Genomic DNA, 57671 nt, shown 5'->3' with positions numbered 1-57671 from the left:
CGCCTCGGTATACAGGCCGAGCGCGACGAACAGGCCCATGTAGGCGAGGATGACCGCGAGGCAGACGACGAAGACCTGGTTGGTCAACATCACGCGCGCCGCGAGGGCGGGAGACCCCGTATAAGGGACCCCCCAGAGCATCGCAGCGCGGAGTCTGTTCCAGAGAGAGCTCGGCACAGAGGGGACGTCCGGTCCTCTTTAGCACGACCCCGCCGATCTAGCGAACCCGCCGCCGCGAGCGCCGCAGGCCCTCCAGGGCCCGCCGCGCCCCCGAGCGGCTCGGCGATCTCCTGCGGCAACACGGTCCTCCTGCGCCGGCGCGGCCCTGTACGCCACGCCCCAGTTCACGAGCCCTGCGCCGATCTCCGCCCGCGCTGCCGCGGCCGCGCAGCGCCTGCCCCTGGCCCCGTGTCGTCCGCAGACCCGCCGACGAGCGAGCTCGCCGCGGGCCTCGCTCGTGGATGCAGCGCGCCCGCGGCCGCCGCGACCTTCGAAGCCCTCTCGGCCGCCCTCTCGTTGCAGCCTCCGACCGAGTCGCCCTGCTCCGACCCGGCTCTCTCGCCCGGCGCGGCCTCTCGTCGGCGCCCTCGCGAGCCATGACGCGACGCAACGCGACCTCTCGATCGACGACCTCTCGCGCAGCGCTACGGTTCGAGCGCAGCGCTGCATACGAGCCGCGACGCGCGCCAACGACAGCGCGACCCTCGAGCCGCAGCGCTGCCCTCGAGCCGCAGCGCTCCCCTGCGAGCCGCAGCGCGACCCTTGAGCCGCAGCGCTCCCCTGCGAGCCGCAGCGCGACCCTCGAGCCGCAGCCCTCGAGCGGCAGCGCTGCCTCGAGCCGCAGCGCTACCCTCTCAAGCGGCAGCGCTACCCTCTCAAGCGGCAGCGCTACCCTCTCAAGCGGCAGCGCTACCCTCTCAAGCGGCAGCGCTACCCTCTCAAGCGGCAGCGCTACCCTCTCAAGCGGCAGCGCTACCCTCTCAAGCGGCAGCGCTACCGTAGCTACGCATGCTGAGGCGGGCGCGGTAGCGCATCGTCTCGTGCATCCACACGAAGTTGCCGCGGACGAAGGACCCCAGGTCGGCGACGTAGCCGAGGACCGCGGGCGAGGACAGCCCCGCGTAGTCGCGCAGGCTGCCGGCGAGCGCGTCGAACGCGTCCTCTTCGGCGCTCTGCATCGCCACCGCGCGGGCCAGGGCCTCGTCGAGGCCGAGGCCCTGATCGGCCTGCAGCACCAGCACGAGGTTGTGCGGGTTCTGCTCGACCAACTCCTTCTCGAGCGAGCCGATGTCGTTGGCCCAGCAGATCGCGTTGTTGGCCAGCAGCTCGAGCTGTTGCACCACCACGTGCTGGCGGACCTCTTCGAGCGACTCGTGACGGATGAGCTCGATGAGCGCGAACACCACCCCGGCCGCGCCGGTGAAAGGTCGCATCTTGAGGTAGATCGGGAGCGCGGGGCGGAGCTGGTGGAGCAGGTTCCGCAGCTCCCACACGTTGCTCTGGAAATAGCGCTCCACCTCGGCGACGAACCGCGGCATGAAGCCTGGCGCAGCCCACGCAGCGGTGCGGGCGCCGAGCTCTGCGAGCATGTGGACGAGCGGCTCGTCATCCTCGAGCGCCGGGCTGCCGCGGAGCACCGCCGACATCCGCACCTGCGCCTCGTGCAGGCGCCGGAGCGGATCGGGCGCGGCGGCGACGTCGTCGCACAGCGCGTCGTCGTAGAAGAAGAGCCACGTGATCCAGTCGCACACCAGCCGCAGCTCGGCCAGCGGCGCCCGCGGCAGGCCCCGCGCCGCCAGGCGGGCGAACTTCGCCGCCTGCAGCTTGCGCAGCCGGCCCGGGCTCAGCGCCACCGAGGGGAAGAACCGCAGCACCCACGCGATGCCCTCGCGCTCGACGAGCTCGGCGTAGCGGTTGATCGGGGCGGCCTGCGGCTCGAAGATCGAGGGCTGTAGCAGCGAGGACATCTTGGTTCCAAAGAGCGGTCCCTGCGGTGATCCATCCCAACCCATTCCAAGCTTATCCCGTGATGATGCCACTTCATGGCACGACTCGCAGCCGCTTCAACCTCACCATTCGGTGGTGATATACTTCTGGACAGGTGTCCGACCGCTCGACTCTCCCGGCCCTCGCGTGGCTCGCCGTGTGCGCCGCGCTGGGGCTCATCGCGACGGCTCGGGGCACCGAGGCACAGGTGTGGGGTCTGATCCCCGCAGTCCATCGACCTGTGATCGAGATCGACTTGCGGGTGCATCTCGACGACGGCGCGCCCGATGAAGCGCTCGAGGCCGCGGTCGCGTCGCTGGAGCCGCTCGCGGGTCGTTGCCCCCTGGCCCCCCCACCGGCCGAGGCGAGGCGCTGGCTCGACGCGCACGCGCTCTCGCTGCTGCCCCGCGAATACCACTCCGCGCTCGCCGACCGGCTCGCGCCCGAGGCGTTGCGTACGGCGATCGCCGGGGCTCGAGCGCGGCTCGCCAGTCCGTTCGCCGGGCTCGTCGGCGACGACCTGCGTCGCGACCCGCTGCGCCTCGCAGAGCTCGCTCCGCAGCTCGCCGGTCGCCTCGGCTTCCTCGCCGCCGCCGGGCCCGAGGCGTCGGTCCGCGGCGACCTCGTGGCCCCCGACGGGCGCAGCGCCTTGCTGTGCTTTCAGACCAGCGGCTCCGCCGAGGCGCTGCGCGCCGACGCGGCCGCGCTCGTCGCCGCGCAACCGGTCTCGCTCGCCGTGGTCGGCGCCGCGGCCCGCGACGACGCCGCTGCCGCCGCGCTGACCGCCGCGCCGCGCGTGCTCACCACGCTGGCCGCCGCGCTCACCCTGGTGCTCGCCCTCGCGTTCCGCAGCGTGCGGCCGGTGGTCGCCCTGCTGCTGGCGATCCTCGGGCCCGCGGCCCTGCTGGCGGCCCTCGTCGCGCCGCTGGGCCTGCTCGACCTGCCGCTGCTCGCGCTGGCCGTCGGCATCTCGGCCGCTCCGGCGCGCCCCGACTGGACGGTTACGGCGCTCACTGCCCTCGCGCTGACCCCACTCCTTCTCACGCCGTACCCGGCCTGGCAGACCTGGGGTCTCGCCTGGGCCGCCGGCCTCGCCGCGGCGGGGCTGGCCCGCCGCCTGGTCCAGCCCGCGCTCGCCGCGTGGCTCGGCAAACCGGCGGCCGAGCGGGCCCCGTTCGGCCGCCCCGACCCGCCGCCGCTGCGCCTGCGCGTCGCTCTCCCGGCCGCGGCCGCCTGCGCGGTCGTCCTGTCCCTCGGGGCATGGTCTTCAAGACATGTCCGCTTCGACAGCCCCAGCCCGCTGCCGCTGGCCGACCCCGAGCTGACCGCGGCCGAGGCGGCGGCGCGAACCGAGTTCTTCCGCCCCGAGGACGTCGCGGTGCTCCACAGCCGCGGCGCGACCCCGGAGGAGGCGCTGGCGCGGGCGGCCGAGGAGCTGCCGGCGCTGCTGTCGCTGGTGCCGAGCCAGATCCAGCGGGTCGACGGGCCGGGGGCGTTCGCGGTCGCCGAGCCCGAGCTCAAGGCCCGCCTCGACGGCCTCTTGGCCCTCGACATCCGCGGCCGGCTCGAGCTGCTGCGCGCGACGATCGCCGAGTTCGGCATGCGGCCCGACGCGTTCGGCGAATTCATCCGCGCCGCCGGCGACGACCTGCGCGACCCGCCGAGCCCCGAGGCCGCGCTGGCCGGGCCGCTCGGGCCGTGGCTCACGAGCAAGTTCGGCCCTGACGGCATGGTGACGCGCGCCTACCTGGCGAGCGAGCCGGGCGCGCTGCCGGCGGGGCTCGACCTGCGCGGCCCCGGCGTGTTCGCCCGCGCCGAGCACGACCGCTTCTCCGCCCGCGCCGGCGCGGTCGCGGCGGCCGGCGCGTGGCTGTCGGCGCTGGTCGTGTGGCTGGCGACGCGGCGCCTGGCCCTGGCCCTCGCGCTCGCGCTCGCGGCGATCGTCGCCCAGTGCGGCCTGCTCGTCCTGCTGCACCTGCTGCACCGCTCGTTCGGCCCGCTGACCCTCCCGGTGTTCCTGCTGGCCGGCTCGGCGGCGGTGGTCGCCGGCCTGCGCGCGGTCCGGGCCCTCGCCGCCGGCCGCCCGTGGATCGACCCCGGCCGCCTCGCCAACGCCCTCGGCCCCCTCGCCGCCGCCCTCGCCCTGCTGGCCGCCCCCGAGCCGGTCTGGCGCTCGCTCGGGATCGCCGCCGGCCTCGCCGTCCTGTGCGCCCACGGCGTCGGCGGCCTCGTCGGCCCCCTGCTCTACGCCCTCACCAGCCGCGCCGCCGAGCGCTTCGACCGGCGCCGCGAATGATGCGTCCGATGCGCCGGTTGTTCGCTCACGACATGTCTCCCGGGGCGGTCCGTCGACCTCGCGTTCGCCAGGGGACATGTTCCCGGCGACATGCTCCATCGCGCATGTCCTCACGACCCTGCTCGATCGAACCTGTCCTTTTCGCCATCATCGCCCGACCATGAATGCGCGCCGCTCGTTCCTCCGCCTCGCCGCCGGCGCCCTCGCGCTGATCGCCGGCCCCGCGCGCGCCCAGGCGCCGGCGGTCGATCGCCAGCTCGCGCGCCGGCTCGAGCTGTGGGCCAAGGCGGCCGCGGGCACCCGCGTGCTGGTGGCCCGCTACGCGCTGACGCGGCAGTCGACGCTGCTGCAGGAGCCGCTCAAGACGGCGGGCACGCTGCTGGCGCGCGCCCCGGACACGCTGATCCTGCGCGACGACACCCGCGCCGGGGCGACCACCCGCCTGTCGCGCGGCCGGCTCGAGATCCGCCCCAACGACCCGGCCCTGCCGGCCCTGGCCGAGGCGCCGAGCCCGACGGTCACCTGGCTGTTCGAACACGTGCTCGCGCTCTTCAGCGTCCCCGAGGGCGCCGGCGAGCCGACCGCGGCGCTGCAGGCCGACGCCCGCCTGAGCGTGCCGCGCGGCCCGGGGCACCTGCTGGCGATCACGCCGCGCCGCGACCACCCCGCGCGCCGGGACATCCGCGACCTCGTGGTCCACCTCGACCCGCACACCGGCGACGTCGACCAGCTCGACCTGGTCGAGGCCGGCGGCGACAAGGTCGCCATCACCTTCAGCCAGCGCCGCCGCGACGCCGCGGAGGACGAGATCGCCGCGCTCCTGCAGCCGACCTGACCTGTCCCTCCGGGCAGCCTGTCCGAACGGTCAGCTCACAAAGCGGGCCGCCGCCGCCGGCCGCGCCAGGCGAACCCGAACACCACGCCGAGCCCGAGCGCCGCGCTCCACGAGCCGCGGCGCAGGGCGCAGCGGACCCCGTCGCCGTCGTCGTAGTCGAAGCGGGCGTTCGAGGCCTTGAGGCTGGCGACGATCTGCGGGTCGAAGTCCTGCAGCAGCTGCGGCGCGCCGGCGGGGGCGATCTGCTCGACCCGCTGGGCCGCCGGCATGTCGGTGAACACCGGCCAGTTGCCGCTCTCGTCGAGCAGCACGCCGCGGCCGTTCGGCATGCGCATGCGGTTCGAGCCGGCGCAGGGGATCTCCATGATCCCCTGGCGGAGGTTCGAGACGTCGCCGAGGTCGGGGTTCTGGATGAACTCGGGGTCGACGGTCATCTCCTCCGGCGAGATGATCGTCAGCATGCGCGACAGATACGGCCAGCGGGCCAGCAGATCGACCGCACGCCGCCCCGGGTCGATGATCCGCTCCTGCATGGCCTTGGCGAACGCCGGCCCGCTCCACGCGTCGAGGTCGATCATGTCCTCGTAGGCCAGCATGTCCGCGTAGAAGATGTCCTCGGGGACCCCGGGCGGCGCCGGCAGGTACGTGCGCAGCAGCGGCAAGAGCTGCGGGTGGTTGTACGCGCAACCCTCGAACGAGCAGTCGACCAGGCCCTGCTCGACGAGCGCGTCGATGACCGAGATGCCGGCGTTGATCGGCATCGCCTCGACGAAGGTGTCGGCGTCCCAGCGGCCGCTGAAGACGCCGGCGGTGTTGACCACGCTCGACGGCCCCGCGTACTCGGTGACGAACCCGTGACCGTCGGCCATCGGCGCGTCGATCGCCCGCCGCACCACGTCGGTGTAGTTGTCGGCGCTGGTGGTCCAGTCGATCGCCACGTCGTTGAGCTCGACGTGCCGGTAGTTCGACGGCGCGTAGCGGCTGTGCCCGAGGCCGAACACCCGCACGCCCATGTCCGGCACCGCCGCGATGCCCGTCAGCCGCAGCGGCACGCACGGCGTGGTGCCGGCGTACGTCATCACGATCGGCTGCAGCTCCTCGACCCCGGCCCCGTGGCGGAGCTTCGCCGCCGCGAAGTAGAAGCCCTCGTCGAGGTACTCCTGCATGATCGGCCCGGCTGCGGGGTCCTGGTAGTAGCCGGCCGCCGCGAGCCACTGCCACACCTCGTCGGCCGTGCCGCCCTTGAGCACCACGATCTCGAACGGCCCGACGATCTCGCGCTTGACGACCTCGAACCCGCTGGTGTCGGAGGTGCCCTCGGTGCCGATGTCGTCCCCGCCGCTGCCCGCGACCCCGCCGTCCAGGGAGACCACGGCGCAGCCGAACGAGGGATCGTCGTCGTCGGCGCAGTCGCGCGCGACCGTGAAGCTGTAGGTCGGCACCGTCGCCGCCAGCAGGTTGGTGAACAGCAGCTCGGAGCCCACGGCGAAGTCCGGCTCCGCCGTCACGGGGATGACCCACCCGAACTTCTGTGGATCGCCGGTGTACTGGATCTGGATGTGCGCCTCGACCGTGCCCGCGTCCTCGTCGATGGCGAACAGGATGTTCTCGCCGGTCTGGTCGACCGGCGTCGGTTGGTTGTTGACCAGGTCGCAGAAGAAGCCGCCGCACGCGCGCGCCGGGGTCGGCGACAGCCAGAGCGCGAGCCCGGCGACGAGCCCGACGGAGACGACCAGAGAGCGTCGCAACATCTCCCGCATCACAGGCGATCGCCGACGCGCCGTCCAGGGGGTCGAGGAGGCCCCCATCACGCTCCGCACCAGGTCGCCGGACGTTGCAGGCCGACCCGCGCCGATCGGCGAACCGCATTTCGCGGCCCTCTTCAGGGACGAACCGCGAACGCGAGCGCCGAGCATCGCTGGCGGGCGGTGAGATCTCGACGCCCCGGGCTCGTCCCTCGGGCCGCGCATCCCATGCACGTCGGCTCCGCCGGGCTGCGCGCCGACCCGCGGAGGATTCGCGTCCCCCGCCGGACGAGCTCACGCCAGCCCATCGTGGCGCGACGGCGTTGTTCTTGGCGGCCCGATCGGCGCCTCGCGCGAGGGCTGTTCGCTCGCCGTGCGCGCGCCTCGTGGGGGCGCGGCAGACCGGCTGCGCGCTCGCTGCCGACGAGCCGCCATCACCTCGCGGGCGGGCGGCGAGGCGCCGTCCTCTCACGGTGCGCCCAGCGTCGCGCCATCCGCCGAAGCGGCGTCGCACCGGCAAGATCGCGTCTGCCGCTCGCGTCGCGGATGGAGCTCACGACGCTTCTCGCGAACGCCATCACGCGCGCTGCGGACCGAGCTCACGGCGCTCGCGTCGCTCGGCAGAGCCACGCAACATGCCGCCGCGTGCACGCGCCCCGCCGCGGACGCGCGGGGCCCGATCGCGCGGCGAACAACGTCCCCGTGCGATCAACTGCGACCGGGGCCGAGCGCCTTCGGGCCCGAGCCGCGCATCCACAGGTAACCGACCCCGCCGAGCAGCACGAGCGGCCAGAACACCAGCGCGGCGTAGGCCACCGCGGCCGAGCTCACGCCGGTGAGCGCAGCGGCGCCCGCTGCGGCCCCTGTGGTCGCCTGGCGCTGCTTGCTGTAGGCGTAAGTGGCGCCGGCGGTGCCGCAGCCGATGAGAAGCGCGAGGAGCATGAGCGGGACCTCCGGAAAAAGCGGTGTGCCGCAGTATAGTGCTTTCGTGGGGCGGGGCGAGCGGACTGGACGCCGGGCGGACGGCGGCTGATACTTCCGGCCGTGGCAGACGACCGGAAGAGCAACAGCGCCCGTGATTCGCGGCCCAGGGCTGCGGGCCCGGGTCCCGCGGGCGGACCGCAGCAGGACCGCTCGAGGCGAGAGCGCGGCAGGGGTCCGCGCGAGGGTGGCGAGTCGGCGGTGAGCGGCGCGGCTGGAGCCGAGGCTCGCCCGCCGCGCGAGGGTGGAGCCGAGGCTCGCCCGCCGCGCGACGGCGAGCGTGGCGAGCGGCGCCAGGGCGACCGCCCGCGGCGCGACGACGGCCCGCGCGGCGACCGTCGCGACGACCGACGCGGCGCACCGCCGCCGCGGCGCGACACCTCGTCGCCGCTGACCGCCTCGCTGTTCAGCGCCGTCCAGGACAAGGAGATGCCGTGCCGGATCGCCGGCTGCGAGAACACCTGGACGTGGTTCGCCGCCCAGCAGATCCGCGGCTTCGGCCAGAAGCCGCCCGAGCGGATGTGCGACCAGCACCTCGCGCAGTTCAGCGAGCTCGCCGACCGCGAGGTCCACTGCCGCACCCCCGGCTGCCCCAACACCTGGCTGTGGAAGCGCGGGGCCCAGCTCGCCGAGCTGCAGCGCCACGGCAAGCTGAGGAAGCCGGCCCGCCTGTGCAACGAGTGCGTGGCCGCCGAGCGCGACACCCACGACGCCGAGATGCCGTGCAAGGTCGAGGGCTGCCGGCGCAAGTGGATCTGGTCGCGCGACGCCCAGCTGCGCCACCGCCTGTGGGTCCTGCGCCAGCGGGCCCGCGCCCGCGCGCTCGAGGCCCGCGCCCACGAGTCGGCCGCCGAGGCCGCGGCGGTCGCCGCCGAGCCTGCCCCTTCGGACCTGTCCGCAGAGACAGCCAACGAGACCGCCGCGCCGCTCGCCGAGGCCACCGCCCCGGCGACCGACGAGGCCGCGGCGACGCCCGCGGGCGGCGAGGCCTCCGAGGCCGGTGAGGCCGGCAAGGCCGGGCCGGGCAAGAAGCGCCGGCGCCGGCGCAAGCAGCACATGCGCGCCGTGCCGGACCCGGAGGGCCCGCCGCAGCGCATGTGTGGCCTGTGCGCGCAGAAGCTCGGGCGCCTGGTCGCGCGCGAGGTCCCGTGCAAGGTGCACGGCTGCGTGCGCACGTGGACGTGGGACCGCGCCGGTCAGCTGCGGGCGTGGGTGCAGTCGGGCAGCGACGACGTCGACTTCGACCCGCCGGCGCCGAAGCGCATGTGCGAGACCTGCCGCGAGTTCTGCCGCAAGCACCCCGACCGGGAGATCCGCTGCGGCCGGCCCGGCTGCGAGTCGGTGTGGATGTACAAGACCGGCGCCCAGCTGCAGGCCTTCCTGGCCGGTCGGCTGCAGGACCCGCTCAAGCTGTGCGACGAGTGCGCCAAGGGCGAGTTCGCCAAGACGATCGAGGAGGCCGGCCTGCCCGAGGGCGCCGAGATCATGCCGTGCGTGGTCCCGGCGTGCGGCGGCACCTGGGTCTACATGCCGGGCCAGAAGCTGATGCACGTGCCCGACGGCGAGCTCGCGCCCGACCGCATGTGCCTCAAGTGCAAGCGTGAGCGCGGCCTGGCTCCCCCCGAGGAGCCCGCCGCCGAGCCCGCCGCCGAGCTCGAGATCTCGCCGGAGGACACCGAGGCGCCCGAGGACGACGGCGACGAGCTCCTCGCCGACGACCCCGAGCCGGCCGCGCACGACGACGGCGCGCCCGACGACGGCGCGCCCGACGACGGCGCGCCCGACGACGGCGCGCACGCCGACGATGACGAGCCGTTGACCGACGAGGAGCCGGCGGCGGACGACGAGGCCCGGGTGGCGACTTCGGATTGACGAGCCGCAGCGTCGCGTGCGAGCCTCCGCGGGCGCACGCGACGCTGCTCTCTCGACCGCGTCCTCCCGCTCCCGGGCCCTCGGGTCCGACGCTCGCCCCAGCGACTCCGACCGCTCCCGCGTGCGCGCCCTCTCCGACCGGACCTCGAGCCTCGCGCCCGGGTCCGGTCTCCCGCCCCGCCGCCGCAGGCCGAGGGGCGCCTGTCGCTCGGCACAGGGCCGAACGGGCAGGTCTCTTCGCACAGGTCATTCGAGACAGGCACTTCGAGACAGGTCCGATCGGCCATGGCCGCCAACCCGCTCCCGCGCTCCTTCGCCCTGGCCGAGACCCGGCGCCGCTACGAGGCCACCCCGCGGACCCTCGACGACGACCTGCAGCGGATGGCCCGCGGCGACCGCGGCTGCCTCGGCGACGCGGTCTCGGGCCTCGGCGCGCTCGGCATCCTGGTGTCGGGCGTGCTCGGCTACCTGGGCTTCGTCGGCATGGGCTTCATGGCGGTGTTCGCCGGGATGCTGATCGCCGGCTTCGTGCTCAGCGCGGCCGCCCAGACCCGCAGCGGCCCGGCCCGCTACAAGGCGCTGACCGAGGGCCCGCTGGCGCTCGGCCGCGTGCTGCGGGCCGACCCGGCCCTGTTCGAGCCGGGCGACGTGCCGTATCCGGCGCTGGTGGTGTTCGCCGTCGACGCGCCGCACCGCTTCGACGCGCCCTACCTCCACGGGGTGGCCAGGGCGCTGCTGGCCCTGCAAGACGCCGCGACCCCGCCCGCCGATCAGGCCGCGGTCGCGGCGATGCTGCGCGACCCCAACCAGACCGCGCCGCTGCGCGTCCCGCCCGCGCTCGCAGGCGCCGGCGACGCGTGGCTCGGGGTCGTGAGCGTCGACCCGCGCCGCCTGCCGGCCCGCCGCGTCGAGGACCACCTGGTCCCGGTGATCGCGGCGCCGGAGCTCGGCTTCGTCGAGCACGTCTAGCCTGCGCGCGGGCTCGCATGGCGCGAGTCGTTTCAGGGCCGTCGCTCGAGCAGCTGCGGGACGAGCACGAACGGGTAGTCCACCTCGACCGAGCCGCCCTCGGGCCGCGGGAACAGCCACCCGCCCACCGCCTCGCGCATGCAAGCGTGCAGCGTCTGGTCACCGATGTCGCTGGACTCGACCTTCGTCGCCGTCACCTCGCCCGCGGTCCCGATCGTGAACGCGACGAGCACGACCCCGTTGGCCTGCGCGTCGCGCTCGAGCGCCGCCGCGTAGCACGCCTCGATCTCGGGGCCGTGGGCGCGCACGACCCGGCGGATCAGGTCGTCGTCGAGCGAGCCCTGGGCCGCTTGCGCGCCGAAACAGGCCACGCACAGCGCGGCCGAGAGACCGAGGAGGATCTCGCTGATGTTCTTTCGCATGCCCGTGGCACGGACGCCCGCGCCGGAGGTTCCCGAAATTCGTCACGGCCTCGCGCGGCTCTTCCGCGCGGCGATCTCCGGGCCCTCGCCGGCCCATGAGGTCCGGACCCCCCGCACGGCCGTCACCGCTGCGGCTCTTCCTTCTTCACGGCTCCACGACGCGACTTCGTCGGCCCATCGAAGCTGCGGCTGCCTCGGGTCCTCGCCAGCGCAAGACGAGACGGTCCCGCGCGCGCCACCTCATCGGCCGCGGCTCCTCCTTCTCCGCACCCCGCGGCGCGACCTCGTCGGCCCGTCGAAGCTGCCCCCCGGCCTCGGCTTCGTCCGGCGTCGGCAGCGAGCCGCTCGCTCGCCGCCATCTCGGCCCGAGAGTTTCGGCCGAGCCCTGCGCGAGTCGCCGGCAGACGGACCCGCCGTGTGAGCTTCGCCGGCTCTCGCGTCGGCGTCCCCACCGCGGCGCCGTCACGCTCACCGTGGCCCGCGAGTGCGCGTGCCTGCCCGGAAACATCTGTCGGATCTGACCTGTCCTCTCGCACAGCCGGGCGACGCGCGAGCGCGCGGCCGGCCTCGACAACCGCGCGAGGGCCGGGGTATGAAGGCGACAGGGCGCCGACGACGCAGCGCCGAGATCCGATGAAGCAACCTGTCCGAATCGCCCTGTCCGTTGCGCTCTGTCTCTTGGTACCTGGCTGTAAGACCAGCCCGCCGCCGGCCCAGCCCGAGCCGGCCGCCGCGGCGCCTGCCCCGGCGCCTGCGCCCGCCCCGGCGGCCAGCGGCCCGGAGACGTGGATCGGCGCGGTCGAGCTGCCGGGCGACGGCAAGCTGCGGTTCATCGCCCGCCTCGATCCGCCGCGGCCCGACGATCCGAAGGCCGCGTGGAGCGGGCGGCTCGACATCCCGGCGCAGAGCGTCAAGGACTTCCCGCTGCAGGACGTGCGCGTCGCCGCCGACGGGCTCGACTTCGTGCTGGCCCCGCCCGGCGCGCCGGAGAACCAGTGGGCGATCTTCAGCTTCGACCGCGAGCACGGGGCCGACGACGTCAAGGGCAGCCTGAGCCAGGCCGGCCGCAGCCTGCCCGCCACCGCCCGCAAGCTGAAGCCCGGCGAGACCGCCGACGTGGCGCCGAAGCGGCCGCAGGAGCCGAAGCCGCCGTTCCCGTACGTCACCCGCGAGGCGGCGTTCGTCAGCGCGGCCAAGGACAAGGTCGCGCTGGCCGGCAGCTTCACCCTGCCCGAAGGGCCAGGTCCGTTCCCGGCCGTCGTCCTGCTGACCGGCTCGGGCGCGCAGGACCGCGACGAGGCGCTGATGGGCCACCGCCCGTTCTTCGTCCTCGCCGACCACCTCACCCGCGCCGGCTTCGCGGTGCTCCGCTTCGACGATCGCGGCGTCGGCGGCTCGAAGGGCGACCTCGACAGGGCGACCCAGCTCGACCTCGTCGGCGACGCCCGCGGCGCGCTCGACTGGCTGGCCCAGCAGCCCGAGGTCGACAAGACCAGGCTCGGGCTCATCGGCCACAGCGAGGGGGCGATGATCGCGGCGAAGACCGCCGGGGCCGACAAGCGCGTCGGCGCGATCGTGATGCTGGCCGGCCCGGGCGTGCCCGGCAAGGAGATCCTCGTCCAGCAGCTCGTCGCCCTGACCCGCGCCCGCGGCGTGGCCCAGGCCGACATCGACGCCCAGGTGGTGCTGCAGAAGCAGCTGCTCGACGGCGTGGCCGCCAAGAAGAAGCGCGCCGACCTCGAGCCGATCCTGCGCAAGCTCGTGACCCTGCAGACCGAGGGCGCGACGCCGGAGCAGGTCGAGGCGCTGGTCGGCGCCTCGCTGTCGTCGCTCGACACCCCGTGGTTCCACGACTTCCTCAAGGCCGACCCGCGCGCCGACCTGCGCAAGCTGAAGAAGACGCCGGTGCTGGCGCTGATCGGCGCGCTCGACCTCCAGGTGCCGGCCGACAGCAACATCCCCGAGCTCGAGCAGGCGCTGGCCAAGGCCGGCAACAAAGAGGCCACCGTCAAGGCGCTGCCCGGGCTCAACCACCTGTTCCAGCACGCGAAGACCGGCTCGCCCGCCGAGTACGGCGACATCGAGGAGACGATGGCCCCCGAGGCGCTCGACGAGGTGACCGGCTGGCTGCGCGCGCGCTGGCCCGCGCAATGACGTGGCGCGCCGCCTTCGACATGTCCATTGGGACATGTCTGAAAGGACCGGATCGCCCGCCGAGCTCGGCTCTCGGAGGGGCGATGGCACCGCGGCCCTCGACGAGGTGACCGGCTGGCTGCGCGAGCGCTGGCCCGCGCGATAGCGCAGGGGGCTGCGCCATCGACATATCCCCAGGGACATGTCCCGAGTTACGCCGGTGCAGGATCGTCCCGCCGCGCCCGCCCACGCGGGCCGGGTCTCGCTCGCCGGCTCCCTGCCCCCACACCAGCGTCGGCCGGGCGCGCCGCTCAGAACGCGAACCCGATGCTCGCCCCGTACGTGCGGAGCTGCGGGTCGTGCAGCGGCGCGAGCCCTCGCCAGCGCAGCCGCGCGCTCGGGCCCAGCCCGAGTCCGGCCTGGACGTCGCGGAGGCGTCGCAGCTGCGCCCCGCGGACGCCGAGCAGCACCGCGCCGGTGACGATGAGCGCCCCGCCGATGCCCGCGATCGCCAGCCCGGCCTCGCCGCCCTCGCCGAGCGTGAGGCCGATGTAGAGCCCGGCCCCGAGCGGCGCGAAGCCGACGCCGAGGAGGATGCCCCCGAGCTTCAGCCGCCGGCGATACCGGTCGTCCATGTACTGCGCGAAGCTCTGGAGCTCGCTGTCCTCGTCGTCGTCGCCCTCGGCGCGCTCCTCGGCCCGGTCCTTCTGGTCTTCCTGATAGTCGGCCCAGTACCCGCTCAGATCCTGCCCCAGCGCCCGTCCCAGGCGCCCCGCGTAGTCCTGCTCGCCGGCGAAATAGCGCGCCAGCCGTATCCCCTCGTCGCCGCCCTCCGGGGCCGGCGCCGTCGCCACGACCTGCGACTGCGCCGCTCCCGACGCGGGCGCCACGGCCTGCGGCTGCGGCCCCTCCGGTGTCGGCGCGCCCTGAACACCCACCGCGAGCAATACACCCAAGTAGTTCATGCTCGACAGCATGCACCACGCCGGAACCTTCGGCGAGTCCGACCTCGCCGCGCCGGCGCGAGCCCCATCGAAGCGGCATCGAAGGTCACCAGGACGGCCCCACGCCGCGCCCGGGGCGGCGACGACCGGGAGCCCTACCGGACTTGCGCGTCGTCCTGGACCGACATCGACGCAGTTCCGGCCTGGCCCCTGAACCGGCGACGCGCGGGGTCATCGTCCATGCCTCGCCAAACACGTTCTTTTGAACATGTCTATAAGAACATGTTCATGCACGCGGCAGCATCACCGCTCCGCTCGATTCACGGCGCGCGGACCAGCAGCATCGCGCCGAACGCCCCGGCGCCTCGCCGCATCGGTCCCGCGCGCCGGCCGTCCGACCGGTCGCCCGCGCCCGAGGAACCTCGTTCCCGCCGCGAACTGCCGCGCGCCGCGTGAGTGCGACCCATGGCGACCCTACAGCGCGCACGTGGGCGTGCCTCGGTATGGCTCGCAGCTCCCGCGATCGCCCCGCGCGTGCTCCTCTCGTCGCTGCCGCCGGCCGCCCTCGTTTTTTAAATTTGACAGGTACCTGTCGATCGCGACAAAGTCCCTGCCGTGGCGCGATGGACGGAAGCGGGGCGGGCCTTCACCGACCTCATCCTCGAGGTGTTCCGGCTCAACGGTCTGCTGCTCGAAGCGGGCGACCGGCTGGCCGCCCCCTCGGGCCTCACGAGCGCGCGCTGGCAGGTGCTCGGGGTCGCCGATCACGGGCCGGTGACGGTCGCCCAGGTCGCGCGGACCATGGGTCTGCGGCGCCAGAGCGTGCAGCAGACCGCGGACGCCCTGGCGCGCGACGGCTTCGTCGTGTTCGTCGACGACCCCGACGATCGCCGGGCCCGGCGGATCGCCCTGACCGCGGCCGGGCGTCGGGCGCTGCGCGCCGTCGAGGCGCGGCACGCCCTGTGGGTCGAGGCCCTCGCCGCGCGGGTCGACCTCCGCGCCTTGCGAGCCACCGTCGCCGCCCTGCGCGACGCCAACGTCCTCCTGCAATCACCGCCGCCGCGCGGCCCTCGCCGCCGCCGAAAGGACTAGAGACCGCATGTCGTCCGAGACGATGATCCCCGTGCTCCCGAGCGTGTCGCTCCCCGCCACCCTCGACTTCTACCGCCTGCTCGGCTTCGAGGTCACCTACGAGCAGACCAAACCCTACGTCTACGCGGCCACCCGCCGCGGCGGCATGGAAATCCACTTCATGGGCCTCAAGGAGCTCGACCCGAAGGACGCCTACAGCACGTGCCTGGTGATGGTCGACGAGGTCGAACAGCTGCACGCGACCTTCGCCGACGCGCTGCGCGGCGGCTACGGCAAGCTGCCGATCGCCGGGATCCCGCGGATCACCCGCATGAAGCCCGGGCAGACCCGCTTCACCATCGTCGACGTCGCCGGCAACTCGCTGATTTTTGTCAAAAAGGACGCCGGCGGCAGCGAGGACGAGGACGCGCTCGAGGCCGTCAAGCGCCGGCCCGGCGAGTCGCGGCTGGCCCACGGGGTCCGCTTCGCCGCGCGCCTGCGAGACTTCAAAAATGACGACGAGGCCGCCGCCCGCGTCCTCGACCTGGCCCTCGCCCGCCCCGAGCCCGGCGACCCCCTCGAGCGCGCCCGGGCCCTCGCCGCCCGCATCGAGCTGGCCGTCACCCTCGCCGACCCGGCCCGCGCCGACGCCCTCGGCGCCGAGCTCGCCGCGCTGCCGCTGTCCGCGGCACAGCGCGACGAGCTGGCCGCGGAGCTCGAGCGGGCCCGCGCGCTCCAGCGCTCGCAGGAGTGATCCTGTCCCTGGGGACATGTTTATCCGATCCCGCGCCGAGCCGCCGCAGCTCGCGCGGCCGCGCTCCAGCTTCGCGGCCTGATGCTGTCCCTCGGGACATGCCCCGTCCGATCGGGCGCGGGCCGCCGCAGCGCGAGCGCCGCGCAGCCCGGAGTCCTGCTGTCTTCAAAACATCTCCCTCTGCTCCTCACCGGCGCCACCCGCAGCGCGCCCCCGTAGCCCCGCGGCGCCGACCTCGCCGGCCAGCGGCCTCCTCCGTGCGCGTCCGTCCGCGAGCCGGGCTCGCCCGCGCGGGCCCGCGGGCCCGGCCCTCGCCCGCCATCCTGCATCCCGTGGCGCGCCTCTACTCCCCGTCGCTCGCGCTCGTCGGTCTGCTCGCCGCCTGCGGCCCATCGGCCGACACGATCGCCCCGCGCGACGACGAGTACCCGCCGACGGTGCAGCCGTACGACGACGACGATCCCGCGCCGGAGGCCGGCCTCCCCGCCTGGCACTCGCTCGGCGGAGCGATCGCCGAACCGGCCGCCACCCTCGGCGCCGACGGCCGCATCGAGGTGTTCGTGCGCGGCCGCGACGGCGCCCTGTGGCACATCCATCAGGTCGCGCCGAACAGCGGCTGGTCGGAGTGGTCCTCGCTCGGCGGTCGGCTGGCCGGCGGCGCGGTCGTCGGCGAGGACGGCGACGGTCGCCTCGACCTGTTCGCGCGCGGCAGCGACGGCGCGCTGTGGTACCTGCGGCAGGCCGGGCCGAAGCACGACTGGCCGGCGTGGACCCGGCTGGGCGGGCGGCTCCACCCCGGCGATCGGCCCGTGGTCGCGCGCGGGCTCGACGGGCACCTCGAGCTCTTCGTCCGCGCCCCCGACCGCTCGGTCCACCACCTGCGCGAGCTGCCCGGCCCGGCGTGGAGCACCTGGCAAGCGCTCGCCGGCGCCGTCGGGCCCTTCACCGCCGCGCGCGAGGGCGACGGTCGCCTCGTCCTGTTCGCCCGCAGCGACGACGGCGAGCTGCTGCAGCGCCGTCAGCTCGCCGTCGATGGCGCGTGGGGCGACTGGACCGCGCTCGGCGGGCGCTTCTACGGCGCGCCCGCGGTCGCCCGCAACCGCGACGGCCGCCTCGAGGTGTTCGTCCAGGGCGCGACCGGCGACCTGCTCCACCGCTGGCAGACCGCCCCGGCAGGCCCGTGGTCGCCGTGGGCCTCGCTCGGCGGCGCGCCCGGCGATCCGGTGGCGATCACCGCCCCCGACGGCCGGCTCGAGGTGTTCACGCGCGGCCTCGACTTCGCGCTGTGGCGGATCGGCCAGGTCACCCCGGGTGGCAGCTGGTCGCCGTGGACCTCGCTCGGCGGCCGCTTCAACGACCCGCCGGCGATCGCCGCCAACCAGGACGGCCGCCTCGAGGCGTTCGTCCGCGGCACCGACGACGCGCTGTGGCACCGCTGGCAGGCGCGGCCCGGCTGCTGCTGGTAAAAACACTTCGGGCCATGTCCGTACGGACATGGCCCGACAAACATGCCCTTTTTGGACATCAAGCCCGGCGAGCGCGCCAGCGGTCCCACAGCGGCTTGCCGCGGCGCCACAGCCAGGTGCCGGCGAAGATGTAGACCTCGAGCGCGAGCAGCAGCAGGAGCGGGTCGTAGGGCGCGCGCAGGCGGGTGTCGCCGAAGTAGATCGCGGCGGTGATCATCAGCGCCAGCACGTGCAGGGCGATGAGGCCGTAGCTGGCGATCGTGCGGCGCATGAACAGGGTGACGAGGCCGAGCACGACCGGCAGGGCGACGAAGGTGGTGTACAGCCCCTGCCACCAGATCGCGCGCGGGCGCCACAGGTCGCGGCCGGAGTCCGGCCACGGCGTGTTGTAGCCGGCGAGCAGCAGCACGTTGACGATCGCGTACTTGACCTGGCCCAGGAACCCGGTCTTGCGGATGCACTTGGCCATCAGCGCGTCGAGGGCGGCGGCGTCGGCGATGTAGCCGCGGTACTCGAGCTCCGGCCCGAGCGCGGGCTCGAGCTGGACCCACGAGCGCGGCGCCGTCTTGGCCCGCTTCTCGAGCTGGATCAGCGGCGGCGGGCCGAAGCGGATCTTGCCGCGCCCGGGCTGGGTCGGGGTCGCGGTGGCCTTCTTGTTGTGGCAGCGGCCGAACAGCTGGTTGAACTTGCCGTTCTCGCTGACGAGGCCGACGCGGCCCGTGTGGTGGTACATGCGCGCGGCCGAGAACCCGAGCACCGCGATCAGCGGGATGCCGGCGTACACCAGGTGGCGCCAGCGCACCTTCGGCAGGGCCTTGCGGTAGACCAGCCAGACCAGGCCGAACAGCGCGATCGACAGCAGGATCTGCGGCCGGCAGGCCGTCGCCAGCGCCGCGGTCACGCCGGTCAGCCAGGCGTCGCGGGTGCGCCCCTCCTGCACCAGGCGCACCAGGTAGAACATCGACGCCATCATGAACACGCCGAACGGGATCTCGCTCAGCGTGTAGCCGCCGAGCGAGATCAGCGGGTAGTAGAACACCAGCAGCGTCCCGAGCAGCGGCGGCACCCACTTGCGCGGGCTGATGCGCTCGGCGACCCGGTAGGCGAAGTAGACGATGCCGGTGCCCATCAGCGCGTAGGCCACGCCGATCGCGGTGAAGTTGTCCTTGCCGAACAGCGCCTTGACCAGCGCCAGCAGGAAGTGCGTCCCGTAGGGGAAGAACGCGTGGTACTCGTTGGGCGCGCCGAACTTGTCGATCATCTGGTCGGCCCGCGAGACGTAGCCCTTCATGTCCGAAGAGACATAGTCGCCGAGCGGGTGGACCAGCAGGTTCCAGTGCAGGCGGACGAGGAGGGCGCCGAGCACGATGACGAGCGGCCAGCGGTTGCGGTAGAGCCAGTCGAGAGCGCGTTGCACGGGAACCGGAGGGGGCGGAGAGTAGCAGCGTTCCGCACGCTGCGGGGAGGCGCAGGCGGGGCTCGGACGCCCCGGCGGCGACGCGGGCGCGGGCGCGCCCGACACGAATTGCGCAGCCTCACGGGCGCCCCCGCGACGGGACGCCCGCGAGCCGGCGAACGCGCTCAGTGCTGCGGGAACTCGACCCAGTGCGCGTCGCTCAGGTCGGCGAGCGCGCTGGCCTTGAGGCCGACGTCGGACAGCGTGAACACCTGCTCGCCGATGACGATCGAGCGGCGCAGCATCGGCGAGTAGTAGCAGCCGTAGTACTCGTCCCAGCACTCGTCGACCACCGGCTCGGGGTGCTGGATCTCGCCGACCAGCGAGATGCCGTCCTCCGCGTCGACGCGGAAGCCGAACGCGCCCTGCTCCCAGGTGTAGCCGAGGTTGTCGTCGTGGCTCGACCACTCGAGCGGCAGCATCGCCAGGCCCGTCTTGCCCCACCACAGGAACGCCTTGTGGTCGAACAGCGCCTCGGACCAGCCCCACTCGGAGCCGATCGCCGTCTTGTGCAGCTGCTTCGGCGCGGCGTCGTCGGACACGTCGAACAGCGCGAGCTGGAGGCCGAGCAGCTGGCCCTCCTCGGTGCCGTCGCGGCCGACGCCGAGCAGCAGGTCCTCGCCCACGGGGTGCAGGTAGGCCGAGAAGCCGGGGATCTTCAGCTCACCGGCGACGACGGGCTGGGTCGGGTCGCTGACGTCGACGGTGTACAGCGGGTCGGTCTGGCGGAACGTGACCACGTAGCCCTTGTCGCCGATGAAGCGCACGCCGTGGATCTGCTCGGTCTTGCCGAGGCCGCCGACCTGGCCGATCTGCTGCAGCTCGTCGCCCTCCTGGCGCAGCACGCTGACGAAGCTCTCCGAGGTCTCCGTGTCCCAGCCGAGGCTGTCGGTGCTGGCCACCCGCAGGTCGCCCTCGTACTCCGACATCGCCCACTGGCTGAGCAGCCAGCCGCGCACCGAGCCCGACGCGACGTACGCGGCGCGCGAGCGGTCCTGGATGTCGAACTTGTGGATGTACGTGGTGTGGCCCTGCGCCTCGGCCGAGGCCTCCGGGTCCCAGTCGGCCGGGTTCCACGGGGTCGTCGCCACGTAGAGGTTCTGCTTCGAGGCGTAGACCGTCTCGCCCTGGGAGAACACGCCGACGCCGCCGGTCGGGGTCAGGTGGCCGTCGAGGTCGACCGTCAGCACGCCGAGGGTCGACAGGCCGGAGTAGACGCCGGGGTGCATGACGTCGTCGCAGGCCAGCAGCACGCCGGTGGTGATCGAGGCTTGCCCCTGGGACAGGTCCTCGCGGACATAGCGCGGCAGCCAGTTCTCGATCGTCGAGCCGTCGATGACCGCGGTGTTGTACACCTTGGACTGCGACAGGGCGATCTGCCACAGGTGGTCGTAGAGCGCCTCGCTGGCGCCGCCCTGCTCGTAGGCCTCGTAGTCGAAGAACTCGTACGGCTCCTTGAGCTTCAGCCCGTTCGGCTGCGAGCGCACGACCACGCGGGCGACGCCGTCGACCATGCGGGCGCTGACCAGGTCGCCGGTGATGTGGAGGTTCGACACGATCTTCATCGCGTCGGGGTTCGAGATGTCGACCTCGATCAGGCGGGTGACGCCGTTGTAGTAGTCGGGCCCGAAGTACTGCTGCAGGTCGACGCCCGCCGGCTGCGGCGCGCCGTCCCAATCGCCATAGTAGTGGGGCCAGGTGCGGACCAGCAGCAATGCGCGGTCCTCGTGCATGAACAGCTGCGCGTCATACAGGTCGGCGCCGAGCTCGAGCGAGCTGCGCAGCGTCGGCGACGCGCCGGACACGTCGACGAAGTGGAGCTTGCCGCGGGCGAACGCCAGGATCCGCTCGCCGTCGGTCTTGACGATGTCGGGCTCGTCGACGCCCGCCTCCTGCACGTTGGTGCCGGAGTAGTCGTCGCCGTTGCCGCCGTCGCCGTTGTCGTCGCCGCCGTCTTGCGGGGCCTCGCCGCCGTCGCCGCCCGACTCGCCGCCGCCGTCGGTGCCGCTGCCGGTGAGGCCGTCGCCCCCGGCGGGTTCGCCGAACCAGCCGCCGCTGTAGTCGTGGCCGTGGAGGTTGCCGTACTTCTCGATCAGGCCCTTGGCCTCGCCCTTCGTGTAGCTGAGCAGGTCGTCGCAGCCGTCGAAGCCGTAGAGGACGCGCGGGTCGAGGTCGCCGCCGGGCGGGTCCCGGTCCGAACAGCCGGTGGCGAGGGCGCCGATGAAGAGGAAAGCGGGGAGCGCAAGCGCGAAGGGGCGGGACATAAGGAAGGTCTCCGATGCGAGCGCGGCCGGCACGGCCGCGGCTTTTGACAGGTCAAGGTCGCCGGGGGGGTCTCCGCGGCGATGCGGCCCCTTGAGCACGCCGCGTGCCAACGGCCCCCCGCGGCCTCCGCCGGCCTGGCCGACGCTTTCGACCCAGACCGCGCCGTCACGCCCGGGGGTGGTGCGACCCCGGCGCCCGGACGTCGCCGCCACCCTGCGGCGCCGCCGCTGCGACGATTTTTTCACGAGTTAACACACGGTGCGCAATCGGCTACTCACCCCCTGCGCACGGAGGGCTCCCGGTCGGCGCATAGTCCGCCGCCTCAGAGGCGCCCTGATGTTCTGTTAACACATCAGAGAAACATAAAGACAGGTCCTAAAGGACATGTCGCATACGCCATATGTGCATTGAGCGCCAATGCGGCCGAGTCCGCAGCGGGCGCCTCGCCGCGTTGACATGATCTTGATGTTGACGAAATCTTGACGGCAGAGGTGCTCGCATGAAATCCACCAAGATCCTCACGCTCGCCGCCACTACTATGCTTGGGCTCGGTTTGACCGGTGTAAAGACCGTGTACGGAGCGGAGCCGGCGAAACCCGGCAAAAACGACGATACCGACCGCGTCGTCGAGATCGACGGCGAGGCGGCCGCCCCGAAGCTGGTGGATTTCGTCACCGACGACATCGTCCTGCCCGCCGACGAGCACGCCCAGCGGCTGGCGCTCCCGGCCCGGGTCTACAAGCCGAAGTTCAAGAAGGGCGTCGGCCCCGGCCCGGCGGTGCTGGTGATGCACGGCTCGGGCGGCCTGCACAAGATGCCGAACGGCAACGACGCCGGCGCGTGCAGCCGCGACCTCGAGGACCAGTACGACCGCTGGGGCAAGGATCTCGCCAGGCGCGGCTACGTGGTGCTGATGCCGTCGAGCTACACCGCGCGCGGCTTCTGCGACATGCACTCCGACGAGGACCGGATCCCCGAGGGCTTCGACAAGCGGCCCGAGGCGATCCTCAGCCGGCTCTACGACATGGACGTGGCCGCGCGATACCTCTGCGACATGGACGAGGTCGACTGCGAGCGCATGGGCGTGCTCGGCTTCTCCCACGGCGCGACGATGGCCATGCTCGCGCTCCACTGGCAGATGGATCACGCGATCGAGTACTACCGCGATCACGTGCTCGACCCGGAGATCGTCGGCTTCGAGGTGAAGGACCTCCCGGAGGATCGGCCGCAGTTCAAGGTCGGCGTCGCCTACTACCCCGGCTGCGGCACCGACGGCTTCTTGCCGAAGGAGATCGACGAGCGCGCCGACATCCGCAACAAGTACTTCCCGACCGCCGACCTCTACGTGCTCCACGCCTCGCGCGACGAGCTGGCGAGGATCTGCACCGTCGACGAGTCGGTCAAGGACGCCAGCGGCGAGCGCGAGATCCAGTCGGCGCAGGTCGCCGCCGAGCTGGGCGTCGACGACCGCTACAACATCGAGGTCTACGAGCGCGCCGGCCACGGCTTCGACTCCGACGAGAAGGAGGCGAACGAGCCCGGCAACTTCGACGCCGCCAAGCACGCGCGCTCGGTCGCGCTCCACCAGCTGTATTCGCACTTGAACTGAGCGCATCCGCCCGCGCGAAGCGCATCACGCGCACGGCACACCTGTCCTTTGTGACAGATGCATCAATAGCCCATCAACGCCCCGGGACGCGGCACTCCAGCCGCGCCACCGCACACGAGGCCGCCGACGTGACGCAGGTTGCTTGTCGCATCGGCGGCCTTTCCTACCCTCGGAGGCGTTACAGGGGGGGCATTGTATGCCATCAAGTGTGGGAAGCACGGTTGCGTATACTCGTAGGATTGCGTCCTGGGCGACGCTGCTGGCGGTCGTCGGCGGCTGTCCGAACGACGATACCGGCATCGGCAGCGCGACCGACGGGGGCAGCGGGACCGGCGATACTGCGGCGCCGGCGACCGATACCACCGCCCTACCGACCACCACCCATTCAGGGGTATCGGGCTCCATGGGCGACGACCCCACCGGCTGGCAGACCACGGGCACGACCGACCCGGTCGGCCCGTGCGGCGCCGACCCGCTGTGCGGCATCCCGCCCGAGGAGCACGAGCCCACGCCCAAGCCGGACGGCCTGCCGAGCCCCCTCCCGGGCGTCTACGACGACCAGGGCCCGGCCCCGCTCGACAACGGGTTCCGCTCGCTGATGGGCTTCCCGAACCGCCAGCGCGCGCTGCTCGAGGAGCGGGTGGCGCGGATCTACGACCCCGACAGCCCCGAGTTCCGCAAGTACCTCAGCGTCGACGAATGGATGGCCGACCACGCCCCGCTGGGCGCCGACGTCGAGCTCGTCAAGGCGTGGCTCAAATCGCGCAATTTCACGATCAACTTCGAGGCCAAGAACCGCCTCCTCATCCACTTCAGCGGCACGGTCAAGGACTTCAACGAGGCCTTCGCCACCGAGCTGCACATCTGCATGCGCAAGAACCCGCTGCACAGCGGCGACCCATTCCCGGTCTATTGCACGCTGGACAGCTTCACCCTGCCCAAATTCGTCGCCGAGCGCACCAACGGCCTGGCCGCCGCGGACCTGCCGGCCGAGACGGGCACGCTGGTCAAGGAGGTCGGCGAGGTGCACGAGGATTACCCGGGCGACCAGGCCTACGGCCCGCCGGCGTTCTTCGGCGCCTACAACATGATCCCGCTGTTCGAGCAGGGTTACACCGGCCAGGGCTCGGCGGTCGGCGTGGTCGGGGCCGGCACCTACCATTCGATCGACCTGCAGATCTTCTGGAAGTCGTTCGGCATCGAGCGGGCCCTGCCGACCCGCGTCAACCTGATGGAGCCGGTGTTCGAGCGCGTCACCGAGACCGTGCTCGACACCCAGTGGTCGACGTCGCTGGCGCCCGGGGCCGACGCGTACGTCTACGAGGGCCCCGACGCGCGCAACACCGCGCTGCTGTTCGCCTGGAACGAGGCGATCGGCGACAACAAGGTCGACGTGCTGTCGACGTCGTTCGCCCACCGCGAGGACTCCGAGGCCAAGACGCTGCGCCACCAGTACGACGAATCGGCGCTGATGGGCGCGGCGCTCGGCATGACCCTGCTGTCGGCCAGCGGCGACTCGGCCAACCCCGACACGCCGTGCTCGAGCCCGTACGTGACCTGCGTCGGCGGCACCAACCTGGTCGCCAGCGTCGACGGCGAGATCGAGTCGGAGACGGCGTGGTCGCAGTCCGGCTCGGGCCAGTCGAAGTCGTTCGCGCTGCCGTACTGGCAGATGGCCGACGTCGACAGCAAGACCCGCTCGATGTGCGACCTGGCGCTGTCGTCCTCGCCCGAGAACCCGATGTGGATGCGCCGCTGGACCAATTGGGAGCACTACGGCGGGACCTCGTTCGCCTCGCCGGCGTTCGCCGGGATGGTCGCGGTCATCAACAGCTACCGCAAGGCCCACGGCAAGCCGCGCGTCGGCTACCTCAACCCGATCATTTACCTCCACGGCCCGACCCGCGCGACCTTCCGCGACATCACCGAGGGCGCCACCAAGTACTGGCCGGCGGGCGTCGGCTGGGACTACCCGACCGGCCTCGGCGCACCCGACGTCGCCGCCCTCGCCGAGGTCATCCCCTGAGGCCCCGCGCGGGCCCCAGGCCCGCACGCAGCGCTGAGGCAGGTCGACTTCGGCCTGTCTTGTGGAACGTGGACTCCGGGGAGATGCGTGATGACACCGTTCGAAGTGCTCCCGCACGGCGGGCTCGACCAATCGATCCTCATCCCGGTCCTGGTCGGGGTCTACGTCGCCCTGTTCTTCACCGAGACGTTCGGCTGGGTGTTCGTCGGCCTGGTCGTGCCGGGCTACCTGGCCTCGGTGCTGGCGCTGCAGCCGACCACCGCCGCGGTGATCGTGCTCGAGGCGATCGTCACCTACCTGCTGGCCCGCGGCCTCGCCTACGCGCTGGCGCCGACCGGGGTGTGGGCGCCGTTCTTCGGCCGTGACCGCTTCTTCGTGATCGTCCTCGCCAGCGTGCTGGTCCGTCAGCACGACCAGCTGTGGATCTTGCCGGCGCTGTCGTCGTGGCTCGAGCTGCAGCTCGGCACCGAGCTGCCGCCCGTGCGCGAGTTCTACAGCATCGGCCTGGTGCTGGTGCCGCTGACCGCGAACATGCTGTGGAAGCCCGGCCTCGTGCGCGGGCTCGGCCCGCTCGCGGTCGTCGTCGGCCTGACCTACGCGATCCTCGAGCTCGTCCTGCTGCCGCTGACCAACCTGTCGCTGTCGTCGTTCGAGCTGCTGTACGAGGACAGCGCGATCGACTTCCTCGGCCACGCGCGCGCTTACGTGCTGCTCTTGACCACCGCCACGCTGGCCGCCCGCTTCAACCTGCGGTTCGGCTGGGACTTCGGCGGGATCCTCGTGCCCGCGCTGCTCGGCCTGCTGTGGTTCACGCCGCTCGAGATGATGGTGACGCTGGCCGAGGCCTGCATCCTCTGGAGCATCACCAAGCTGCTGCTGCGCTACACCCCGCTGCGCCGCTACAACCTCGAGGGCCCGCGCAAGCTGGCGCTGGTGTTCACGCTCAGCGTGGTCCTCAAATGGTTGCTGTCGCTGATCGTCAGCGTGTCGATGCCCGGCATGCGCGCGCGCGAGCTGTTCGGGTTCGGCTACCTGCTGTCGACCCTGCTGGCGATCCGCATGCTGCCGAAGAAGGCGACGCGGCGCGTGCTGCTGCCGACGATCAGCACCGCGTTCGCCGGGTGGCTCATCGGCAGCGCGCTCGGCCTCGGCCTCGACGTCGCCGCGCCGGTGCCGACCCCCGTGCCCGCCTTCAACCCGCGCAACACCAGCGATCGCCTGCTGCGCAGCGAAGCGGGCGCGCTCGCGCTGGGCCACGTGCGCGCCGAACTCGCCCCGCCGCGCCTCGAAGCGCCGCCCGCGTCCGCGCTCATCGCCCACGCTGAGGCCTGGTCGGCGCTGGCCGCCTGGATCGCCGCGCCGACCGACGACGCGGCCGCGACCGCCCGTGACGCGGCCGCTCGCGCCGACCTCGGCATCCACGCGATGAGCGCTCCGACCGGTCTCTTCCACCATGTCTCTTACGCCATCTCACCGATCGAGCGCGGCGTCGTGCACACCAGCTGGCCCTCGGCGCTGGTGGTGCCCGGCGCCAGCGGGCCGGCGATCGTGGTCCCGCGGCCGGTCGCCGAGGCCCCGGCCGCCGAGGCCGCCGGCCCGCTGTGCGCCGCGCTGTCTTGCCGCCTGGTGCTGGTCGCCGGGCGCGATCAGGTGCCGGGCGTGATCGACACGACCTTCTCGGCCGCGCTGGCGCGCCTCGCCCCCGAAGGCGCGGTCGAGCTGCGGGCCGACTTCGACGCCCCGCCCGGCCGACCGCTCGTCCACCTCGAGGCCGCCGCGCCGATCGGCCTGCCCGCGCTGCAGCCGGCCAGCCCGCGCGGCGGCGCCGGCCTGCCGCCGATGGCCCTCGCCGAGGGCGCCCCGCCGCTGCTGCTCGGCGCCCCGTGGGGCGAGGGCCGCCGCGCCGTCGTGCGCATGCACCCCGAGACGATGCGCGCCAGCCTGCTGCGCGACGCCCCCGAGATCCGCAGCGCCCCCGCGCTGATGCCGTGGCTCGCCGAGCAGGTGCGGGCGTGGAGCGAGCGGCCGGACAGCGGCCTGGCCGCGCCGTCGGTCGCCGAGCTGACCTTCCTCGAGCGCCACGTCGCCGAGCCGCTGATCCACGGCTTCACCGAGGACCGCGCGCTCGCGGCCCGCTTCGCCCGCCTCGTCGACGCCGAGGTGTGGCAGCTGCGCGACTGCGGCTCGCGCCGGCCCTGCCGCGCCCTCGTGGCCAACGGCGAGATCCTGGTCCTCGGGACAGGTCCGTCCAAGCTCGTGATCGAGGCGATCCGCGTGCCCGAGGAGGCCGGCACCTGGCGCCTGGCCGCCGAGCTGTTCAGCGCCACCAGCGGGCGCGCGCTGCTGATCGCCATCAGCCGCTCGGGCGCCGGCACGTCGGCGTTCACCCCGGCGCAGGCGCTGCACCAGGCGCTGTCGGCCGACGAGGCCGGGGCCCCGCGCACGATCGTGCAGGTCCGCGGCCTCGGGGCCCGCCCCGGCGCGCCCGCCGACGCGCTGGCGATCGGCCGCCCGCGCGCCGGCGTCGGCGAGCTGCCGCCTGTCCTTTCGGACATGCTGACGATGTCCGGCCCGCTGTCGTTCGTGCCGCGCTGGCGCCTGCTCGAGGACGCCCCCGAGCTGGCCGCGCTGGTCGGCGTGCGCGACGCGCTGATGGCCTTCTCGGCCGCCTTCACCGCCGACGCCGCCGCGATCCTGTGGTTCCCGCCGGCGCTGCGCCGGGTCTACGCGCTCGGCGACCCCTGCCTCGACCTCCGCCGGCTGTCGGCGCTCGACCTGGTGCCGACCGGCCGCTCGTGCGCGGCGTGGGTCCGCGACGAGGCGGCCCTGGCCCTCGGCGGCGCCGCGCCCGGCGTCGTCGATGTCCGGGCGGTCATGTCCAAAGGGACAGCCAAGGAGGAGCCGCCGGCGCGCAAGTCGGGCCGGGCCGCCGCCGAGGCGCGCGAGGCCGAGGCGCGCGGCAAGCCGGCCGCCGCCGCCGTCCCCGCCCCGGCGGCCGACTTCATGACCGCGCTGGCGCAGGTCGAGGCCTACGCCGAGTCGAACAACCTCCACTGGCTGCGGCTGGTGCTGGCCGAGCCGGGCCTGCGGCTGCAGGCCGGCCTCGGGCGGACCACCGGGCGCGGCTTCCTGGCGCTGTGCGAGACCGGGGCCGACCGCCGCTGCGCGCTCGTCTGGCTCGGCCCGGCGCTGCCCGGCCGCACCGTCGTCCCGAGCAAGATCCGCGCGGTCGGCCCCGCGCTGTGGCGGCGCAACCGGACCCTCCTGGTCGACGGGGAGGAGCGGTGATGCTGCAGCCCGACGCTTCCCTGTGGCGCCGCGGCGCGACGCTCGGCAGCCGCCGGTTCGCCTTGCCGACCCTCGTCGCGCTGCTCAGCGCCGTGGTCCTGGCCACGCGCGGGCCGGCCGCGGTCGAGAACGAGGCCGCCGACGACATGCTGACCGCGACCAGCGAGCGCATGATCGCCTACGTCCTGACCCCCGAGCACGGGCCGCGCTTCCGCCTGCCCGGGGGGCCCGAGCTGGTCCGCGTCAGCGCCCACCTGGTGCTGCCGAGCAACCAGACCTACGTGCCGACCCGCCGCTACGCGTTCGGCATCGAGGCGACCCTGCGCGCGCCCGACGGCGAGATCCTGTGGCGCCGCCAGCTGTCCGATCGGACAGACCAGACCAAGGCCGGCCACAGCGAGGGCGGGTGGATCTACGAGGCCGCGTTCGCCGCCGACCACCGCTACGAGCTGTCCGACAGCGCCGGCCTCGAGCTGGCGCTGCCGAGCTGCCCGCCCGGCTCGACGCTCGAGCTGCGGCTGTCCGAAGAGACGGGTATCCTCGGCAGCGACGGCAACAAGATCGTCGTCCCGTTCACCAACCCGAGCGCGCTGGTCCGCGTCCACCGGCGCGTCGACCTCGGGCTGGCCGGCGAGAGCCTGCGGCGCAGCGCCACCCAGGCCGCGCTCGGCAAGGCCCGCCTGGCCGCCGCCACCTTCCTCCCGTGGCACGCGCTGCGCGAGGCCCACCGCGCCCACGCCGAGGCCGAGGCGTGGGAGCGCATGCCCGCCGAGGGCCGGGCCGGCGTCGACTACCGGGGCGAGAGCGTCTACGTGGCCGCCGGGCCGCCGCCCGCGCCGCCGCCGCCCGAGCCGCCCGCGCTGGCGATCGCGCCGGGCCAGGCCGCGGTGGTCCACCTGCTCGGGCCGGGCACCGCGACCGTGCGCACGCGCGGGACCGCGACTGTCTCGACGGACATGCCCCAAGAGATAGCCGTGCGCACGCGCTGGCTCGGCCCGTTCCCGGCCGGTCCGGAGCCCGCGCCGCCGGCCCCGCCGGTGTCGCTGCTGTCGATCCCGATCACCGACGCCTGGCAGGAGCAGGCGATCCCGCTGACCGCCGGCTGGACGGCGATCGAGCTGTCGACCGCCGTCGGCGCGGCCGACGTCCAGGTGGTCGCCAGCGACGGGGCCCGCCACCCGACGTCCGAAGAGGCCGGCCACGAGGCCGCGCGCGAGTCGACCTTCGCCGCCCTGCGCCTGCCCGCCGAGACCGAGCGCAGCGGCTGCGCCGGCGCCCGCCTGACCTACCGCGCCGCCTGCACGCTGGCGATCCCGCCGCCGCCGCCGTCGGCGCTGATCCCCGTCGACCTGCGGACCCTGCCGCTCTACCGGATCGGCCCCGACGTCGCCCCGCTGTCGTTCAACCTGACTGGCCCGAAGGACATCTACACCCGGACCCTGCGCTTCGACGTCCGCTCGCTCGGCGCCGTCGCCCCGGTCCGCCTCGGCCTCGAGTTCCTCGACGCCCGCGGCCGCGTGATCGCCGTCGAGGAGCTGCTGGCCGAGCCGACCGGCCTGTCGCTGTTCGAGCGGGCGCGCCCGCCGTCGTCGTTCTTCGCCGAGTCCGTCGGCGGCAGCGACGAGGACGACGCCCAGGTCCCCTCGCTGATGCCCGCGCTCGGCCTCCCCCTGGCCGAGCGCCCGGTCAGCGAGCCGGTCTCGCTGCGCCTCCTCGCCCCGCCCGAGGCCGTGCGCCTGCAGCTGACCGGCGGCTCGCCCGCGCTGCTCGACGTCCGCACCGTGCTGCCGCCGCCGGCGGACGAGGTCGGCGGCTCGCCGTGGGTCTGGCCTTACGACCAGGTGGTCGTCGACGACGAGCGCTGGCGCTACGCCCCGCGCCGGCGCGACCGGTGGTTCCCGCTGCGCTCCGAGGACCACGCGCTGCGGCGGGCGGCCGGCCAGGTGATGCCCCTGCAGGCGCAGATCCGCCGCGAGTACGAGCCGCCGCGCCAGACCAGCGAGGGCCCGTGGATCACCGCGCGCCCGCGCGGCGGGGCCCAGCGGCTCGACATCCTCGAGCTGGTGCCGCCGTCGCGCCGCGACGAGGCCATCGCCAGCTGGGGCCCGGGCGACGTCTCGGTGCTGCGCCCGAACGTCGTCGAGAAGATCGACCTCCGCCGCGGCTTCGACCGCCCGACACGCATGCGCTACCACGCCATCGGCGCCGGCGTGCGCGCGCTCGGCCAGGACATCGCCCTGCGGATCAACGACGTCGACGACGACTGGCTGATCACCGCCCGCGCCGAGTCCCGCCGGATCGCCCGGCCCAAGGGCGGGCTCGTGTCCCTCATGTGGTCGTCAGGACCGGAGCCCGTGCGCATCCTCGTCAACCGACCGACCCTCTCGGGCGCGCCGATCTACACCGCGCGCCAGATCTACCGCCTCGCCGACAACGCGCTGACGGTCGACGTGCCCAAGCGCGCCGGCGCCGTCGAGGCGCTGCACGTCGTCGTCTACTGGCTCGAGGGGGCGCCGACCACCGCGACGTCGCTGCGGGTGGCGATCGACGGCGGCGCGCCCAAGCGCCACTCCGCCCGCGGGGTCAACGTGTCGCAGGCCGAGCTCTCGGTCGCCCTGATCCCCGACTCGGGCGCCGAATTGCTGCGGACCGACCGCGACACCCCCGTCCGCGCCCACCGGACCACCTTCACCATCCGCCTCGGCGACGACCTCTCGCCCGGCCGCCACACCGTCACCTTCACCCGCGACAGCGGCGCCCCCGTGTGGCTGCGGCTGTTCCGCGAGGCCCCGAAGAGCGGCACCGCCGCCCCCGACCTCGAGCTCGGCCATGACGACTGAATTCTTCTCGATACGCAACATGTTCTCCGGAACATGGCTGAAAGGGCATGTTTTCGAGGACAGCGCGGTGCCCCCGGCGCCCGCGGTCGACCCCTCCGGGCCGGACGAGCCCGCGACGGCGGCTCCCTGTCCCGGGGGCCAGGTCACCCGCCCGCCCGCACTTTCGCCCGCCTCCTCGGGCCCGTTCCCCCGCCCGCCCGCGGCCTCGCCCGCCTCCTCGGGCCCGTTCCCCCGCCCGCCCGCGGCCTCGCCCGCCTCCTCGGGCCCGTTCCCCCGCCCGCCCGCGGTCCCCGCCTATCCCTCGGGCCAGGTCGCTCGCTTGTCCGGCCCCGCCTATCCCTCGGGCCAGGTCGCTCGCTTGTCCGGCCCCGCCTGTCCCTCGAGCCCTATCGCTCGCCCGCCCGCCGTCCCCGCCTGTCCCTCGGGGCAGGTCGCGCGCCCCTCCGTCGTCCTCTATCCCCAGGACCATGCCGCGCGTCCGCCGGAGCCCCCCGGCGGTCGCCCGAGCCCGGCCCCTCGCCCGCCTGCGGTCCCCACCTGTCCCCCCGGACAGGCCCCTCGCCCGGCGGCCGTCATCTATCCCGCCGGCCAGGTCCCGCGCCCACCAGCCGCCCCCGCCTATCCCGCTGCGCAGGCCGATCGCTCGCCCGCCGCCTCCGAAGGCCCCTCGGGCCGGCCCGCTCGCCTCGAGGTCCCCGCATGTCCCCCGGGACAGGTCGCTCGCTCGACCGCCCCCGCGGCGCAGGTCGCGAGCCCACCAGCCGTCCTCTATCCCGCGACCCCGACCTCATTATCATCAGCATCCACCTGCCCCTCGGGACAGGTCGCCCCCTCGCCCGCAGCCGCGCGCGTCGACGGCCCTCCCGAGCGCGAGCCCGCGTCCGGCCCCCCGCCCCGCTCGCAGCGCTGGCGCGTCCGCTGGGCCGCCCTGCTCGCGCTGTCGGCCGGCTGCCAGGGCCGCGCCTGCGACTGCGCCGACCCTCAGGCCGACGACGTCTCCCGCTACGCCGCCCGCGCCGGCACGACTGCCCGTTCGGACATGCCCCCCTGGGCAGGTCCCGAAGACCAGCCGGCCTCGGCCGCGCTGACCGGCGGGCGCCCGCGGCCGCCGGCCCAGCCGCTCGACGCCTTCACCATGATCGACCCGACCGAGCTCCGACACCGGCTGTGGACCGAGCCGCCGCCGCCGTTCTACGTCCCGCCGACCGCCGAGCGGACGGCCGCCTTCGAGGCGCTGATGCGCGGCCTCTTGGCCGCGCCGACGCCCGAGCCCGAGGCCCTCGGCGAGCTGGCGTGGGCGGCCGGCTACGAGGTCCACGCCTGGTACGTCTCCGGCCAGCGGCTGCTCGCCGCCGTCGAGCCGCGGACGCAGCAGACCGGCGGCGGGGCCTACCTCGTGCGCGTCGCCGACGACGCCGCCGCGGCCGCCGAGCGCCCGGTGATCTTGCAGGCCCCGCACGCCTTCCACGACCTCGGGACCGAGCGGATCGCCCTCGCCCTGGCCCTGCGCGGCGACGGCTGGCCGCGGGCCCTGTTCGTCAACACCGTCCACCGCTACCTCGACACCGACGGCCAGCGCCGCGAACGCGACGCCGCCCCGGCCGACCCCTGCCACAACCCGCAGCACTTGTTCTCGATCGCCACCGCCGCCGCGCTCGACGTCATGCCGCGCGCCGAGGTCGTGCAGCTCCACGGCTTCAGCGAGGACGACGACCCCCTCGGCCCCGCCGCGGTCGTCAGCGCCGGCGACCGCGTCGCCGCCACCGCGCGCACCCGCGAGGTCGCCCAGCGCCTGCGCGGCGCCCTCGGCATCGAGGTCGCGGTGTTCCCCGACGATCGCACGCGCCTCGGCGCCACCAGCAACGCGCAGGGCCGGCTCGTCCGCGCCCGCGGCGGCGTCGCCCGCTTCGTCCACCTCGAGCTGTCGCACGAGCTGCGCCGGCGGATCCAGCGCGACGCGCGAGCGCTCGCCAACCTGGCGGAGGCGCTCCGCCCCGACCTCCGCGACCCCGACGAGATCCTCGGCCTCGGCCCGCCCGAGCGCCCGCTCTGACCTGTCCTTCGAGGCATCTCCACTCCGCCTGCACACCCGCGTCGCTCTGGGCCCCTCCCCTCCAGGAGCACCACCGTGTCCACCCCCCTCCGCATCGCCTCGTGGCTCCTCGCCGCCGTCGCGCTGATCCCCCACGGCGCCAGCGCCCGCCCCGGCCGCGCCGCCGCGCCGCTCTCCGACCCGGCCGTGCGCGCCGCCGTCGAGTGGCGCCCGGTCGAGGTCGTGCCGGTGGCGCTGACCGACCCGGCGCCGTGGACCGCGACGCCGCCCCCCGAGGCGGCGAAGGCCACCAGCGTCGTCGTCGGTCCCGCGAGCGGCGCGGTCATCCGGCTCGGCTCGCTCGCGGTCCTGCAGGTCCGCGCCGAGCCGGTCCGCGGCGCCGGCCGGCCCGCCCCGCTGAAGTTCTGGCGCCGCTCGGGCGCGGCGGCGGACGGCCGCGCCGCCGTGCTCGAGCCGGCGCTCGAGGTGGCCCCGGGGACATGGCTCTTGGAGCATCCTCCGGGCGGCGCCGGCGACTGGCTGGTCAGCGCCGCCGAGCCGACGCGGATCACCGCCCTGGCCCCCGTGCCGCGCACCGGCGAGCTGATCTGGGAGCACGTGATCGGCGCGGCGCTCGAGTGGATCGAGCGCGGCGGCCCGCCGCCGCCGCTGCCCGACCTGCCGGCCTTCGCCGACCTGCGCCGCGAGCTGCTCGCCGACGCCGCCGTCGCCGCGGCCCTGCGCAAGAGTGACCCGAAGGACATGTCCCTCCAGGCAGCCGTGAAGGCCTGGCGCGGCGCCGCCGCGGTCCAGCGGATCACCGCCATGCGCCCGCCCGGCCGCCCGACCTTCGCGCTCGAGACGGCCCCCCGCCCGCTGCCCGGCGCGGCCGCGGTCGACCTCGACGGCCGCCCGTTCCAGCGCACCGCCGGCGGCCGCAGCTGGGACCTGCGGATGACCGGGCCCGGGGTCGCGTGGATCTCCGCCAGACTCTTGGGACAGGACCCGAAGGCCAGCATCTCCGTCCACGCCGGTGGCCGCCGGCTCGCCCGGGAGCGCCTCGCCCCCGAGACGCCGTGCCCGCCGGACGCCGCCGAGTGCCGCGTCGGCGGCCCGGAGCGCGACCTGGCGATCCCGCTGGCCCCCGGCGAGCACACCTACCGCCTGCGCGTCGACGGCGACGCGGCGCTGCTGCAGGTCCGCGTCGGCCAGACGCTCGAGCGGTTCGCCACCACCCTGCGCCGCGAGGGCGCCGACGACCTGCTCCGCGCCGGCCGCCGCGCCCTGGCCCGCACGCGCTCGCCCCGGGCCGCGCTGGTCGACGCTCTGCTGGCGCAGATCGAGGGCCGCCCGCCGCCGGCGACCCGGCGCCCGACCTCCCCGCCGCTGGCGCTGACCTTCGACTGGCTGCAGGCGCAGCAGGACGGCCTCGCGCCGGCCCGCCGCCGCCAGCTCGCCTGGTCCTTGGCCCGCACCGCCGACGCCGTCAAGGACCGCGAGCTGGCCGCCCGCGGCCGCGCCGCCGGCATCGAGCTGCTCGAAGGGACAGACGACGCCGGCCTCGCCCGCCGCCTGCTCGGCCCGCGCCCGAGCGAGGCCCCGGCGCGGGCCCTGGCGGCCGCCGCCCGCCTGCTCGACGGCCCGCCGCTGCCGCTGGCCAGCCCGATGCTGGCCCTGTTCGAGCGGGCCCGCCGGCTCGACCCCTACGACGCCGACCTGCGCGCGGCCTACCGCGACCACTGGCAGGCGACGCGCTGGTCGCTGCTGCTGCCGAGCCACGAGGGGCCGCCGCCGCTCGTGTGGATCGAGCGCCTGCCGCCCGACCCGGCGCGGGCGCCGACCAGCGCGTCGCTGTGGACATGGCCGAACGGACATGCCCAAACGGTCATGGCTCCGACGCTGCCCGAGGCCCCCGAGCGGCCGGCGCTGCTGCGGCTGTACGCCCGCACCGACGCCAGCCTGACGGTGACGGTCGACGACGAGCGCTGGCGGACCCTGCCGCTCGCGCAGCTCGAGCTGCTCGAGCTGGCGCTGCCGGCCGGGCCGCACGCGCTCACCGTCGCCGGGGCGAGCGGCAGCGAGGTGTGGTCCTCGCTCGCGCCGACGCCCCCGCGGGCGCCCGACGCCCGCCTGCTCCGGCTGTGGCGCGCCGACGCCGAGCAGCCCGCCCGCTTCGTCCTCCCCGGCGAGCCGGCCCACGCCCGCGTCGACATCCGCGCCCTCGCCAGCGAGACCCCGACCCGCGTCGAGCTCACCGTCAAGACCGACACCGGCCTGCGCCGGCAGTTCAGCGTCGAGCTGCGCCCCGTCGACGCCACCGCGATCCCGCTCGACGGCAGCCCCCGCGTCGGCCCGCCGACCAGCGTCCTCATCCCCCTCGACCTCCGCGCCCGCGCCCTCGAGGTCCTCGTAACCGAGGGCGGCCCCGCCGTCGCCGTGTCCGCCGCCGTCCGCGCCCCCGGCCTGCGCGAGCCGCTGGCGGGCGATCCTCCAAAGAGTCCTGCAGGACATGTTCGTTCGGACACGTCCGAGAGTCCCGAAGGACATGCCCCCCAGGACACCTCGCCGGCCGCCGCCGGCGCCCTCGCGGCGGAGGACGACCCGCTCGCCGCCGAGGACCGCGCGACCGGCGACACCCCCGCGGACAGCCTCACACGACCCACCTCCGCCCCGGCCGCCGCCTCTGTCCCCGCGGACAGCCAGGCCCAGTTCGCCCCCGCTCCTGTCCCCGCCGCCGGCCAGCCCGGCCCCGCCCCGATCGACGAAAAACCTGTCCCCGAGGACAGCCGCCGCCCCGAGCCCCCGCTCGCCGCGCTCGAGCGGGCCAGCCGCGGCCTGCTCGAGCGCCCGCACGATCCCGAGCTGCTCATCGCCCGCGCCGGCGCCCTGCTCGACCTCGACCAGCGGCCCTACGCCCTGTCCGACTGGGCCCAGGTCGCCGCCCACCCGCTGCCGCCCGCCCTGCAGCCGCGCGCGCTCGCCCTCGGCCGGCGCATCGAGGCCCTCGGCGCCCCCAGCCACATCGACGTCACCACCGACGTGCCCGTCCTCGTCGCCCCCGCGCTCGCGGCCGCCGGTCTCGACGACCTCGCCCTCGCTCGCCTGGCCCCCGCGGCCGCCCGCGCCCGCGAGGCCGGGCCCGCCGCCGGCCTCGCCGTCCTCGACGAGCTGGTCGCGACCGGCCCCGCGACCCCCGCCGTCGTCGGCGCCGGGGTCCTCGGCGCGCCGGCCCCGGGCGACATGTCCGCAAAGACATCCTCACCGCCGACCCCGGCCTCGGGAGCGCCTGACCCGAAAGCCATGTCGGCCGGCTCCACCGCCTCGCCTGCCCCGAAAGCCATGTCGGCCGGCTCCGCCGCCTCGCCTGCCGGGAACGACATCGCCCCGCGCACGCCCTCCCGCGCCGCCGACCCGGCCCCCGTGGGCAGCCCCGGCGGCTCGCCCGGCTCGCGGTCGCAGCGCCCCGGCGCACCTGCCCCGAAGGCCCTGTCCCTCAAGACACCTGCGCGCCCGGCCGCCGATCCGGCCGAGCTGGCGCTGCGCGCCGCCCTGCTCGACGCCGCCGCGCGCCCGGCCGAGGCCTTCCGCGCCTGGCACCGCGTCTACGCCGCCACCGAGCGCTGGCAGGTCGGCCTCGCCGGCGTCAAGAGCGCGCTCGCGGCGCTCGACGAGCCGACCACCAGCCCCGAGGGCGCCGGTCTCGCCTACGGCCTGGCCCTGCGCGTCCGCCCTGCGATCCGCACCCCCTGGCTCGACCGCCTGACCAACATCGCCGGCGAGCGCAGCCGCTGGTCGCACCTGATCCTCAGCGAAGAGCGCGGCAGCCGCGAGCACCGCGACCTGCCGAAGCAGCCCGCGCCCGCCACCATCAACGCCGACGCGCGCGCCGCCTTGCTCGCCGCCCCGTTCCCGACCAAGGGCGCCCTCATGCTGCGCCCCGGCGTGCCCGTGCTGATCGACCTCGCCCGCGGCCACGACGCCCTCGGCTTCCAGCTGTGGTGCCGCGAGGTCCGCCCCGAGCTCGGCGGCGTCGCGCCCACCGTGCGCTTCTGGATGGGCGAGGAGCTGCTGCACACCCAGCCCGTCGCCGCCGACACGCTCACCCTCGCCGAGTTCGCGGTACCCGCCCGCGACGCCGTCACCCTCGAGCTCGACGACGGCAGCCACGCCCACCTGTGCCTGGCCCGCCTGCGCCGCCCCGAGGCCCGTCAGGTCGCCCGCACCGACCGCTGGCACGTCGCCCGCCCGGGTCGCCCGGTCGAGTTCATCGTCCTCGGCCCCACCACCGTCCAGGTCGAGGTCCACGGCCGGCCCGCCTCCGACGTCAGCGTCGCCGTCGCCCGCGGCAGCGAGCCGTACGGCCCCGCCCGTTCCCTCGGCAGTCTTTCGGGACATGTCCCATCGGGCCTGTCCAAAAGGACCAAAGACGACCTCGCCGCGCACCCGCCGGTGCAGGTCCTGACCCTGGCCGACTCCGGCCCGCTGCGCATGCGCCTGGCCCCCGGCGTCGGCCCCGCGCTCGTGCGCGTCCACCAGCGCCTCGACGCCGAGCCCGCGGCGGCCCCGCCGCGGCCGCCGCGACGGCACTCGGCCCGCCTGCCCCAAGAGCCAGCCCCGCCCGCTCCCGTCCCGCACCCGCCGCTCGCCGTGCCGCCGACCGACCGCCGCGTGCAGAAGTTCGGCACCCCGTACGTCGACCTCCACCTCGGCACCGACGACCTCGAGGACAGCGACGACCTGCGCCCGCGCGCCTCGGGCATCGTCCGCCTCGGCTGGGCCCGCGAGCTGCTGGCGCGGCGGCTGTGGATCGAGGTCAATCCGGAGCTGCGCCCGCGCGAGGACACCGCGCTGGTCGCCGGCGGCCGCCTCAGCTTCCAGGCCTTCTTCCCGCGCGCCGGCCTGCGCGCGTGGGTCAGCGCCGCCGGCCTGGTCCAGACCGAGCACCAGGTCCAGCCGTGGAGCCTGCGCGGCGAGGGCCGCATCGACCGCCCGACCTGGCTCGCCCCGCGCCTGCAGCTCCTCCCCGGCCTCGACCTCGCCTACCGCTACCAGTCGCTGGACAGCAGGAACGCCTTCCCGCGCGGCGAGCTGCACCCGCGCGTGTACCAGTGGTACGTCGAGGATCATCCGCTGGTGTTCCGGCCGACCCTCGACCTGCGGGTGGTCGCCTGGCAGGACGCGCGCGTGGTCGTCGGCGCCGACATGATGCCGAACAGCGACTTCCGCAGCGTCGACCAGGTCAGCATGCACGCCGGCATCGCCGGCGCCCTCGCCCTCTACGGCCGCGTCGTCCCCGAGTTCGCGCTCGACTACGAGGCCTCGCTCCGCCTCAAGGACCCCGACCGCGACAAGACCTACCTGCGCAGCCGGCTCCTCGCCGGCCTCGGCGTCGGCTTCTGGCTGACCGACGGCGTCCGCCTCGCCTTCGGCGTGCGCAACAACCTCTACCTCTCCGCCCTCTACCCGGCGCGCAACGGCCTCGACTTGTGGCTGCGCCTCGACCTGCCCCTCGGTCGTGGCCTGCGCGACTTCGGCCCGCTCGAGATGCCCTTCCGCGCCGCCCGCGAGCACCGCATGTGGCGCCAGGAGCCGACACCATGACCGCCATCATCGACGCGATCACCGAGGCCATCCTCCGCCCCCTCGACCCCCTGACCGCGCGTCTGCGGGCGCGTGCGGCCGCCGCCCTGGCGGCCCGCCTGGCGGCCAGCGCCGACGTCCCGCCCGAGCTGCGGCCCGACCTGTTCGAGCTCGCCGGCCTGCGCCGCGCCCCCGCGCGCCGCGCCCTCGTCGCTGAACATGCCCTCAAGGACATTGTCCCGCGGACATGTCTGTGCATCACCGTGCTGCGCCGCGAGCACGCGCTGCTGCAGTCGCGCGAGGCCGAGCTGGTGGCCGCGGCGCTGGCGGCCAAGGACCCGAGCACCCAGCAGGCGGTGCTGGCCGCGGCGATCCGCCGCCACGCCCGCGGCTGGCGCGAGCGCCAGGCCGACCTGCGCGCGCTCGGCCGCTGGCTCGACCACGACGCCCTGCGCGAGCGCCTGGCCGCCGAGCAGGCCCTGCTCGAGGAGCAGGTCGAGCTCGCCGTGCGCCTGGTCGGCGCCGCCTCGGCCGAGGTCGCCTACGAGGAGCGCGCCGAGGTCTTCCCCTGTCTGATCAGCCAGCTCACCTGGCTGCCGCGCTTCACCCTGCGCCTGGCCTGCCTCGAGGCCCTGTCGGCGCTCCTCGACCGCCTCGCCGAGGCCGGCCAGGCCCACGAGCTCGACCTCGACCTCGACCTCCGCCTCGCCACCGCCGCCCGCGGCCGCGCCGGCGACTCCGCCGAGCACCCGTGGGTCCAGGCCGCCGCCCTCGCCCTGCTCGACCGCGTCTCGCTCGACGCCCCCGAGGGCTCGCGCTTCGCCATCCCCCAGCTGCGCCTGCGCGCCGGGGCCCGCCGCGAGCACCGCGGCTACGCCCCCACCGCCGAGGCGCTCGAGCTGGCCGAGGCGCGCCTGATCTCCCCGCGCGGCGGCCCGCGCGACTTCCTCGTCCGCGCGCTCGTGGTCGAGTTCCTGGCCCGCCGCGCCGCCCGCGGCCGCGACCCGATCCGCTGCGTCGACATCCTGTTCAACGCCGTCGACGACGCCAGCGAGCACGTGCGGATCTCCCTGTGCGCCGCCGCCGTCGAGGTCCGCCCGATCGACCCGCGCGGCGCCGCCCTGCTGACGATCCTCGCCAGCGACGGCAGCGCCCGCGTGCGCGCCGCGGCGGTCCGCGGCCTGCTGCGCGGCCCGACCGACGCCCCCGCCCTCGCCACCATCCTCGCCGACGAGAGCTCCCCGCTGGTCCTGCGGGTCGCCTGCGCCGAGATCGTCAAGATGTCCGAAGGGACATGGCACGCCGACTCGGGCAACTTCGTCCAGCTCAGCGCCGTGCTGGCGCGGATCGCCACCCGCGACGACCACCCGCCGGTCGTCCACGAGGCCGCCGCCGCCGCCCTGCAGGCGATCGACAGCGCCCTCGACCCGGCCCGCCGGGTCTGGACCGGCGTGTTCGCCGAGGCCCTGGCCCGCACCCCGCCCGGCAAGGCCGCTCGCGTGTCGCTGCGGCGGCCCGACCTGCCGCCGCCCGGCGACGCCGCCTGGCTCGGACGGATCCTCGCCGCCCTCACCCGCGAGGACTGGGGCATCGACGCCCATGTCCGCAAGGACAGCATCCTCCTGCGCCGCGGCGACCGCTGGGGCGCCCGCCTGTGGCGCCTGTGGCACGAGCTGCGCCACCCCGGCCCGAACAAGCGCCAGGGCTTCTCGCACGTCCGCGGCCGGATCCTCCGCGGCGACCTGCGGGCCCACTCCGGCCGCCTGCACGAGGTCGTCGCCACCGAGGTCCCCGGCGAGCGCGTCCACAGCGAGCGCGAGGGCGGCTGGGGCCGTCACCTCCCGCTGGTCGACGACATCCTCGGCCTGCCGGTGCTGCGCCCGCGGGTCGTCCGCGTCGTCAGCAGCCAGGGCACCACCGAGCTGCGCTGGCACCGGCCGCTGTGGCAGCGGATCGCCGCCCACCTGCGCCTCAGCCTCCGCTACGCCCAGCTCGCCGAGCTGCGGCGCCAGGCCCTCGACGCCCAGGAGCCGGCCGCCCGCGCCGCCTACGCCCGCGTCCTCCGCGAGCAGTACGGCGTCGAGCTCTACTTCGTGCCCCACCCGGCCCCCTGCGCCTCGCTCGCCCGCACCGCCCCGTCGCAGCTCTTGCAGCTGTTCGGCGCCAGCGAGGCCCGCGGCGAGCCGGTCTACACCAGCGTCGACATCCCCGTGACCCAGTCGGTGCGGCTCACCGCCGAGGTCGCGCGCGCCGTCTCCGCCCCGCAGCCGGCCGCCGCCTCGGCGATGACCGGCCTCGGCGCGCTGCTCGTCGGCGTCCCGCTCGAGCTGCCCGACCTCGGCGAACCTGTCCTCGCGGACATCTTCACCCTGAGCGGCAGCAGCCAGACCGCGCTCGCCTACTTCCTCGCCGCCCTGGCCGCGATGCTGTTCGTCGGCACCTACCTGCGCACCCGCGCGATCGCCCGCGACCGCGCCGCCATCCCGCTCGTCATCGGCGGCTGGGGCACCCGCGGCAAGTCGGGCACCGAGCGGCTCAAGGCCGGCCTGTTCCACGGCCTCGGCTACCGCGTGTTCGCCAAGACCACCGGCTGCGAGGCCATGTTCATCCACGCCGCCCCGCGCGGCCAGGCGATGGAGATCTACACCTTCCGCCCCTACGGCAAGGCGACGATCTGGGAGCAGCGCACCCTGCTCAACCTGGCCGCGAAGACCGGCAGCGACGTGTTCCTGTGGGAGTGCATGGCGCTGAACCCGGCCTACGTGGAGATCTTGCAGCACCACTGGATGCGCGACGACGCGGCGACGATCACCAACTGCTACCCCGACCACGAGGACATCCAGGGCCCGGCGGGCATGGACGTGGCCGAGGTCATCTCCCGCTTCGTGCCGACCGGCGCGCGCACCGTCACCAGCGAGATCAACTTCCTGCCGGTCCTGCGCGAGGCCGCGGGCCGCCGCGGCAGCGACCTCGACGCCGTCGACGAGTTCGCCGGCGACCTGCTGCCGGCCGACCTGCTCGCGCTCATCCCCTACGACGAACACCCGCGCAACGTCGCCCTGGTCGCCCGCCTGGCCGAACACCTCGGCCTCGACCGCACCCTGGCGATCGCCACCATGGCCGAGCACGTCGTCCCCGACCTCGGCGTGCTCAAGCGCTACGGCCCCGCCCGCGTCGCCGGCCGCACGCTCGAGTTCATCAACGGCTGCTCGGCCAACGAGCGCGCCGGCTTCCTGTCCAACTGGCGCCGCACCGGCTGCGACCGCCTCGACCTCGAGAAGGAGCCCGACCGCTACGTCATCACCGTCGTCAACAACCGCGAGGACCGGGTCGCCCGCTCGCAGGTGTTCGCCCGCCTGCTGGTCGAGGACGTCGCCGCCGACCGCCACGTCCTGATCGGCACCAACACCCAGGGCCTGGTCGGCTACATCCGCGAGGCCCTCGAGGGCTTCCTCGCCGCCCAGGAGATCGTGTCGCGCGACGACCTGTCCGACGGGCCAGCCGGCCGCGCGCGCGCCCACCAGCGCCTCGTCCGCCTGCTCGCGCGCGTGCGCCCGATCGCGCCCGAGGCCCTGCCCGGCCAGCTCGTGATCTACGGCCACGGCGCCGGCCGCTCGTTGGCCGGCGTGCGCGACGAGATCGCCCGCCGCTGCGCGCCGTACCTCGGCGAAGACCCGCGCGCCAGCATCCACCTCGGCGAGGTGCTCGCGGTGGTGCGCAACGAGCTGAGCCCGTGGCTGGTCGGCCTGGTCGAGTCGGCGGATGTCCTCGAGGACAGCGACCCGCCCGAGTGCGTGCGCCTGGCCAGCCCGCAGGAGGTCGCGGACCACTTCCTCCGCCAGCTCGCGCGCACGGCCGTGTGCGTGCGCCTCAAGGCCCGCGTCGAGGCGGCCTTCGCCGAGGGCGGCGGCATGCCGCCCGGCCTCGTCCACGCCGCCGTGCGCGACGCCTATCGCCTCTTGTTCATGGACCTCATCGACGTCGTCGTCGACCCGCTGACCACCGGCGACCAGGTCATCCTCCGCTGCGCCCTCGCCGTCCCGCCCGGCGTGCGCGCGATCCTCATGGGCACCCAGAACATCAAGGGCACCGGCCTCGACTTCGTCTACCGCTGGACCGCCCTCGACGTCGCCCAGCAGAACCTCGCCGCCCTCGCCAGCCCCGAGCCCGAGATCCGCCGTCAGGCCCTGCAGCGGCTCGCCCAGCCCGCCGACCCCGGCCTCATCGACTCGGGCCTGGTCGCGGCCCAGCTCGAGCAGCGGATCGCCTACGACGGCGAGGGCGAGCTGCAGAGCTTCGCCGCCGGCCGCGCCCGCGCCCTCCACCAGACCCGCGTCTCCGACCTGAGCGCCGGCCCCGCACGCGGCAGTCGCCACGACAAGTGGCTCGGCTGGCTCGAGAGCTGCGTCGAATTCCTCGACGGCGCCCGCCGCTACTACATCGCCCGCCAGGTGATGCGCGACCTGGTCAGCCTCCGCATCAGCCACGCCCGCGCCGCCGCCGTGATGCGCGACCTCGACAGCCGCGCCAAGGGCGGCTGGCTGATCCGCGGCCTCCGCCAGCGCAGCGGCGCCCCGTGATTGTTGGGCGCAGGGTCGACCTGTTACCCTCGCCGCACCCGTGCCGTCGCCCCTCCGCCTCACCCACGTCAGCCTGCACCGCTTCAAGGCGGCTTACGCGCTGGAGGGCGTGCCGCTGCGGCCGTTCAACGTCGTCATCGGCCGCAACGGCGCCGGCAAGAGCACCTTGCTCGAGGGGCTGCAATGGATCGACGCCGCGATTCGCGGCACCGTGAACACCGCCTGCGATCGCTACAACGGCGTCGCCGATCTCGTCAATCATCGCCACGCCAAGGGGGATCGGGGCTTCGAGCTGCACACCCGGCTCGAATCCGCCGAGGGGGCGTTCGCCGACCATCATTGCAACATTCGCGAAGTGTTCGAGGACATCGCCACGGTCGGCTCCGAACGGCTGCGAATCGGCTCGTCCGGGAGCGCGCCGAGCGAGGTCCTCTGGACCGAGGAGGGGGAGCAAGACGTCCGCTTCACCCCGCAGGGCAAGTTCGACCTCAGCGATCGTCTGGCGCTGTCGCGGATCGACGAACTGGTCGTCGATCCCGGCCTGCCCCTCACCGGCTCGGACATCGCCGGGTTCTGGAAGAACGCCGTGTTTCTGCGCCTCGAGCCCACCGACCTCGCGCAGGGGAGCACGCTTCGCCGGCCGTCGCTGGCCCCGCTCCTCGACGAGCGCGGCGCCATGCTGCCCGCCTTGATCGAGGAGCTGGACGATGACGGTCGCCAGGACCTCGTCGACATGCTGCACTCCGTCCTCCCCGATTTCCGCGAGGTCGAGGTCTTCCGCGCGGGCGACAGCCGCAGCGGCAACTACGCTTTGAGAGAAGACATCATCGACCGCGGCGCCGCCGGCAAGAAGACCTTCAAAATCCCCTCCTGGATGCTCTCCGAGGGCACCCGGCGCATGACCGCGATCTTCGCCCTGCTCGCCCACCGCCCCGGACCGAGCCTCCTCTGCATCGAGGAGGTCGAGAACGGCCTCGATCCGATCTCCGTCCGCAAGGTCCTCGGGTACCTCAAGGAGGCCAGCCTGCGCGGGGTGCAAGTCATCGTCACCACGCATTCGCCGTGGCTGCTCGACGACGTCGACGTGGACGACGTCCTGGTCGTGCGCCGCGCCCTGGGTGACACCACCTACACCCGCCTCGCCGACGATCCTGCCAGTCAGCGGTCCGACCCACGCGTCCGTCCGGGCGGGCGCTACATCGATCTGCTCGAGTTCTAGAAAAGAGCCGTCATGCGCATCGCGCTCTTCGTCGAGGGCAGCGCCCCTCTCGGCAGCAAGGACCACTGCAGCAGGCTCTGGAACGGCACTCTCCTCCCCGCTCTCGGCCGTGCCCCCGTCGACCTCGTCGTCCCGATCGGCAAGGACGCCATCTCGCGGCTCCGTGGCCTGCGCACCAGCACCTCGGCGCCCGGCCTCGACGCGAAGATCCAGGCACTGGCCGCGCGAGAGAAGCTCGATCCCGGCGCCGACGCGCTCGTGATCGCCTGGGACCTCGAGCCGATCGACAGGCAGCAGCGGCGGTGCGCCTGGGACGAGAAGCTCGGCCTCTATCGCGGGCTCGCCGAGTCTCCGCTGTTGCAGGGTTCGGGCTGGGCGAGAGATGCACGCCGACGCGCCGACGCGCTCGAGCGATTCCGTGGCCGGGCGCCTCGCGGCCTGAATCACAGTCGAGTCGTTCCCGGCTCGGTCCTCGCCCTGTGCATGGAGCCGATGTTCGAGGCCCTGCTGGCCCGTGACGGCCGGGCCGTGCGTCGCGCCCTCGGCCTCGACGCGGACCCTCCTGGTTGGCCCACGGGATGGGGTCGAGCCGACCTCCGCGATCCCAGCGCCGAGCTCCTCGAACCGGCGATCGCCGCGTTACGCCGCCTCCGTCCGCGTCCACCCGTCCGGCGACACATTCACGAGACCTGGGCCAACGCCAAGGACGAATGGGGCGAGTACATCCTGCGGCAGCTGTTCACCGACGCTCCGCGAGCCGCCGAGCTGCGTGAGCACCCGATCGCGCGCAGGCTGGCCCATCTGCTGCCGCCGGCCTCGTGAGGCCGTTCCTCGCGTGCGAGCGAGCCTCTATCCACTATCCACCGTCGACGGTCGGCCTCTCCTCGTCCCGTCGTCAGGTCGAGTGACTCTCGCTCGCCCTTACCGAAGATCGGCCGCGCGATTTTCACCCATCCTTCTCCAGATCCCCGCCCCACGCCCTCTGCAGCCCAGCGTGACGGAACCCGCCCCGGCTGGGGACCACTCCCCCCGGAGGTAGACCCCCATGTCTTTTCCCGCCCGGCTCTCCGCCCTCACCGTGCTCGCCCTCGTCGGCTGCATCCCGTCGATCGTCGTCGGCGACGCGCCCCAGGACACCGACGATGCCACCACATCGTCCCCCGACACCGGCACGGGTAGCACCGGACCGACGAGCTCCACCGGCGAGCTCCCGACCACCACCCTTTCGACCGGTTTTTGCGGCGACGGCCAGCACGATCCCGGCGAAACCTGCGACGACGGCAACGACGAGCCCAACGACGGCTGCGACAACGCCTGTGCGCGCAGCGGACGGATCGAGTGGACCCTCGAGCCGGACGGCGCCGACGTCGTCGTCGACCTCGTCGTCGGCGCGGCGGGGCAGATCGTCATCAGCGGCCTTTCGGGCCAGCAAACCTTCTTGCTCGCGCTCTCGCCCGACGGCGTCGAGCAGTGGCGCGTCCCGATGGACGACGGCAAGCTCGCCGTCCACGCCGACGGCCGGATCTTCCTCGGCACCGGGTCCGGCGAGCTCCACGCCCTGTCGCCCACCGGCGCGGAGCTGTGGACCGTCGAGCCGGCCGGCCAGGCGTCCTTCTTCGGGCTCGCGGCCGCGGGCGACCACCTCTACGCGGGCCTCAACGGCCAGTTCGACGACGATCCCAGCCAGCGGATCGTCGTCCGCAAGCACCCGCTCCAGCAAGGCGCCGCGCTGTGGGAGGCGGCCAGCGAGCTGCACAGCGTCGGCGAAGACCTCGTCGTCCTCGGCGATCGCGTGGCCGTCGTCGGCCGCGCGCACGTCCAGGGAGTCGAGGGCGATCAATCCCTCCTCGCCGTCATCCACGAAGGAGGCGGCTGGCTCCCGGCCGAGCTCGCCGGCACCCCCGCGCACGCCAGCGCGGTCGCGGCCTCGCCGAGCGGTGGCGACCTCGTGCTCGCCGGGTTCGGCTCCGACCCCGAGCTCCTGCTCCAGCGCCGCGGGGCCGACCTCGGCGAGCTGTGGAGCGTCACCGGCACCGGCACCTTCTCCACCACGCACCTCGCCGCCGGCCCCGACGAGCGGCTCGCCCTCATCGGTTTCGACGCGGGCGACAATCCCAGCAGCGTCGTCCGCCTCTATGACGGCAGCGGCGCCTTGCAGTGGACCTCCGTGTTCGCCCTCACCAACCCCGACCTGTTCGACCTCCCCGTCGCCGGCGCCTTCGGCCCCGATTTCCTGGTCGTCGCCGGCCAGGTCCTGGACGAGGTCGAGGACACCACCCACGCGCGCATGTGGGTCCGCCGCCTCGCCCTCGATTGACGCGAGCGACGATGCAGCGCACGCCAGCCCCACCGCCGGCTTCGACGAGCGGATCGTCCTCACCGGCTTCGACGAGGTCGACAATCACGGCAGCGTCGTCCGCCTCTATGACGGCAGCGGCGCCCTGCAAGGGACCCCGGGGTTCGCCGGCCCCGACCACGACCTCGCCGTCCTCGCCGGCTTCGGCCTCGAGTCCCTGGTCGTCGCCGGCTACCTGTCGATGGATTTCGCGGAGAGCATTCACGGGCGGCATGTAGGTCCGCCGCTTCCTCCTCGATGGAAGGCACAGCGTCCGGAGCGCCGCGAAGCGCCGACTGTTATCATTACTTGCGCCGGCCGAAATCGCGGACTCAGCCGTCCCGGGGCCGCACGGGTGCCCTGGCGGGCCCCCTGACGGGCTGAACCGTGGCGACGGACCGACATTCTCCCCGCGCCCCGATCGCCACACAGCGCCCGGCGCGGGGGGTAGAACGACGTTCTACAGCGAGACGGGCGTTGTGCCGTGGTTCGCGGAATGTGCGCAGTCCCACGATTCAGCGCCGATCACGCAACCGCTCGGACACCTGTCCAGCGGCAAATCGCGCGCGGATTGGCCCAGGCCTGGAGCCCCCAAGTTGACCCAGAAGCGCTTCAAACACCGGTTTCGCCGCGCTCTCCAAAAACCCTCGACATTCCGGGGAGTGGGCGGGTTCGGCCCTCTGATGATTTTTACGTTGCTCGTCGTGCGGGCCTGGATCAGCCAAGGTGCATGCAGCCCCGCAACAAGACCCTCTACATGCTCTCCTTCGTGTTCGCCGCGGCCTGCTCGCGCACGTCTCCGGACACCAGTTCGCCGGAGCCGGTCGTGGAACCCTCGCCGGCCGCGACCGCGCCGGCCCACCGCAACACCGCGGACGACGAGATCTTCGGCGTCCTCGACGTGATCAACGACGAGGCGATCGCCCACGGCGAGTACATGAAGAAGTGGGCCAAGACGCAGAAGGTCAAGGAGTTCGCGGCGATGATGATCAACGACCACGAGTTCGTGCGCGAGCGCGCAAAGAAGGTCCGCGACGCCCTCGACCTCAGGGCCACCAGCAGCCGGCTCGCCAGCGACATCCAGCAGGATTCGCGGCAGAAGCTCGACACCATGGGCAAGATCGAGAAGGGTGACGAGCTCGACAAGGCCTACATCGACATTCAGGTCGACGTGCATGCCACCTGGCTGTCCGCGCTCGACAACAAGATGATCCCCTTCGCCCAGACCGACGAGCTGCGCGACGAGCTCGAAGAGGTGCGCAAGATCGTCGAGAGCCATTACAACCTCGCCCTCGACATGCGCACCAACCTCAAGACGGAAAAGAAGTGACGGCCAGGCGATGATTGACTTGGATTGATCTGACTTCGACGTTCGCTTGAAATCACCGACCCTCGCACGATCGCCTGGGCCCGCCGTTCGGCGCCCCGGAGCCGGGCAGGATCCGCACCCCCGCCCCTACCACCGACCCTCCTCTTGTTCGATTCTCGCGCCGCGGACGGACACTCCTTACGGTCCACGGCCCCCTGCGCGGATCCTGCCCCGGCACCGAAAGGAGACCATCATGCTGCGCGACCTCACCGCTGATCCCTCGGGCGCTCCGGCCCACGAATCCGGCCACGGACCCCTCACCGCCTATTTCCGCGACCTCTCCGAGGTCCACGTCATGACCAAGGAAGAGGAGACCGCCGCGGCCCGCAAGATCAGCGAGCTCCGCAAGGGTCTGTGGGTTGCGATTCTGAATTACCCGCCGTTCGTCGAGGCGATCTGCGCCCTCGCGCGCCGGCGGCTGGGCGCCGACGTGTGCCCCGTGGCCGCCTTGAACGCGCTCGAGCAGACCTCGCGGACCCTCCGCGACCGCGACCTGCGCTGCCACCACGACGCCTTCCACGCCGCCCGCGACGAGCTGGCCGCGGCGATGCTCGCGGCCGACGTCGACAATGAGCTCGCCGACGCGATCCTCGCCGACCTCACCAGCCTCGAGGGCGACCGCAAGGCCGCGGTCTCGCTGAACGTCAACCCGCCGCGCCGCGGCAGCGCCCCGTTCGCCCGCTACGCCGCCGAGGTCCGCAAGCAGCACGCCGCGCTGACGGCCGCCAGGAACGCGTTCGTGCGCGCCAACCTGCGCCTCGTGGTCGCGCTGGCGCGCCGTTTCCACCGCGGCAACGTCCCGCTGCAGGACCTCATCCAGGAGGGCAACCTCGGCCTGATGAAGGCGGTCGACCGGTTCGACCCGGCCCGCGGCTGCCGCTTCTCGACCTACGGCTCGTGGTGGATCCGCCACGCCATCAGCCGCTCGATCGCCGACAAGGCCCGCAGCGTGCGCCTGCCCGTCCACATGATCGACGCGTGCAACAAGGTCACCAAGGCCCGCCGCGAGTTCGAGGCCCGCGAGGGCCGCGAGCCCACCGACCAGGAGCTCTCGGCCGTCAGCGGCGTCAGCGTCGAGCGGATCGCCCGCATGGGCTGGTCGCTGATCGAGACCCCGCTGAGCCTCGCCCTGCCCGCCTCGCGCGACGGCGAGGTCAGCCTCGTCGACACCGTCGCCGACCCCGACCACGAGGCCCCGTCGGACGTGCTCGACCGTGAGCTGCTCCACTCGCAGCTGCAAGAAGTTTTCGCCCAGCTCTCCCCGCTCGAGGCCGACATCCTGCGCAAGCGCGTCGGCCTCGATGGGCAGGAAGAGATGACGCTCAAGGAGATCGGCGCCGGCTACTCGCTGTCGCGCGAGCGAATCCGTCAGCTCCAGGAGGGCGCGCTGGCCAAGCTGCGCGCCGAGTTCTCGCGCCGTCACTTGATGTGACACGGCGGTCGGCGGCGCGGCGCGGACCCCGAGGTCTCCCGCTCGCCCGCTACGCGAGGTCGATCTTCGCACCCAACGGGCCGAGCCACAGGTGCTCGCCCGCGGAACGATCTCCCGCTCGCGTCGCCGACCGATCTTCCCCTTCTCCCCCCACGCGCTTCGACCGGGCCCAGCCGCAGCCAGGGGCCCGGTCGCAGCGCGCCCCCGCTTTCTCGAAGAGTGCGAATTGCGACATGTCCCCGCGGACATGCGCGCTCTTGCGGCCTCACGGAGGCGCGGGCGGCCACGACATGTCCCCGCGGACATCCTCTCGCCGCCGCGACGTGGGCGCGGTCGCGGCGCTCGCGCCCCGAGGCGCCAGCGGCCACGACATGTCCCGCGGACATCTCCTCGGCACCGCCCCGGGGACGCGAGCGCTCGCAGCGCTCGCGGGTCCCCGCGCGAGCGGCCCATGATCTGTCCTTCGGGTCATCCTCCCCGCCCGTCCCCTGGCCCGATGCGTCACCTGTCCCTCGGGCCATCCGCGCGCGCTCGTCCCCACCTCGTCGCCGCGCGCCTGCGCCCGCCGGTGATTGCCGCTGTGGCGATCTGCCACTGTCGCGATCCTCCACACCTTCGTGTCTCCCCGGAATACCCGCTGGGAGCCCCTCGCAGGCGCGCGAGCGGCTCGTGCAGTACCGTCGAGGCATGCCCATGATTCGAGCTCGTATCGCGTCGCTCGCCGCCCTGGTCGCCCTGAATTCGCCCGCCTGCGGCGACGATCGCGGCGCCTCGCCGTCCGCCGAGACGGAAGGCAGCAGCGCCGCCGTGACCACCGACGGCACCACCTCCGACGGCGGCGAACAGCCGACCACGGGCGACGGCGGCGACCCGACCGGCGCGGCGATCGACGCCCCGGCCGAGACCTGGACCTGGGTCCCGTTCGCCGACGCGCATTGTGCCAATGGCGAGACCACCGGCATCGCCGTCAATCTCACCACGCGCAGCGATCGCGTCGTCCTCTACCTCGAGGGCGGCGGCGCCTGCTGGGACGAGGCCACCTGCTACACCACGAACGCCAGCGCCCACGTCGCCGACGGCTACGGCGAGGCCGAGTTCGCCGCCGACTTCGACCCGCACCGGCCCAAGGTCATGACCGCGCAGATCTTCGACCGCGACGACGCCGACAACCCGTTCCGCGACATGAGCTTCGTCTACGTCCCGTACTGCACCGGCGACATGCACGGCGGCGACAACGTCGTCACCTACGGCGAGCGCACCACGATGCACGTCGGCGGCGCCAACCTGGTCGCCTACCTCGCGCGGATCGTCCCGACCTTCCCCGACGCGGGGCGCGTCTACCTCGCCGGCGCCAGCGCCGGCGGCTACGGGTCGACCTTCCACTGGTGGCGCGTGCAGCAGGCCTTCGGCGACGTGCGCGTCGACCTCATCGACGACTCCGGGCCGCCGCTCGACCCGCCGTACCTCGCCGAGGAGCTGTCCGACGTCTGGCGCGCGCAGTGGAACCTGGCCGCCTCGCTGCCGCCCGACTGCCCGGAATGCCTGGAGACGTTCGGCGCGATCTACGATTATTACGGCGCGAATCACACCACTCAGCGCTGGGCCCTCTTGTCCTATACCCGCGACTGGATCGTGCCGATCTACTTCGGCTTCACGCAGGAGGCGTTCCCGCAGGCGATCGCGGAGATCGTGCAGACCCACGTCGCCCCCTACGAGAACGCCCGCTACTTCCTGCTCGACGCGGTCGGCCACGTGCTGCTGACGGCGCGGCTGCCGGTCACCAGCAACGGCGTCGATCTGCAGGCCTGGCTGGGCCAGATGGTCGCCGACGACCCGGCGTGGACCAGCGTCGATCCGTGAGCCGGACCTCGAGTCACGACCACCGTCCCGCCCCCGACGACCCACCGCGCGGATCTTCGGATTTTTTCAAGAATCACTCCTCGCGGCTCGTCCGGCTCCACCGCGATCGCATCTCGTGGCGCGTGGCCGGCTCGAGCTTGCCCGGCGAGATCGACCACATCAGCGTCGGCTCGCCGAACGGCAGCGGGTCGGCCTCTGCGTCCCACGTGCGCCAGCTCTTGCCGTACGTCGAGCGCAGCTCGCCCATCAGCGCCGTGTGGGCCGCGTCGGTCAGCCCGGGCGACACCAGCACCCCGCTGTCGATCTCCCCCACGTGCGCGTGCCAGTACTGGCGCTCGACCGCCGGCAGGGTCGCGTACAGCGACGGCGAGATCACGTACTCCACCCCCACCAGGTGCGCGCCTTCGTCGGAGCCGTCGAACAGCACGCACTGGCTGAAGTCCGCGTTGAGCTGGGCGCAGTAGAACAGCGCCCGGTCGGGCCGGCCTTCGCCCGGCGCTCCGCCCGCCTCGCGCTTCGGGCGGGTGTAGCCGTCGAGGACCAGCAGCAGCCGGTCGACCGGCGTGCGGTCTTGCGGGCCGAGCGTCCCGCTCTCGAGCGCGCGCACGGTCGCCGAGCGGCCCGGGTCGTCGCGGCGCGCCGGCCCGTCGCTCGCCGCCCCGCGGCTGGCCACCGCCGTCGCAGGCGGCGCGCTGCGGCCGTGGCAATCCGCGAGCCCGAGCAGCGCGCACAGCGACAGCGCGGCCCGGGCGGGGAGCACCCCTCGCATGCGGTGGGCATGACCTCGGCAGCCCCGGCGCGCCAGCGAGCCGGGCCGCGGGGGCGATGGCCGGCGCCATCGAACATGTCCCCAAAGACAGTTGCCGCGATTGCGGCCGTCTCGCGGCGGCGGCGCTCCGGCGTGCCGAGCGGCGAGGGGGCGAGCGGGCCGGCCCGGTCCGGTTGGGCTATCCTGCCAGCCATGCCCGACCCCGGCGACGCCCCGGACGACGCCACGCGCGCGCCGCAGTCCGCCGCCGCGCGCGAGGTCCGGCGGATCAAGGCCGCGGCGCACGCGAAGCTGTTCGGCAAGGACGCCCGGGCCCAGCCGCAGAAGATCGCCCACTACGCCGTCCTGCAGCCGCTGGGCGTCGGCGGCATGGGCGAGGTCTACCTCGCCTACGACGCCAAGCTCGACCGCCAGGTCGCCATCAAGCTCGTCCGGCTCGACCGCGACAGCGGGCTCGAGCGGGCCTCGTCGCGGCTGATCCGCGAGGCCCAGGCGCTGGCCCAGCTGTCGCACCCCAACGTCGTCCAGGTCTACGAGACCGGCAATTTCGAGGGCCGGGTGTTCATCGCCATGGAGTTCGTCCGCGGGATGCACATGCGGCGCTGGCTGGAGACCGCCCCGCGGACCTGGCGGCAGGTGCTCGACGCGTACCTGCAGGCCGGCCACGGCCTGGCCGCCGCGCACCGGTGCGGCATGGTCCACCGCGACTTCAAGCCCGAGAACGTGCTGGTCGGCGACGACGGGCGGGTCCGCGTGGTCGACTTCGGCCTGGTCCGCAGCGCCCCCGACCCCGACGCCCCGGCCGACGTCGGCGACAACGTGTCCGCCGAGGACCTCGAGCGCAGCTCGCGGCTGACCCAGAGCGGCGCGCTCATGGGCACGCCCTCGTACATGTCCCCGGAGCAGTTCCAGGGCGTGCGGGCGACCGACAAGAGCGACCAGTTCGCGTTCTGCGTCGCCCTCTACCGCGGCCTCTACGGCTGGCACCCGTTCGCCTCCGAGACCCGCGCCGAGCTCAAGCGGCGGGTCTTGACCGGCCTCATCGCCCCGCCGCCGCGCGACGCCAAGGTCCCGCCCGGCATCTACACCGTGCTCGTCCGCGGCCTGCACGCCGACCCCGAGCAGCGCTACCCGTCGATGGAGGCGCTGCTGGCCGCCCTGGCCGCCCCGCCGCGGCGGCGGCGGGTCGGCGTCGTCCTGGCCGCCGGTCTCGCCGGGCTGGCCGCCGTCGCCGTCGCTGCCGCCAGCCCGCACGTCGACCACAGCTGCGAGTGGGCCGTGGCCGCCGAGCTCCCGCCGCCCGGCGCCGGCCTGGCCGGCGCCTTCGCCGGCGCCGACCTCCCGTTCGCCGCCGCCACCGCCGCGCGCGCCGGCGCGCAGCTCGACCGCTACGCCACCGTCCTCGGCCACGCCCGCGCCGCCGCCTGCGCGGGGCCGCTCGCCGCCGAGCCGCTGCGCGAGCGCCACCGCGCCTGCCTCGACCGCCGCACCCGCGACCTCGCCGTCGTCACGCGCGCCCTCGCGCGCCTGCGCCCCGAGCAGCTCGGCGACGCCGAGCGGATGGCCGAGTCGCTGCCCGACATCGCCCCCTGCTTCGACCCCGGCAACCTCGTCGGCCCCGGCCCCGCCCCGGCCGACCTCGCCGCCGCCCTCGACGAGGCGCGCGTGTCCGCCCTCGCCGGCCGCTACAGCGACGCCACCCGCCAGGTCGACCGCGTCCTCAAGGAGGTCGGCGGCGACCCGCTGCGCGCCGAGGCGGCCGCCCTCCTCGGCCACGTCTCCTGCGCGCGCGGGATCGTCCACCAGGGCCGCGACCAGCTCGCCACCGCCCTCCAGCTCGCCATCAGCCACCGCGACGACGACCTCGTCGCCGACGTCCAGCGCTACCTGGCCGAGTGCACCGGCGACGAGGCCACCGCCCGCCTCGCCGGCGCCGCGGCCGAGCGCCTGCGCGACCCGAGGCGGATCACCGAGGTCGCCCTGCTGCGCGCCGAGCTCCTGGCCGACCACGGCGACCCGACCAGCGCGCAGATGCTGCTGCGCGACACCCTGGCCCGCGCCGCCGACCGCCCGGCCACCGCCGCCCGCATCGAGATGCTGCGCGGCCGTATGCTCGCCCTCCAGGGCGGCAACCACGAGGCCCGCGCCCACCTCGACCAGGCGCTCGGCCTGCTCGCCGGCCTGCCGCGCCACCCGGCCGTCGCCGACGTGCTCGAGGAGCGGGCCCGCCTCCACCTCCGCCTCGGCGAGAAAGCCGACGCCCGCCTCCGCTTCGGCGAGGCCCTGGCGATCCGCACCGCCCTGCCCGGCCAGGAGGCCGCCCTCGCCCGCCTCCACCTCGCCCTCGCCGACCTCGCCGCCGCCGCCGACGAGCGCAGCCGGGCCCACCGCCACTACGCCGAGGCCGTCGCCCTCGCCAACCGCCTCCCCGACCTCCTCCCCGGCCAGGACCTCGCCCGCGCCCAGCTCGGCCGCGACACGGCCACCGGCCGCGACCCGGCGACACCGCCGCCGCCGCGCATGCCGTGAGGCGACGCCCGCGGTCGCGGCCCCGCCGGGAGGACGTCCGGACGCCGAGCGCCGCGACATGTCCTCTCGGGCAGCCAGGTGAACCCGGCGACGCGCGCCGGTCGCGAGGCGATCGAAGCGAGAGACCATCTGTCCCTTCGGACAGCGAGACGGCCGGCGTGGCCGGACATGGTGCGCGCGGGCTACGGCGGCCGCTCCTCGCATCGCGAGCCCCAGGGGACCAAACCGCGCCGCCCTTGTGACGCCTGCCGAGGCCCGGCGACGAGCCTCGGCCGACGTCGGCGCTCGCGCCCCGACCGCGCCCCGCATGGACCGGAGGGCCACGCCCAGGACGTCACATCCATCCACATGCTGAGACAGGGATGCATGCCTCGGCGAGACGGCCCTCGCTCGCGGCCCGCAGATGCCCCGCGCCCGCGGGTCGCATTCATCACACCACGAATCTGCGTCCATCGCTCCGACCTGCGACGACATCACGGCCCGTCCGCAGGCACGACGTCGGCGACACCACGTCGGCCGTCGGCTTGGCGACCCGGCTCGTCCAGACGCTGGTGCTGGCGGGGCGATGCGCACGATCGCGGGGAGGAGCGGCCGCGAGGGGCATGAGCCGCTGCACGCGGACGCTGGCCGCGTGTGCGCCCGGCCGCCGCGGTCGCGCGCTCCTCCGGGGGTTGTGTCGGGCGCGACGTTGCCGTCGATCCGCCCCTGGCTCCCGTGCACGATCCCGGCATACCTGAAAACCATGCCCGTTCGGGCGGGAGAGATGGATGAAGATCACGAGACAGTGGTATATCGGCGTCTGCGTGGGCGCGCTCGCGTGCGAGGCGGCGCAGGGCGGAGCGAGTGAAGCGGCGATCGCCGGCACCGACGATATGTGCGAGGTCGACGAGCGCGAGGACGGGGCCTGCGGCGCCGACGATTTCGCCGTCGCGCCGGCGTACGACGGTCGCTGCGGCAATCACCCGACGACCCTCGAGGTCGCGGCGATGGAGTCCGACATCCGCGCGCGCGTGGCCGCGGCCCCGCGGGAGCCGGAGGCCCGGGCGACGATCCCGGTGTATTTCCATGTCATCAGCGATGACAATGGGGTGGGCGACATCACGGAGGCGCAGATCGCCCAGCAGCTCGACGTGCTCAACGCGGCCTTCGCCGGCTCAAACTTCGACTTTTCACGCGCCGGGGTCACGCGCACCCGCAAGAGCGCCTGGCACCTCATGGCCCAGGACAGCGCGGCCGAGACGGAGGCGAAGGCCGCGCTCCGCAAGGGCGGCGCGGGGACCCTCAACGTGTATGTCGTCAACGCGGTGAGCCTGCTGGGATGGGCGACCTTCCCCTGGTGGTACGCGGGCGACCCGAAGGACGACGGGATCGTGGTCGACCGCGCGACCTTCCCCGGGGGCACCGCGGTCAATTACAACAGCGGCCTGACGGCGGTCCACGAGGTCGGGCACTGGCTCGGCCTCTATCACACGTTCCAGAACGGCTGCTCGATCCTGGGCGACTTCGTCGGCGACACGCCGGCCGAGCAATCCCCGGCCACGGGTTGCCCCGCCAGCCGCGACAGCTGCAAGGCGTCCGGGAGCGACCCGATTCACAACTACATGGATTATACGAACGACCTCTGCCGGGATCAGTTCACGGCCGGGCAGAAGAGCCGCATGGCGTGGAACTATTCGCTGTTCCGCTGACGCGCCGGCGCTCGCCAGCGGGCACCGTCGCCGTTCCGGCGGGACTGCCATGGATCGAATGGTGCGACCGCTCCCGGGAAGCGTGCGGCGAGCGATCCATTGTTGTGGCCCGAGTTCCCAAGCCGGCGACCTCCGAGGTCGGCCGCGTGCCGTGGCCGGCACCCGCTCGACCGACCAGCCGCTGGCGGACCTCGTCGCCACGGCGATTGCGGGGAAGCGGCGCACAAAACTCCACCTGGCTCAACCCGACCGAGCCGCTGGCAGAATTCGTCGCCATGACGGCTCGGGGGAAGCGGCGCACCAACGCCACGCCGGCCCGATCGCCGAACCGCTGGCGGACCTCCTCGGCGTGGCGGCTGCGGGGAGCGGCGCACCAACGCCGCGCCGGCTCAGCCGCCGAGCGGCTGGCGGACCTCGTCGGCGTAGCGGCTGCGGGGGGAGCGGCGCCAACGCCGCGCCGGCTCAGCCGCCGGGCCGCTGACGGACCTCACCAACGCCGCGCCGGCTCAATTGCCGAGCCGCTGGCGGACATCGTCGGCGTAGCGGCTGCGGGGGAAGCGGCGCAGGAACTCGGCCCCGGCCCGGGCGGCGTCCTGGTCGCGGCCCAGGCGGTGGAGCGCCTCGACGCGCCCGTGGAGGGCCTCCTCGCCGAGGGCGCCCTGCGGCGCGTCGCGGAGGTAGGCGTCGAAGGCCGAGAGCGCGCCGCGGGGCTCGCCGAGCGGCCCGAGCGAGAGCTGACCGAGGGCGACCTGGGCGGTGCGGGCGAGCGAGGTGTCGCCGTGCTCCCGCAACAGACGGCGGTAGATGCGGGCGGCCGCCCGGTACTTGCCGGCCCCGCGGAGGGCGTGCGCCTCGTCGATGAGCTGCCCGGGGTCGCTGGCGGGGCGCGGCTTCGCGGCGGCGCCCCGCTCCGCCCGGCCGCCGTCGGCGGGCACGACCTGCGCCCGCGAGTCGGCCGTCTCGCCGGCGGCGAGCGGGCGCTCCACGCCCCCCTCGCGCAGGCGATGCGCGCCGCGCAGCGCGGTGACCTGCCAGCGCTGCGGCTCCGCGACGATCAGGACGGCGCCGGGCTCGTCGCTGACGATCGCCACGCCGGCGACCTCGATCCACACGACGCCGACGCCCGCCGGCGCGACCTCGACGTGGACGCGGCCGCGCTCGACGGCGAGGACCGCCCCCCGGGCGACCAGCTCGGCCTCGCCCTCGGCGCAGGCGGTGACCTGCCCGGCGACGCCGACGCAGCCGGCGTCGGCGAGGCGGAGCGGGCCGTCGGCGAGGGGCTGGTGCAGCGCGAGCGGGCCGCTTCCGGCCGCGGCGACG

General features: G+C 74.1%; 33 protein-coding genes and 1 pseudogene (2 of these 34 cut by a window edge). 24 read left to right on the top strand and 10 right to left on the bottom strand.

Annotated elements, in window-relative coordinates; genetic code table 11:
• Nucleotides 1-90, bottom strand: partial view of a sensor histidine kinase gene (locus tag NAEX_RS30215; protein ID WP_245913972.1) — the beginning only. The gene continues 1317 nt to the left of window position 1, outside the view; only the first 90 of its 1407 coding nucleotides appear in the window; it begins with the start codon at nt 88-90; its stop codon lies off the left edge, out of view.
• 371 nt (nt 91-461) lie between these two features.
• On the opposite strand from NAEX_RS30215, the pseudogene NAEX_RS54700 reads away from it, so the two are divergent.
• Nucleotides 462-914: pseudogene (locus NAEX_RS54700) on the top strand (hypothetical protein); the annotation flags it as partial.
• A gap of 66 nt (nt 915-980) precedes the next feature.
• Here NAEX_RS54700 and NAEX_RS53185 read toward each other — a convergent pair.
• On the bottom strand, nt 981-1967 hold the full coding sequence (locus NAEX_RS53185) for a terpene synthase family protein (RefSeq protein ID WP_096330946.1): 987 nt from the start codon (nt 1965-1967) through the stop codon (nt 981-983).
• 134 nt (nt 1968-2101) lie between these two features.
• Between NAEX_RS53185 and NAEX_RS30205 the strand changes: the two genes are divergently transcribed.
• On the top strand, nt 2102-4282 hold the full coding sequence (locus NAEX_RS30205; protein ID WP_143141090.1) for an MMPL family transporter: 2181 nt from the start codon (nt 2102-2104) through the stop codon (nt 4280-4282).
• 160 nt (nt 4283-4442) lie between these two features.
• Nucleotides 4443-5117: a LolA-like protein gene (locus NAEX_RS30200; protein WP_096330944.1), complete on the top strand. Its 675-nt coding sequence runs from the start codon at nt 4443-4445 to the stop codon at nt 5115-5117.
• Nucleotides 5118-5152: 35 nt separating this feature from the next.
• On the opposite strand, the gene NAEX_RS30195 is transcribed toward NAEX_RS30200, so the two are convergent.
• Nucleotides 5153-6868 carry a DUF2330 domain-containing protein gene (locus NAEX_RS30195; protein WP_170136113.1) on the bottom strand — a complete coding sequence of 572 codons (1716 nt, stop codon included), beginning with the start codon at nt 6866-6868 and terminating at the stop codon, nt 5153-5155.
• 702 nt (nt 6869-7570) lie between these two features.
• The gene (locus tag NAEX_RS30190; protein ID WP_096330942.1) at nt 7571-7804 is read right to left on the bottom strand and encodes a hypothetical protein; all 234 of its coding nucleotides are present in this window, start codon (nt 7802-7804) and stop codon (nt 7571-7573) included.
• A gap of 240 nt (nt 7805-8044) precedes the next feature.
• Between NAEX_RS30190 and NAEX_RS30185 the strand changes: the two genes are divergently transcribed.
• Nucleotides 8045-9715, top strand: coding sequence for a hypothetical protein (locus tag NAEX_RS30185; RefSeq protein ID WP_096330941.1), 1671 nt, complete (start codon nt 8045-8047; stop codon nt 9713-9715).
• A gap of 285 nt (nt 9716-10000) precedes the next feature.
• A complete protein-coding gene (locus NAEX_RS30180; protein WP_096330940.1) occupies nt 10001-10684 on the top strand; it encodes a hypothetical protein in 684 nt (227 codons plus the stop codon).
• Nucleotides 10685-10716: 32 nt separating this feature from the next.
• Here the strand turns inward: NAEX_RS30180 and NAEX_RS30175 are convergent, their stop codons facing one another.
• Nucleotides 10717-11106, bottom strand: a complete 390-nt coding sequence (locus NAEX_RS30175; protein WP_096330939.1) for an AgmX/PglI C-terminal domain-containing protein — start codon at nt 11104-11106, stop codon at nt 10717-10719.
• Between the two features lie 633 nt (nt 11107-11739).
• Here NAEX_RS30175 and NAEX_RS30170 point away from each other — a divergent pair.
• Nucleotides 11740-13260, top strand: coding sequence for an alpha/beta hydrolase family protein (locus NAEX_RS30170; protein ID WP_096330938.1), 1521 nt, complete (start codon nt 11740-11742; stop codon nt 13258-13260).
• A gap of 290 nt (nt 13261-13550) precedes the next feature.
• Here NAEX_RS30170 and NAEX_RS30165 read toward each other — a convergent pair whose 3' ends face one another.
• On the bottom strand, nt 13551-14204 hold the full coding sequence (locus tag NAEX_RS30165; RefSeq protein ID WP_143141091.1) for a hypothetical protein: 654 nt from the start codon (nt 14202-14204) through the stop codon (nt 13551-13553).
• Nucleotides 14205-14798: 594 nt separating this feature from the next.
• Here NAEX_RS30165 and NAEX_RS30160 point away from each other — a divergent pair.
• The 3 genes from NAEX_RS30160 to NAEX_RS30150 all read left to right on the top strand — a co-directional run bounded on the left by NAEX_RS30160 (nt 14799) and on the right by NAEX_RS30150 (nt 17474).
• Nucleotides 14799-15275, top strand: a complete 477-nt coding sequence (locus NAEX_RS30160; RefSeq protein ID WP_096330936.1) for a MarR family winged helix-turn-helix transcriptional regulator — start codon at nt 14799-14801, stop codon at nt 15273-15275.
• 7 nt (nt 15276-15282) lie between these two features.
• A complete protein-coding gene (locus NAEX_RS50900; RefSeq protein WP_143141092.1) occupies nt 15283-16008 on the top strand; it encodes a VOC family protein in 726 nt (241 codons plus the stop codon).
• A gap of 332 nt (nt 16009-16340) precedes the next feature.
• Complete coding sequence (locus NAEX_RS30150; RefSeq protein ID WP_096330934.1) at nt 16341-17474, top strand: PLL family lectin; 1134 nt, start codon at nt 16341-16343, stop codon at nt 17472-17474.
• A gap of 58 nt (nt 17475-17532) precedes the next feature.
• Here the strand turns inward: NAEX_RS30150 and NAEX_RS30145 are convergent, their stop codons facing one another.
• A complete protein-coding gene (locus tag NAEX_RS30145; RefSeq protein ID WP_096330933.1) occupies nt 17533-18891 on the bottom strand; it encodes an ArnT family glycosyltransferase in 1359 nt (452 codons plus the stop codon).
• A gap of 164 nt (nt 18892-19055) precedes the next feature.
• The gene (locus tag NAEX_RS30140) at nt 19056-21194 is read right to left on the bottom strand and encodes a beta-propeller domain-containing protein (RefSeq protein ID WP_096330932.1); all 2139 of its coding nucleotides are present in this window, start codon (nt 21192-21194) and stop codon (nt 19056-19058) included.
• Between the two features lie 500 nt (nt 21195-21694).
• On the opposite strand from NAEX_RS30140, the gene NAEX_RS30135 reads away from it, so the two are divergent.
• The 13 genes from NAEX_RS30135 to NAEX_RS30075 all read left to right on the top strand — a co-directional run bounded on the left by NAEX_RS30135 (nt 21695) and on the right by NAEX_RS30075 (nt 51365).
• Nucleotides 21695-22804 (top strand): dienelactone hydrolase family protein, encoded by a 1110-nt coding sequence (locus NAEX_RS30135; protein ID WP_096330931.1) that lies wholly within the window; start codon nt 21695-21697, stop codon nt 22802-22804.
• Nucleotides 22805-23207: 403 nt separating this feature from the next.
• Nucleotides 23208-24830: a S53 family peptidase gene (locus NAEX_RS30130; protein WP_143141093.1), complete on the top strand. Its 1623-nt coding sequence runs from the start codon at nt 23208-23210 to the stop codon at nt 24828-24830.
• 90 nt (nt 24831-24920) lie between these two features.
• Nucleotides 24921-28118: a poly-gamma-glutamate biosynthesis protein PgsC/CapC gene (locus NAEX_RS30125; RefSeq protein ID WP_143825652.1), complete on the top strand. Its 3198-nt coding sequence runs from the start codon at nt 24921-24923 to the stop codon at nt 28116-28118.
• Entirely contained in the window at nt 28118-30958 is a 2841-nt protein-coding gene (locus NAEX_RS30120; RefSeq protein ID WP_096330928.1) for a hypothetical protein, read from the top strand. The genes NAEX_RS30125 and NAEX_RS30120 overlap by 1 nt, the downstream gene beginning before the upstream one ends.
• Before the next feature lie 1039 nt (nt 30959-31997).
• The gene (locus NAEX_RS30115; protein ID WP_096330927.1) at nt 31998-33011 is read left to right on the top strand and encodes a hypothetical protein; all 1014 of its coding nucleotides are present in this window, start codon (nt 31998-32000) and stop codon (nt 33009-33011) included.
• A 75-nt stretch (nt 33012-33086) separates the two neighbouring features.
• Nucleotides 33087-38591: a hypothetical protein gene (locus tag NAEX_RS30110; protein ID WP_096330926.1), complete on the top strand. Its 5505-nt coding sequence runs from the start codon at nt 33087-33089 to the stop codon at nt 38589-38591.
• A complete protein-coding gene (locus NAEX_RS30105) occupies nt 38588-43150 on the top strand; it encodes a hypothetical protein (RefSeq protein ID WP_143141094.1) in 4563 nt (1520 codons plus the stop codon). Before NAEX_RS30110 ends, NAEX_RS30105 begins: the two co-directional genes overlap by 4 nt.
• Before the next feature lie 40 nt (nt 43151-43190).
• Entirely contained in the window at nt 43191-44369 is a 1179-nt protein-coding gene (locus NAEX_RS30100) for an AAA family ATPase (protein WP_096330924.1), read from the top strand.
• A 12-nt stretch (nt 44370-44381) separates the two neighbouring features.
• Nucleotides 44382-45191, top strand: coding sequence for a hypothetical protein (locus NAEX_RS30095; RefSeq protein ID WP_096330923.1), 810 nt, complete (start codon nt 44382-44384; stop codon nt 45189-45191).
• 223 nt (nt 45192-45414) lie between these two features.
• Complete coding sequence (locus NAEX_RS30090) at nt 45415-46686, top strand: outer membrane protein assembly factor BamB family protein (RefSeq protein WP_096330922.1); 1272 nt, start codon at nt 45415-45417, stop codon at nt 46684-46686.
• A gap of 748 nt (nt 46687-47434) precedes the next feature.
• Nucleotides 47435-48034 (top strand): DUF4142 domain-containing protein, encoded by a 600-nt coding sequence (locus tag NAEX_RS30085; RefSeq protein ID WP_170136112.1) that lies wholly within the window; start codon nt 47435-47437, stop codon nt 48032-48034.
• A 232-nt stretch (nt 48035-48266) separates the two neighbouring features.
• Nucleotides 48267-49505 (top strand): sigma-70 family RNA polymerase sigma factor, encoded by a 1239-nt coding sequence (locus NAEX_RS30080; RefSeq protein WP_096330920.1) that lies wholly within the window; start codon nt 48267-48269, stop codon nt 49503-49505.
• Nucleotides 49506-50198: 693 nt separating this feature from the next.
• On the top strand, nt 50199-51365 hold the full coding sequence (locus NAEX_RS30075; RefSeq protein ID WP_100793323.1) for a pectin acetylesterase-family hydrolase: 1167 nt from the start codon (nt 50199-50201) through the stop codon (nt 51363-51365).
• A gap of 73 nt (nt 51366-51438) precedes the next feature.
• On the opposite strand, the gene NAEX_RS30070 is transcribed toward NAEX_RS30075, so the two are convergent.
• Nucleotides 51439-52134 (bottom strand): DUF1264 domain-containing protein, encoded by a 696-nt coding sequence (locus NAEX_RS30070; protein WP_096330918.1) that lies wholly within the window; start codon nt 52132-52134, stop codon nt 51439-51441.
• Nucleotides 52135-52326: 192 nt separating this feature from the next.
• On the opposite strand from NAEX_RS30070, the gene NAEX_RS30065 reads away from it, so the two are divergent.
• A complete protein-coding gene (locus NAEX_RS30065; protein ID WP_170136111.1) occupies nt 52327-54663 on the top strand; it encodes a serine/threonine-protein kinase in 2337 nt (778 codons plus the stop codon).
• 767 nt (nt 54664-55430) lie between these two features.
• Nucleotides 55431-56351: a zinc metalloprotease gene (locus NAEX_RS30060; RefSeq protein ID WP_096330916.1), complete on the top strand. Its 921-nt coding sequence runs from the start codon at nt 55431-55433 to the stop codon at nt 56349-56351.
• Between the two features lie 506 nt (nt 56352-56857).
• On the opposite strand, the gene NAEX_RS30055 is transcribed toward NAEX_RS30060, so the two are convergent.
• Nucleotides 56858-57671, bottom strand: the 3' portion of a protein-coding gene (locus tag NAEX_RS30055) for a tetratricopeptide repeat protein (RefSeq protein WP_143825651.1). The gene runs 590 nt beyond the window's last position; the window shows 814 of its 1404 coding nt (coding positions 591-1404); its start codon lies beyond the right edge, outside the window; the stop codon is at nt 56858-56860.

The sequence above is a fragment of the Nannocystis exedens genome, assembly GCF_002343915.1.
GTDB lineage: Bacteria > Myxococcota_A > Polyangia > Nannocystales > Nannocystaceae > Nannocystis > Nannocystis exedens.
The sequence above is the reverse complement of the archived record's forward strand: the minus strand, read 5'-3'. Positions and strand labels throughout refer to the sequence as shown.

Bases quoted from the DNA above. Each gene is read 5' to 3' on its own strand.
- NAEX_RS53185 (WP_096330946.1), bottom strand. From the start codon at position 1,967: ATGTCCTCGCTGCTACAGCCCTCGATCTTCGAGCCGCAGGCCGCCCCG.
- NAEX_RS30200 (WP_096330944.1), top strand. From the start codon at position 4,443: ATGAATGCGCGCCGCTCGTTCCTCCGCCTCGCCGCCGGCGCCCTCGCG.
- NAEX_RS30195 (WP_170136113.1), bottom strand. From the start codon at position 6,868: ATGTTGCGACGCTCTCTGGTCGTCTCCGTCGGGCTCGTCGCCGGGCTC.
- NAEX_RS30190 (WP_096330942.1), bottom strand. From the start codon at position 7,804: ATGCTCCTCGCGCTTCTCATCGGCTGCGGCACCGCCGGCGCCACTTAC.
- NAEX_RS30180 (WP_096330940.1), top strand. From the start codon at position 10,001: ATGGCCGCCAACCCGCTCCCGCGCTCCTTCGCCCTGGCCGAGACCCGG.
- NAEX_RS30175 (WP_096330939.1), bottom strand. From the start codon at position 11,106: ATGCGAAAGAACATCAGCGAGATCCTCCTCGGTCTCTCGGCCGCGCTG.
- NAEX_RS30170 (WP_096330938.1), top strand. From the start codon at position 11,740: ATGAAGCAACCTGTCCGAATCGCCCTGTCCGTTGCGCTCTGTCTCTTG.
- NAEX_RS30165 (WP_143141091.1), bottom strand. From the start codon at position 14,204: ATGAACTACTTGGGTGTATTGCTCGCGGTGGGTGTTCAGGGCGCGCCG.
- NAEX_RS50900 (WP_143141092.1), top strand. From the start codon at position 15,283: ATGTCGTCCGAGACGATGATCCCCGTGCTCCCGAGCGTGTCGCTCCCC.
- NAEX_RS30140 (WP_096330932.1), bottom strand. From the start codon at position 21,194: ATGTCCCGCCCCTTCGCGCTTGCGCTCCCCGCTTTCCTCTTCATCGGC.
- NAEX_RS30135 (WP_096330931.1), top strand. From the start codon at position 21,695: ATGAAATCCACCAAGATCCTCACGCTCGCCGCCACTACTATGCTTGGG.
- NAEX_RS30130 (WP_143141093.1), top strand. From the start codon at position 23,208: ATGGGCGACGACCCCACCGGCTGGCAGACCACGGGCACGACCGACCCG.
- NAEX_RS30125 (WP_143825652.1), top strand. From the start codon at position 24,921: ATGACACCGTTCGAAGTGCTCCCGCACGGCGGGCTCGACCAATCGATC.
- NAEX_RS30120 (WP_096330928.1), top strand. From the start codon at position 28,118: ATGCTGCAGCCCGACGCTTCCCTGTGGCGCCGCGGCGCGACGCTCGGC.
- NAEX_RS30115 (WP_096330927.1), top strand. From the start codon at position 31,998: ATGCCCCCCTGGGCAGGTCCCGAAGACCAGCCGGCCTCGGCCGCGCTG.
- NAEX_RS30105 (WP_143141094.1), top strand. From the start codon at position 38,588: ATGACCGCCATCATCGACGCGATCACCGAGGCCATCCTCCGCCCCCTC.
- NAEX_RS30095 (WP_096330923.1), top strand. From the start codon at position 44,382: ATGCGCATCGCGCTCTTCGTCGAGGGCAGCGCCCCTCTCGGCAGCAAG.
- NAEX_RS30090 (WP_096330922.1), top strand. From the start codon at position 45,415: ATGTCTTTTCCCGCCCGGCTCTCCGCCCTCACCGTGCTCGCCCTCGTC.
- NAEX_RS30085 (WP_170136112.1), top strand. From the start codon at position 47,435: ATGCAGCCCCGCAACAAGACCCTCTACATGCTCTCCTTCGTGTTCGCC.
- NAEX_RS30080 (WP_096330920.1), top strand. From the start codon at position 48,267: ATGCTGCGCGACCTCACCGCTGATCCCTCGGGCGCTCCGGCCCACGAA.
- NAEX_RS30075 (WP_100793323.1), top strand. From the start codon at position 50,199: ATGATTCGAGCTCGTATCGCGTCGCTCGCCGCCCTGGTCGCCCTGAAT.
- NAEX_RS30070 (WP_096330918.1), bottom strand. From the start codon at position 52,134: ATGCGAGGGGTGCTCCCCGCCCGGGCCGCGCTGTCGCTGTGCGCGCTG.
- NAEX_RS30065 (WP_170136111.1), top strand. From the start codon at position 52,327: ATGCCCGACCCCGGCGACGCCCCGGACGACGCCACGCGCGCGCCGCAG.
- NAEX_RS30060 (WP_096330916.1), top strand. From the start codon at position 55,431: ATGAAGATCACGAGACAGTGGTATATCGGCGTCTGCGTGGGCGCGCTC.